We start from the raw sequence: 57,671 nt of genomic DNA, 5'->3' as shown, positions 1-57,671 counted from the left end.
GTTCGTCCTCAGCGGACGTCGCGAGGAGCACGTCGGGCGGCAGAAAATGCCCGTCGTCCGCACTGCGTAGACGAAGGGCTTCCTTGGGTGCTCGCGCGCCTGCACCTGCCGCCAGCGCTCGTCGTCCATGTCCATGCCGCCTGACGGTAGGCACGCCCCTCGCACCGCACACTCCGCCCCCGGCCAGCGATGTCGACCACCCGGCTCGTCGCGGCTACCGCTGCCCTTCGTCCGCCGCCTTCCGCAGCGAGCCGGCGAGGCGGCCGAGGACGTCGACGAGGTCGTCCTGCTCGTCCGCGCCGAGACCAGTGGCCGCGGTGACGTCGCGCTGGACGTCGCCCAGCTCGTCGGCGAGCAGGCGGCCCTCGGGCGCGAGGTCGACGAGCACCGTCCGCTCGTCCTGCGCCGACCGGCGGCGGGTGACGCGGCCCTGCTGCTCCATCCGCTTGAGCAGCGGCGAGAGCGTGTTGGACGACAACGACAGGCGCCGCGCGAGCGAGGTCACCGACGCCGGCCCGTCCTGCGCGAGCAGCGAGAGCACCGTGTACTGGGTGTAGGTGAGCCCGTGCCCGTCGAGCAGGACGCGGTAGAGGGAGTCCATCGCGTGCGAGGCCTGGTAGAGCGCGAGGCAGAGCCGGTGGTCGACCGGCACGTCCGGCTCCTCGCGGCCCATCCGAGGATCGTAGGCACCGACTGCTCGGCGCGCCCGATCATGTCGCGCGCGATACGGTCGGCGACGAGCCGACGGAGACGTCGGGGACACCGCAGGAGAGGACTCACGCCATGACCGAGGTCGTCGCCCACCACGGGATCTTCAAGGACACCCACCTGCACGTCGACGACACCGGCGGCCCCGGCCGCCCCGTCGTGCTCATCCACGGCTGGCCCCTGTCGGGCGAGGCGTGGTCGGCGCAGGTGCCGGCCCTGGCCGACGCCGGCTACCGCGTCGTGACCTACGACCGCCGCGGGTTCGGCCGCAGCGACACGCCGCGCAGCGGGTACGACTACGACACCTTCTCCGACGACCTGGCGGCGCTGCTCACCGAGCTGGAGCTCACCGACGTGACGCTCGTGGGCTTCTCCATGGGCGGCGGCGAGGTGGCCCGCTACGCCTCCCGCCACGGGGTCGAGCGCCTGCGCAGCGTCGTCCTCGCCGGCGCCGTGACGCCGTACATGGCCCAGACGGAGGACAACCCTGACGGCCCGCTGGACGACGAGACCGCCCAGACGTTCGAGAAGGGCGTCAAGGATGACCCGCACGCCTTCTACGACCAGTTCACGACCATGTTCTTCTCCGTCGGGGAGGAGCTGAAGGTCAGCGAGGAGCAGCGGCAGCAGGCCCTCGCGCTGTGCGACCAGTCCGACCAGAAGGCCTCGCTCGGCGCCATGGAGGCCTTCGGCACGACCGACTTCCGCGAAGACCTCTCGGCCGTCACCGTCCCGACCCTCGTGATGCACGGCGCGGGCGACGGCGTCGTGCCCTTCGACGGCTCGGGCAAGCGCACGCACGAGGCGATCGCGGGCAGCGAGCTCGTCGTCGTCGACGACGCCCCGCACGGCTTCAACGTGAGCCACGCCGAGGAGTTCAACCGCGCGCTGCTGGAGTTCCTGGCGAGGTAGGCCGCGGCGGCGTCCGCGGCGGGGCCTCGTAGCCCGCTCCGCGGCTCGTGGGCAGGGCCTCGTCGCTGGATGGCGACAGGGTCGGCCTGGTGGAGTGGCGCGGTCCGCCTCCTGGTCCTGCGCGGCAGCCGTGGGGACGGCCCCGGCCGCCGGTCGGGTGCCGGGGCCGTCCACCGTCGCGTCTCACGGGCAGTCGAGGCTGGCTGCCTGGCGGGGTGAGAACCCGAGGTCACGTCGAGCCTGCAGTGTGGCGTCGCCGGGGTCGGTGGCGACGAGCAGCAGATGGCTGGGGGTGGCGTCGTCGTAGAAGACGGTGGGGACGAGGTCGGTGTCCTTCGCCGCGACGGGCTCGAAGGTGGGGAAGCGGACCACCTGCGTGCTGTAGCCCTGCTCGGTGAGCATCGTCGTCGCCGCAGCGACGGTGGCGCCACGAGCGGTCGAGCACTCGAGCGGGCCACCTGGCGCGAAGGCGTTGCGCATGCCGATGATCTGGGCCGCCTGCCCGGGCTCGGTGGGGACGCCGACCGTGAGGGTGAGCCCACTCGCGCCTCGGGGGACGGCGATGTCGTCGGCGTAACCGAGAGCCTGCGCAGTGACGGCGTCGAAGACCACCTCGTCAGTGCTGCCGTCGCTGCCCACCCCGACCCAGGTACCGACCAGCTGAGGCGTCACCGGGGCCGTCTGGACCCTGACGTCGAGCCCTTCGGCCGCGAGCTGCGCGGTCATCTCCTCTGCGGCCGCAGTGGTGTCGATGATGCTGATGCTCACCTCGCCCTCCTCGGCGGTGACGGCGAAAGCCGGGGTCCCCAGGCTCGGCGACGAGGCCGAGACCACCGTGGCCGCAGCGGTGCCGACCAGGACGGCGGCGGCCACACCCGCCAGGACCACTGCCCGGCGACGTCGGGACGGCATCGCGGTCGATGCCGAGGCCCCGCCTGGCGGCCGGTCGGAGACCGTCGTGTCGTCACGGTCGAGTGGGTGGCGGGTGATCTCGGTCATCAGGTGCTCCAGTCGCAGCAGGACACGCTCAGGCGGTAGCTGGCGGACCTCCTTCATGGGTGGACCTCCACCAGCGGCGCGCCGGCGCCGTGGGGGCGCCTGATGGGTAGATGGCCAGCAACGGCGCGGGTGTCCGCGTCGTCACCGCTTCGGCGTACCGCGGAAGCGATCCGGGCACGGGCCTTGCCCAGGTGCCCACGCACGGTGCTGGGGCTGCATCCCAGCTCGTCAGCCACCTGCACCGAGGTCGCGTGCTCGAGCAGGCACCGGCGGGCGATGGTCTGCTGCGGCTCGGGCAGGCGGGCGACTTCAGAGACGACCAGAGCAGCCCCGGACTGCGCGTCAAGGTCAGCCGCGACCGCCTCGGCGTGATCCGGTGCGGCACCCGCGACGTCCCCGGATGCCCGGTAACGCGCCAGGCGGGCCTCGTGCCGCCGCCGGCTTCGCGAGTAGTCCGCCAGGCAGTGGTCGGTCACGGCCAAGACCCACGGCAGTGCAGATCCCTCGACCGCGACGGCCTTCTCCCGCAGCCGCCAGACCTCCAGGAACACCACGGACACGGCGTCCTCGGCGTCGTGGCCCCCGACCCGGCCACGGCATCTGCTGTAGACCGCTTGGACGGTCGACACGTACACGTCAGCGAACGCGGCGTGCACGCCGGCGACGAGCTCGTCCGCCACCCACGGTCCCCCGCCCCTCACGTCGACCACCTCGGCACGCGACCAGCGAGTCTTGATCGCTGCGTGGCGACTCCGAGGCCGGATGAGGCTCCCGGCGGCCATGACGAGGACCGGTCGAGCCGCAGCCGGGCCCCGGCCGGAGCGGGGCCTGGGTCTGGTCGGCCTTGACCCGGCCGAGACGGGCCGAGAGGGTCAGGGGTGCCCGCCGACGTCGGCGGCCGACCTGAGGAGCGTGCGTGAGCGAGCCGGACGCCGACGCGCCCGTCACCTCGACCAGGGGAGTCAGCGCGGACCCGGTCTCGGCCGTCCGCGGCCCCGGCACCGAGCAGCTCCTCGCGGACGGGCGGACGCTGCGGTACTACGACGACCACGGCGGGGACGGCGCGGGCCGGCCGTTCCCCGACGAGCGGCCGATGACGGACGCCGACCGCGGCCGGGCCGGGGAGGTGCGCCGCGACCCGCTGACCGGGGACTGGGTCGCCGTCGCCGCGCACCGGATGGGCCGCACCTTCCTGCCGCCCGCGGACCAGTGCCCCCTGTGCCCCACCGGGTCTGCCGGCTCCTCCGGGGCGCCGTCGGAGATCCCCGCCCGGGCCTACGACGTCGCGGTGCTCGACAACCGCTTCCCCTCCTACTCCGCCGGGGCGCTCGGCCCGGCGCCGGGCGCCCTCGTCGACGGGGAACCCTTGTGGCCCACCGGTCCCGCGGCGGGACGCACGGAGGTCGTCTGCTTCTCCGACGACCACGACACCTCCTTCGGCGACCTCGGCGTCGAGCGCCTGCGGACGGTCGTGCGGGCGCTCGCACACCGCACCGAGGAGCTGTCGGCGCTGCCCGACGTCGCGCAGGTCTTCTGCTTCGAGAACCGCGGCGAGGAGATCGGCGTCACCTTGCGCCACCCGCACGGGCAGGTCTACGCCTACCCGCAGGTGCCTCCGCGCACCCGCGCGCTGCTGCGGGAGGCCCGCGCGCACCGCGAGCGCACCGACGGCAACCTGCTCGCCGACGTCCTCGCTGCCGAGCGCCGGGCGGGCACGCGCGTCGTCCTCACCGGCGAGCACTGGACGGCGTACGTGCCCGCCGCCGCGCGCTGGCCCGTCGAGGTGCACCTGGCCCCGCACCGCGACGTCCCCGACCTCTCCGCGCTGGAGGACGACGAGCGCGAGGAGCTGGCACACGTCCAGCTCGACCTGGTCCGGCGGCTCGACGGCTTCTTCGACGAGGTCGAGCACCTGCCGTACATCTCGGGGTGGCACCAGGCCCCTACCGGCGCCGGGCGCGACCTCGGGCGCCTGCACCTGCAGGCCTTCACGCTGCTGCGCTCGCCCGGCCGGCTCAAGTACCTCGCCGGCTCGGAGTCGGGCATGGCGGCGTGGGTCAACGACCGGTCACCCGAGGCCATCGCCGAGCGTCTGCGGCAGGTCGGCGCAGGATCCTCGCCGGCGGCGGGTCGGTGACGGGCGACGTCGCCGTCGACCGGGTCGCCGCACCGGACGTCGAGCGCACCGCCGCGACGGCGCGGGAGATCTTCCAGCGTTCGCTCGGCGGCGAGCCAGCGGGCCTGTGGGCGGCGCCGGGACGGGTCAACCTCATCGGGGAGCACGTCGACTACGCCGGCGGCACGTCCCTGCCGCTGGCGCTGCCGCACCGCACCGTCGTCGCGGCGCGGCCACGCGAGGACGGGCGCGTACGGGTCATCTCGGCGTGGGCGCCCGAGGAGCCCTGGGAGGGCGCGCTCGCTGACGTCCGCCCCGCGGGGCAGGACGGCGCCGTCGCCGGCTGGCCCGCCTACCCGGTGGGGGTGCTGTGGGCGCTGGCGCAGCGGGAGGGTCGGCTGGGCGAGGTCACCGGGCTCGACCTCGCCGTCGCGTCCGACGTCCCGGTCGGCGCGGGCCTGTCCAGCTCCGCGGCGCTCACCTGCTCCACGGCGCTGGCGGTCGCCGAGCTGGCCGGGGTCCCGTCCTCCGCACCAGGGGCCGGCGCGGACGAGGACGCCCTGCGGGTCGAGCTCGTCGCCGCCTGCGTGCGGGCGGAGAACGAGGGAGCCGGGTCGCCGACGGGCGGGATGGACCAGCAGGCGTCGCTGCGCGCACGCGCCGGGCACCTGCTGCTGCTCGACGCGGCCGACGGCACGGTGGAGCACGTGCCGCTGGCCCTGGAGGAGCACGGCCTGGTGCTGCTCGTCGTCGACACCCGCGCCAACCACGCCCTCGTCGACGGCCAGTACGCGGCGCGCCGGGCCGCCTGCGACCGGGCCGCCGCGCTGCTCGGCACCCCGCACCTGGCTCGGGCGGCGCGCGGCAGCTCGGTGCTCGACGTCCTCGACCGGCTGCGGGCTGCCGGGGCCGAGGCGGAGGTGCTGCGGCGCGCCCGGCACGTCCTCACCGAGGAGGAGCGCACCCGTGCGCTCGTCGCGCTGCTGCGCGCCGGCCGCCCGGGCGACGTCGGCCCGCTGCTCGACGCCTCGCACGCCTCGCTGCGGGAGGACCACGAGGTCTCCTCCCCCGAGCTCGACGTCGTCACCGACGCCGCGCGCGCGGCCGGAGCCCTCGGCGCCCGCATGACGGGCGGCGGCTTCGGCGGCTCGGCCCTCGCCCTCGTGCGCGAGGGCGACGTCGACGCGGTCGCCGAGGCCGTGACCCGCGCGGCCGTGCACGCGGGCCACCCCCGGCCCCAGCTCGTCGCCGTCGTCGCTGCCGCAGGCGCCTCCCGCGTGGGCTGAGATGGTCGAGGACGACCGCGTGCAGGGCGCCGTCGCCGTGCGCCGTAACTTCGACGAAACCCTTGCTGACGCCCGCGGACACACCGGAACATCGCGCGCTCCTGCGAACGCCGACGCAGCCTGGGCACGTGGGCCCTCCGCCAGGTGCTGCACTGCGCAGCTGGCCTAGGACTGGACCGCGTGGTCGTCTCGTGGGCAGTCGACAACACCGCCTCGGCCCGCACGATCGAGCACCGCGGCGGGTCCAGCACGACGTCCTAGGCACCGGTCGCGGCGGCTTGCGGTGCAGCTGGACCGACCTCACCGACGTCCACACCTGACGACCCCCGTCGCAGCAGCGCTCAAGCCAACACCCTTGCTGGCCTGCTGTCTCGGGCTAACGTGCCCGACGGGGCACGACAACAAACGGGGGACGTACGACGCATGAGCCAGGAGCACTGGAGCGAGGCACGACTCATCCCGACCTCAGGCATCAACGGCGCCGAGGAGCAAGAGCGCCGGGCGACGTCAGCCCTGCTGGCCGTGATGACCTCGGTGCGAGAGTTCGGACGAGCACTGACCCAGCCCCTCGGGGCCCCCGCCGGTCGGGTGGAGACGTATATCGAGGTCCCGTTCCAGCTCGGCGACCGACGCGTCTACCCCGACGGGCTGATCCGGGTGCAGCGTGGACAGCGTTCGTGGACCGCCCTCGTCGAGGTGAAGACCGGCACCAACGACCTCGACGCCCGCCAGCTCGAGGACTACCTCGACGTCGCCCGAGAGCACAAGCACGACGCCCTGCTGACCATCTCCAACGAGATCTCCGCCGTCCCCGGCCAGCACCCGACCGCCGTAGACCGCAAGAAGCTGAAGAAGGTAGCGCTGCACCACCTGTCGTGGACCCAGGTCCTCAGCAGCGCCGTGCTTCAGAAGGAGCACCGCGGCGTCGCCGACCCCGACCAGGCGTGGATCCTCGGCGAGCTGATCCGCTACCTCGAGCACCCACGGTCCGGAGCCCTCGAGCTCGACGACATGGGAGCCGGCTGGGTCCCGGTGCGCACCGCGATCTCCTCCGGCACCCTACGCGCTTCCGACAAAGGACTCAGCGAGGTCGTTGCTCGTTTCGACGCGCTGCTGCGCTTCAGCTCCCTACAGCTGGGCCGCCGCCTCGGCACCGAGGTGGTGCCCGTGCTCAGCCGTCGAGAGCTCGCCGAGCCCGCCCTGCGCGCCCAGTCGCTCGTGGACTCCCTGGTCAAGGACGGCGTCCTCCACGGCGCCATCCGCATCCCCGGCGCAGTCGGTCCGCTCGTCTTCAAGGCCGACCTGCGCGCCCAGCGCATCACCTGCCACGTCGACATCGACGCACCACGAGAGGGCCGGTCCACGACAAGGGTGAAATGGCTGGTGCGCCAGCTCAAGGCCGCACCGGAGTCCCTCCGCGTCGAGTCCTTCGTCCTCCACGCCCGCGGCCCCGGCCAGAGTGAGCTTCTCGCCGCCGTCCGGGAGGACCCCGCCGTGCTCGTCGTCGATCCCACCCGCGACCTCAAGAGCTTCCGCGTCGAGATGAGTGCGCCCACCGGGACTAAGCGCGGACGGGGACGCGGAGCCTTCATCGACTCCGTCCTCGCCGCGATCGACACCTTCTACAGCGAGGTGCTGCAGAACCTCAAGGCGTGGTCAGCGGCACCCCCACGGCTACGAGAGCCCGACAAGAGCGCCATCGACCCCCTCGACAGCAACGCACTCTCCTCACAGGACGGACCAGAAGCCACCGGTACATCGCAACCGCCGGACGTGGCGACCGCCGCCAGCCAGTCCCCGGAGGACGTATCGGATGAACGGTAGAGATGCTACGTCGCGGACAAGGCCTCTCCCTGGCTTTCGAAAGGAGCGCGCGTCGACTGTGCCGAGGGCTCACGGTCAGAAGCTTCTCCGGTGAGCAGGAAAGACCTCGCACCGAGATAGGTCCGTGGGCTTGCACGACGTCACGGAACGACCAGAAACCACGACGAGGTGAGTCGTCGTGGCTCTCCTAGAGGCTCAAGTGGACGCCTGCGATCAAGCAGATGCAGGCCGCGCTGGCCCAGGTCGGCGCGTACGCCGGGTCGGTGGGTCAGAGAGATCTCCACCAGGAACAGGGCGACTCACTTCTCCTCACCCGGCAGGATGAAGGGCAGGGCGAGCCCGTCGAGGACGCCCGCGCACGCGCAACCGGTGCGCTCGCGAGGCAGCGCCTGCAGGGCGGCCAGGACGATCGCCCGGACCCGCTCGAGCGCCGCGGCGAAGACCTCGAGCACCTCGGCGTGGGTAACGCCGTCGCCCGCCTCGACCCCGGCGTCGTGGTCGGTCACGACGCTCAGCGCGGTGCAGCACAACGCCAGCTCGCGGGCGAGCGCGGCCTCGGGCATGCCCGTCATGCCGACCACCGACCAGCCGGCGTCGGCGTGGACGCGCGACTCGGCGCGGCTGGAGAAGCGCGGGCCCTGGACCGTCAGGAGCGTCCCGCCCTCGACCACCTCCTGCCCGCGGGCCCGGGCCGCGGCGACGACGACGACGCGGCCGACCGGGCAGTAGGGGTCGGCGAAGGGCACGTGCACCACCGCGCCTCTGCCCACGGAGCCGTCGTAGAAAGTGTGCTCCCGGCCCCAGGTGCGGTCGACGACCTGGTCGGGCAGGACGAGCGTCCCCGGCACCAGCTCGGGGCGCAGCGAGCCGACGGCCGAGACCGTGACCAGCTGGCGGACCCCGAGGCTGCGCAGCGCCCAGAGGTTGGCGCGGTAGCCGATGCGGTGCGGGGCGAGCGTGTGCCGGCGCCCGTGGCGGGGCAGGAAGGCGACGCGGCGGCCGCCGACGGTCCCGGTGGTCAGGCCGTCGCTGTGCTCCCCCCACGGCGTCGCGACGGTGACGGGCTCGGCGTCCTCGAGGAGGGCGTACAGGCCTGATCCGCCGACGACGCCGACGTCGGGGCCCGGGTCGTTGCGGTCGGCCGTGGGTGCGCTCACCCGCCCATCCTCGGCCGCCCGGGTGGTCGGCGGGCGCTCCCGGGCGGTCCTCGACCTCGCCGTTCAAGGTCCGGCGGCGACGTGCCGATGCACGCCGCGTGAGCCCTTCGCACCCGTCCGGCCCGACGAGCCGGCCGCAGCACGTGCCCGTGCACCTGCTCGCCGGCGCCGTCGTCGTCGTGCTCGTCCTCGCGACGAGCCGCCTGACGGTCCTGGAGGCACCGCCGGCCGCGGCGACCTGCACGGCGGCGGCCGTAGGTGCGCTGTGGTGCCGGTGGGCGGGGCGCACCGGCGCCCGGGCCGCCCTCGGCGCCGCGGGCGCCACGACGGGCGCGGTGGCCGTCGCGTGCGCCGCGCTCGGCGCGCCCGCCCTGCCCGCCCTCCTGGCGGGCGTCGCGGCGGGCGTCCACGGGTGGGTCGCCGCCCGCGCGCACGCCGGTCTGGTGCGACGCCGCGGCGGCCTGCGGCCGGCGTCCCACCGGAGCCCGGTGGAGCCTCCCGGCCCCCGGCGGGAGTCTCCGGCCGACCCCTTCGGCACCCCCGCCGACCTCGCGGCCGTGCTCGTGGCCTCCCTCACCGGCGCCGTCGCCGCCTACCCCGTGTGGTGGCTGGCGCTGGCCGCCACGTCCGCCGACGACGCCCCCGCCGTCGCCGCCGCCGTCGGGCTCAGCGCCGCCTGCGCCACCCTCCTCGCCCTGAGCGCCGCGCTGTCCCTCGTCGGCCTCGGGCGCGGCGGCCGGACGACGCGCCGCCATGGGACGCGTCCGGCCAGCCCGCAGGAGGCGCTCGTCCTGCTGCTCGCGGCCACCGGGGTGCACCTGCTGCTGTGGTGCGTGCTGGTCGACGTCCCGGTCTCCTTCCTGGCGCTCCCGCTGTCGCTGTGGCTCGCGCTGCGTGCCCCGCTGCCCGTCGTCAGCGCGCACGTCGTCGCCGCGAGCCTCCTGGTCGCCCTCGGCACGGCCGCCGGCCGCGGCCCGCTCGCGGGGCTGGAGCCCGTCGCGGCGGCGACGACCGCGCACGCCTTCGTGGCCGTCCTCGCCGTCGCCTGCTTCGCCCTGTCGCTGTCCCGGCGCCACCGCGACGTGCTCGTCCAGCGCGCGGACCGGTCCGACGCGGCGGCCCGGGAGCGTGCGTCGCTGCTGCGGCGGGCCTTCGCGACGGCGCCCGTCGGCGTCGCCGTCGTCGAGGTGGACCGGGGTGCGCCGACGGTCGTGCGGGAGGTCAACGCCGAGCTCGCCGAGCTGCTCGGGCGGCCCTGCTGGGCCCTTGCCGGGCAGGGCGTCGAGGTGCTCGGGCGGGTGCACGCCGAGCCCGGGCCCTGCGCTCTGGACGTCGCCGCCCGCTCCGGCGGACGGCCGCGGTGCGAGCACGTGCTGGCTGGGCGTCCCGGACGCCCGGAGACGGAGAGCCGGGTGGTGGTGAGCGCCTCCCGCGTCAGGAGCGCCGGTGGTGCACCGCACCTGGTCGTCGTCGTGCAGGACGTGAGCGCCGAGCGGCAGATCGAGCAGGTGCTGCGCCACCGCGCCCAGCACGACCCGCTGACGGGCCTGGCGGGGCGCGAGCTGCTCACCGTGCGCCTTCAGGCCGCCGTCGGCGCCGAGGGGGCCGGCGCCAGCGTCCTCGTGCTGGACCTCGACGGCTTCAAGGCGGTCAACGACAGCGCCGGCCACGCCGTCGGGGACGAGCTGCTCGACCACGTCGGCGCCCGCCTCACCACCGCCGCCGCGGGGGCACCCGAGGCGCTGGTGGCCCGGATGGGCGGCGACGAGTTCGCCGTCCTGGTGCCGCGCGCCCTGCCCGCCGACGCCCTGCGCGCCCTCGGTGAGCAGCTCGTCGCGGCGCTGGAGGTCCCCGTGCTCCTCACCCCCGGGGTCTTCACCGTGGGCGCGAGCGTGGGGGCGCAGGTCGGCTACCCCGGTGCCGACGCCCGGCGGCTGCTGCACGAGGCCGACCTCGCCATGTACGCCGCCAAGCGCGCCGGGGGCGGGGGCGTCGTCCTGCACGACGAGCCGGGGCGGTGGGTTCCCCCGCAGCCCTCGCGCGGCCCACGAGGGACCGCCGAGCCGTCCTGAGCCGGCTCGGGGAGGGTGGTCGAGCCGCCGTCAGCCCCCGAGCAGCCCGGCGAGCTCCTCCGGCGGGTCGACCGGGTCGGCCAGGTAGAGCTGCCCGCCCGCGAGCACGGCGTCCTCCACCGGCACGCCCTCCAGCGCGCGCACCTCGACCTCGACGGGCTCGGTGCCCGCGCCCGTCCCGTCGCCGATGCCGTCGGCGCAGCCCGGGACGACGCCCGCCAGCACCGGGCCCGTCGGTGGGGGGAGGGCGGCGTCGGGCGGCAGGCCGGCACCGACGTACCGCCGGCCGTCCACGTCGACCGCCGCGAGGCAGGCCCCGGCGGCCGGACCGCCGCCGCCCGGGTCCGCCGGCGGCGCCTCGGACGAGGTCGTCGGCGGCGCCGCAGGAGCCGGGCCTGCCGGGCTCTCGCCGTCCTGGCCGGCGGCGCAGCCGGTCACGAGGAGCGCGACGAGGGCGGCCGCAGGCGCGGCGGCGGTCGGTCGGACGCCGCGCAGGAACTGCAAGCCGGGTCGCGGCAGGGACGGCGGGTGCGGCAAGGACGGGGACGGCAGGGGCGCTCCGGTCATGCCCCTGCGACGCAGCGGGGCCCTCGGCGGTTCCCCCGACCTTCCGCCCCACCCGGACGCCGGACCCGCCCGGCCCGGTCTCTCCGTCGGGGCGGCTCCTCAGCGCGCGACGGCCGAGCCCGAGCGGGCCGACGCGGCTCCGGGGCCGGCGTCGGTCACGGCGAGGACGACGGCGGAGTAGGAGGTGCCCCTGCGGAGCCCGCCGACGGCGACGGACTGCGAGGAGCCCCGACCAGAGCTCACGGTGGGGCGCACGGTGACGACGACGTCGCGCGACGTGCCCTGCGCGCGCAGCAGCACCCGGTAGGACGTGACGGCCGAGCCGCCGTCGCTGGCCGGGGCGGACCAGGCGACGACGACGCCGGTCGCGCGGTCCCTCGTCGACCCGCTGCTCACCGTCACCCGCTGCGGCGCCGACGCCGTCGTCCGCGGCCGCACCGAGGTGGTGGCCCAGGGACCCGCACCGCTGGCCGTGAGGACCCGCACCGCGACGGCGTGGTCGACCCCGTCGGCGAGCCCAGCCACGGTGGTGGCCCGGGCCGCGGCGGAGGTGCGCACCACGACGTCCTCCCGCCCGCGGGCCGAGACCCGCACCTCGTAGCCGGTGGCGCCCGTGCCGACGCTCGCCGGGGCCTGCCAGCTGACGGCGGCCCGCCCGGGCCCGGGCACCGCCCGCAGCGAGCGCGGCGACGTCGCCGGGGCGACGGGGCGGACCTGCGTCGTCGCGGCCTCACCGACGCCGGCGGCGCTGAGGGCACGCACCTCGACCCGGTACGTCGTCCCCGCGAGCAGCCCGCGGAGCGTCGTCGAGCGCGCCGCGGCGTCGGTGGCGACCACCGTCTCCGCACGGCCCGGCGCCACGAGCCGGACCTCGTACCCGGTGACCTCGGCGGCCGTCTCGGCCGGTGCCGGCGGCTGCCACCGGACCTCGGCGCTCTGCTCGCCGGCCACGGCCGAGAGCGAGGTGGGAGTGCCCGGCGCCAGGAGCACGGGCTGCTCGGGCGCGGGGTCCTCAGGGGCGGGGTCCTCAGGGGCGGGGTCCTCAGGGGCGGGGTCCTCGGGCTCGGGGTCCTCGGGGGCGGGCCCCGTCGGCGGCGCCGTGAGCTGGCGCGCCCGCTCCACCGCGGCGACGGGCACGAGCCGGCCCCAGCCGTAGAGGTCGTCGTGACCGGGCGCGCCCAGGTCGAGGGCGGTCTGCTCGAGCACCTCCTCGACCTGGGTCGGGGTGAGGCCCGGGGCGGCTCCGCGGACGGCCGCGGCCGCCGCCGCCGCGTACGGCGAGGCCATCGAGGTCCCCGAGGCGTACCGGTAGCCGGCGCCCGTCCAGGTCGAGGCGACCTCCGCGCCCGGTGCGGCGAGGTCGGCGTGCGGGCCGGAGGAGGAGAAGGAGGCCCGAGCGTCCGCGCGGTCCGTCGCCGCCACGGCGACGACGCCGTCGTAGGCCGCGGGGTAGGAGGTCGGCGAGCCCTTCGCGCCGTCGTTGCCCATGGCCGCGACGACGACGACGCCCCGCTCCCCGGCGTACGCGACGGCGCGGCGGAGCACCTCGTCGCTGCGGGACGCGCCGAGGGAGAGGTTGAGGACCGAGGCCCCGGCGTCCACGGCGGCGACGACGCCCTGGGCGACCTGGGCGGTCGAGCCGGACCCGTCGGCACCGAGGACCCGCACGGGCATGACCCGGGCGCCGGCGAGGAGGCCCTCCACGCCGGTCCCGTTGCCGACCTCGGCGGCGACGATGCCGGCGACGTGCGTGCCGTGCCCCTGCGGGTCGACCCAGCCCGCGCGCGGGCCCGTGGTGCCGTCGACGACGTCGACGCCCGGGACGAGGACGTCGTCCAGGTCCGGGTGGTCGCCGTCCACGCCGGTGTCCAGGACGGCGACGACGGGCGTCGACGTCACGAGGGGACGCAGCTCCTCGGCGTGCAGGGTGTCGAGCGGCCACTGCAGGGACCGGTAGGGGTCCGCTGCCGCGCCCGCCGTGCCCACGGCCCGCACCACCTCGGCGACGTCGGCGACCTCCACGGCGTCGACCCCGTCGAGGAGACGGGCGACACCCGCCGCGCGGTCGGTGCGCACGTCGAGCGCGTCGACGACGAGCCGGCCGCCTGGCGCCTCGACCGCGACCGAGACGACGGCGCCGGCGCCGGGGGCGACGAGCGCGGCCTCGACCTGGCGCGCCTGGCCGGCCGAGAGGTCCTCGACGACCTCCGCGGGCAGCACGTCGGCGACGTCGGGGACGGCGCCGGCCGAGGCGGGCAGGGCCGAGGCGGGCAGGGCCGAGGTGGGCAGGGCGGCGAGCGGCAGGGCGAGGACGGCGACGGCCGCCGTCAGGGGCAGGGCGCGTGGGCTCCGGGTCACGGGCCTGCTGTCGGCAGCCCCGGCGCAGCGGACGACGGGCGAGGCCAGCCACCACCCGCTCGTCCCAGGGGCTCACCCGCCTGGCGCGGCGGACGGGTGGCGGGGCCCGGCCGTGGGCCGAGGGCCCCGGCGGCACGGGACGGCCCGCCTCTCACAGGCGCGACCCAGTCGGCGCACGCCACCGCCACGGGGTGCGGTGGTGCCGTCTCTGCCGAGGCCGCCGCCACGGCGGCCCGAGCATGAAGGAGGCGCCATGTCGGCCCTGGCCGCGACCCGACCGTCGACACTCCCTGCCCGCCCGAGCACCGCGCCCACCGGGCCTCCCGGTCCCCGCGCCCACCATGACCTCGCCTCCCAGCCCGGCCCCACGAGGAGCGGGCGCCCGCGCGTCCACGTCCGGGTGAGCGAGGACCTCGACCTGTCCACCGCGCCGCGCCTGGCCGCCCGGGTGCTGGACCTGGCGCGGTGCGGCGCCGACGTCGTCGTCGACACCTCGGCGGTCGGCTTCGTCGACTGCGCCGGCCTGGCGGCGCTGGAGCGGTGCACGAGCGAGGGACGCGGCGCGGTCAGGGTCGAGCCGAGCGGCGCGGCGGTCGAGCGGCTGCGGGCGCTCGTGCGCAGCACCCGGTCGGCGGCGTGAGCCTCGTGCGGGCGCGCACTCCGCCCGCTCAGCTGCGGCCGAGCTCGGCCTCGGCGGCGCCGGCGGGCAGCACGAGCAGCTTGCCGGTCGTGCGCCGGGCCTCGAGGTCCTCATGGGCACGGGCGACGTCGTCGAGCCCGTACCGGCCGCCGACGCGGACGTCGAGCTGCCCGCCTTCCGCCCAGGTCAGGACGTCGCCGGCCCGCCGCAGCAGCTCCTCGCGCGTGCGCGAGTAGGCGTACAGCGACGGCCGCGTGAGGAACAGGGAGCCCTTGGCGTTGAGCACCTGCGGGTCCAGCGGCTCGACCTGCCCGCTCGCGCCGCCGAACAGCGCCATGACCCCGCGCGGGCGCAGCGCGTCGAGGCCCTCGGTGAAGGTGGCGCGCCCGACGCCGTCGAAGACGGCCGCGACGCCCTCGCCCGCCGTCAGCTCCCGCGCCCGCGCGGCGAAGCCCTCGTAGCCGAGCACCTCCTCGGCGCCGGCCGCGCGGGCGAGCTCGGCCTTCTCGGGCGTCGACGTCGTCGCGAGCACCCGCCCGCCGCGCAGCCGCACCATCTGCGTGAGCAGCAGGCCCACCCCGCCGGCGCCGGCGTGCACGAGGACGACGTCGCCCTCCTGCACCGGGTAGGTGGAGGTGCACAGGTAGTGCGCCGTCAGGCCCTGCAGCATGAGCGCCGCCGCGGTCTGCGCGTCCACGCCCCCGGGCACCGGCACCGCCTCCGCGGCGTCCACGAGCACCCGCTCGGCGCAGCTGCCCAGCGCCTGCTTCCACGCGACGAGGCTGCCCGTCGGCACGTCCTGGACCCCCTCGCCGACGCCGACGACCCGGCCGGCGCCTTCCAGCCCGATGCCGAAGGGCGTGGGGACGGGGTAGACGCCGCTGCGCTGGTAGGTGTCGATGAAGTTGACCCCGGCGGCGTCGACCTCGACGAGCAGCTGGCCCGGCCCCGGCTCGAGGTCGGCCACCTCTCGCACCTCGAGGACCTCGGGACCACCGTTGCGCGGCACGACTGCGGCTCTCATGCGGCGAGCCTCGCGCAGGCACGTCCGAGGCGCCCGACGAGGTGCGCGTGCCGGCCCGGCGGCCCGCTCAGCCGGTCGAGCGGGTCAGCACGACGAACTCCAGGTCGGGCCGGCGCGGGCGCCCGAACCGCTCGTCACCGTAGGGGAAGGGCCGGGTCTGCCCTGTGCGGGCCCAGCCGCGGCGCTCGTACCAGGCGACGAGCTCGGCGCGCTGGGCGACGACCGTCATCTCCAGGTCGGTGGCGCCCAGGACGTCGCGGGCGTGGGCCACGCCGGCGGCCAGGACGGCGCGGCCGGCGCCGGCGCCCTGCCGGGTCGGGTCGACCGCGAGCATGCCGAGGTAGGCCAGGCGGCGGCTCGCCCCGGGCAGGTCGCGGTCGTCGGCGGCCGGCGCGCGCTCCTCCTCGGCGCGACCGGCGGCGGGGCGAGCCTCGACGTGGCAGCAGGCGAGCAGCCGCCCGTCGCGCTCCAGCAGCAGCACGACGGAACCAGGGGCCTCGACGAGCGCCGCGACGGCGACCGCGTCGGTGCGCTGGCCGTCGAGCAGGTCGGCCTCGGTGGTCCACCCCGCCCGGCTGGCCTCGCCGCGGTAGGCGGACTCGACGAGCGCGACGACGGCGTCGACGTCCTCGCGGGTCGCCGCCCGGACGGTCACCGGCTGCTGCACGGCGCGGACGCTACTGGCGCCTGCGCCGTCTCACGCGACGCGACTCGGGCTCCACCCGCGGCGGCGGCGCCCACGGCGAGCGGGGCTGGGCTCTGGGCGGGGACTGGGCTCTGGGTGGGGACTGGGCTCTGGACGGGAGCTGGGCTCTGGACGGGAGCTGGGCTCGCCGCTCGCAGGTGCGGGAGGCGCAGGCCGCGGGCTCGGCGCCACGGGCGCCCGGCGGCGGCGCGGGTCCTCCGGCTGGGGCCAGCCCGCGAGCGCCCCGAGCCGCGCGAGGTCGGCCCACCCCCCGCGCACCTCGAGGCCGTGCTCGCCGTCGGCCACCTGCAGCGTCCACGGCGCGGTCGCGTGCCGCGGGCGCCGGGACCGGCTGCGGCAGCGGGCGGACCGGAGCCGGAGGTCCCGCAGCGGCACGGGCCGGGCCGAGCTCGGCAGACCCGGGGCGATCGTCGCGCCGACGTCGGTGACCGTCACGTCCTGGCGGCCGGCCCACGCCGGGGGCATCCACGGGGCCGTGCCGGCGATGGTCAGCCGAGGCGGTGACTCGACGCGCTCCCCGGCGTCCCTCCAGGCCCGTCGCGGGAAGAAGACCGCGTCCTCCGCCTCGAGCGCCGTGACCAGGACCCGCAGCACCCACCGCGCCAGCCGCAGCTCGGCGGGAGGGCTCTGGACCTCCCACGCAGAGGGCTCGACCGTCACCCGCGCATCATGGCTGCGCGCGGGCGCCGGGTGGGGCGACTCCGACGCGAGCACCCGGGCGGAGCACTGCTTTGGGCGGTCCGCGGATCTCCACGCGTCAGGTCGTCGGGTCGGGCGGGACGGTCGGCGGGACCACCTCGGGGCCGGCCTCGGTGGGGCGCGGGCCGTCCTGCGGGTGCAGGCGGACGCCGAGGAGGGCCACGTCGTCGTGGCCCCGGTCGGGCAGGAGCCGCTCCAGCACCGTGTCGAGCAGGTCCGGCAGCGGGAGGTGCGCGGCGTCGGCGACCACGCGCGTGAGCCGGGTGATGCCCGCCTGGAGGTCCTCCCCCCGGCGCTCGACGAGGCCGTCGGTGTAGAGCAGCAGCGTGGTGCCCCGGTCGACGACGACCTCGCTCTCGGTCCGGACGACGTCCGGCACGATCCCGAGCAGGAGGTCGGTCCGGGCGGCGAGGAGCTGGTGCACCTCGCCGTCCGGGCTCACCACCACCGGGGGCGGGTGGCCGGCGTTCGACCACCGCACGCGGGTGAGCCCCTCGGCCCGCATCGCCGGAGTCTGCTCGACCCGGGCGACCACGGCCGTCGCCGTCGTCGACAGGAGCAGGCCCTCCATCGCCGCGTCGAGCCCGGCGAGCACCTCCGCGGGCCCGGCGCCGCTGTGGAAGGCGATGCCGCGCAGCAGGCCGCGCATCTGCCCCATGGCCGCGGCGGCGGCCGTGTCGTGGCCGACCACGTCGCCGATGACGACGACCGTGTCGCCGCTGGCCTGCAGGAAGGCGTCGTACCAGTCCCCGCCGACGCGGGCGGACTCGGCCGCCGGGACGTACCGCACGACGATCTCGGTGTGGTCAGGAGCAGGTGGCGCCGACAGCAGGCTCCGCTGCAGCTCCTCGGCCAGGCCGACCTGGATGCGGTAGAGGCGGGCGTTGTCCAGGCCTGCCGCGGCGCGCTCGGCGAGCTGGCGCACCGCCGCGAGGTCGTCGGGGCCCGCGGAGCCACGCCCGGCGTCCCGGAACAGGGTGAGCAGCCCGAGCGTGCGCCCCCGGGCGACCAGGGGGAAGACCGCTCCCCACCTGGGCTCCAGGTGGCGGACGACCTCGCGCGCGACCCCTGGGCGCAACCGGCGCGCGGCCGCCTCGTGCGCCGGCTCGGGCAGGAGGACGGGCGCCCCGCCCTCCAGGGCGGAGAAGAGGTACGCGCTGGTCTCGACCTCCTCCAGCCGGTGCTCCGCGTAGCGCGCGACGAGCGGGCGCAGCGACGCGTCCGCGTGCCAGGAGCCGACGTCCTGCAGGGTGCCGTCCTCGCGGACGAGGGTGACGACGCACCAGTCGGCGAGCACGGGGACCACGAGCTGCGCGAGCCGGGCGACGGCCGCCTCGGGGTCTCCTGTCGCGGCGAGCTCGGTGCTCACCCGCGAGAGGACCTCCCGGCGGGCCGCCTCCCGCTCGCGCCGCTCGTCGGCCGCGCGCCGCTCGCTGACGTCGAGGAAGTACACCGACAGCCCGTCCGGGACCGGCCAGACGCGGACCTCGAACCAGCCGTCGAGCGGCGCGGGGTAGTAGGTCTCGAAGGACGTCGGCTGCGCGGCGGCCCCGGCGTCCCGGTACGCGCGCTCGAACGCCGTGCCGACCGTGGCGGGGTAGAGCTCCCACAGCGTGCCGCCGAGGAGCTCCTCGCGGGGGCGCCGGAGCAGGCGCTCGGCCTCCGCGTTGACGTACGTGAAGCGGAAGTCGTGGTCGAGCGCGCAGAACGCCGCCGGCATCGCCTCCAGCACCCGCCGGACACCCGCCTCGGCACCGGCGGTGTCGGTGGTGTCGTAGGCCGCGCCCAGCAGGTGCGCCGAGCCGCCCTCGCGCAGGACCCGGCCCCGGGCCTGGATCCAGCGGACCTCGCCGCCGGGCAGCACGATCCGGTACAGCTCGTCGTACTCCCCGTCCGTGCGCGCCGCCTCGGCCATCGCGGCCTCGACGCGGGCCCTGTCCTCGGGGTGGAGCCGGCTGACGAAGTCCTCCAGCCGGCGCCCGAAGCTCTCGACGTCGTAGCCGAAGATCTTGATGAGGCGGTCGTCCCAGACGAGGTCGCCGGTGGCGAGGTCGAGGTCGAAGCCGCCGACGCCGGCGGCCTCGATGGCGAGGTCGGAGCGCAGGCGGCTGCTCTCCAGCTCGTCGGCGAGGTCGCTGCGCTGGCCCTCGGTGACGAGGGCGGCCGCGACCTCCTCGAGGACCTCGACGTCCACGGTGGTCCAGCGGCGGGGTGCCGCGGTGTGGACGGCCAGGGCGCCCTCCACCCGGCCTGCGGCGAGCAGGGGGACGGCGAGCAGGGCGCGGACGGCGCCGCTCCCGACCTCGGCCGCGTCCGCCGTGCGCGGGTCGGCCGCGGCGTCCTCGACGACGAGCCGGCCGGTGGCGGCCTCGCGGAGCAGCGGGTCCGCGGCGAGCGCCACCGGGCTCTCGACCAGACGGGCGCCGTCGGTAGCCAGCACCCGGTGGGCCAGGGTGGTCAGGCGCTGCCGCGCTGAGGAGCCGGGGGCGGGAGGGTCGTCGTCGCGGGCTGACGCCGGGGAGGTCAGCGCGCCGTCCGTCACCGCGACCCCCTCTGCGCGCCACCGGCACGCACCGGTCCTGCTCCCTGCCGGTCATCCTGCCCCACAGGGCGTGAGCGGGTGCTGCGCCGTGCGCAACCGGGCGACCGCGGCGCCGGGTCGTCACCCGGCTGCGGGTCTCACCCGCCCTGCGCCATGTCGACGAAGCGCGAGTAGTGGCCCTGGAAGGCGACGGTGATCGTGTCGGTCGGCCCGTTGCGGTGCTTGGCCACGATGAGGTCGGCCTCCCCCGCCCGCGGGGACTCACGCTCGTAGGCGTCCTCGCGGTGCAGCAGGATCACCATGTCGGCGTCCTGCTCGATCGAGCCGCTCTCGCGCAGGTCGCTCATGGCCGGTCGCTTGTCCGTGCGCTGCTCGGGCCCGCGGTTGAGCTGGGAGATGGCGATGACCGGGACCTCCAGCTCCTTGGCGAGGAGCTTGAGCGCGCGGGAGAACTCCGAGACCTCCTGCTGGCGGCTCTCGACCCGCTTGCCGGAGCTCATGAGCTGCAGGTAGTCGATGATCACGAGCTTGAGCCCGTGCCGCTGCTTGAGCCGGCGGCACTTGGAGCGGATCTCCATCAGCGACATGTTGGGGCTGTCGTCGATGAACAGCGGCGCCTCGCTGACCCGGCCCATGGTGCGCGCGAGCCGGCTCCAGTCCTCCTCGCGCATCGTCCCCTTGCGCATGTGCTGCAGGGAGACCGACGCCTCCGCCGACAGCAGTCGCATGGTGATCTCGTTGCGGCTCATCTCCAGGGAGAAGACGACCGCCGGCAGGCCGTTCTTGATGGACGCCGACCGGGCGATGTCCAACCCGACCGTGGAGTTGTGCGTCGGCACCATCGACCGGGTGGCCAGGTAGAGGTGCTCGGGGTGGTCGATCTCCACGCACCGGACCGGGACGGGCTCGACCGGGCGGACGTCCGTGACGTACCGCCGGCCGGTCCGCTGATGGGCTCGCCCCAGGTTGCGCTCCTTGTGCTCGAGGCGCTTGCGCTCGAGGCGGAACACGTCGTCGTCCGTGGTGAAGGTGAGCACCCAGCAGGTCGAGGAGGCGGCGGTCCGACCACGGACGGCCCGGGTGGAGGTCCCGCAGCGGTAGCCGAGGCTCAGCACCAGCTCGCGCACGTCGTCGAGGAGAGCGCCGTCGGTCAGGGCGATCTGCACCCCTCCGGTGGGGTTGACCGTGCCGTCTGAGTCGAGGAGCCCGGCCAGCAGCGCCCGTCGCTGCTTCTCCGAGGCGCGGAGGTAGGCCGCCGGGATGCGCTTGGCGCCGAGCACGCCGAGGCCGCGGAGGAGTGCCGTGACGGTGCCGTGGTCGGCGCGGCAGGCCTGGCAGCGGACGAACCCAGACGCCGGGCGGCCGCAGTCGGGGCACACCGGCGCCGGCACGGGCGCCGAGACGGTCTTCGCCCGCCCGCCGCACGACCGTCCGCAGCTGCGCACCTGAGACGTCCGTGGCACGAAGGACATCCCGCAGACGACGCACGGGCGCACGTCCGGCTCCACGGCCGGCAGCCGCAGCGCCCACGTCAGCCCGCTCTGCCGCTCGACCTCGAGCCCCTCCGCCTCGAGGTGCATGGCGATCTCCGGGTCCGCGGAGGTGTAGCGCGGACCGGCGGAGTGGCCGTCGCCCAGCCAGACGCCCAAGGCGTAGGGCGGCAGCCGCAGCTCCGCGTCCGGCAGAGCGAGCGGTGAGGTGACGGCGACGGAGTGGTTGACGCGTCGGTCCGACGAGCGGCACCGGACCGTCGCGGCGATCTCCTCGGTCGTGCGCACGGCGGCGGCCCCACCCGAGCGACGGGAGGACCTGGTCTCGGTGAGCCACTGGTGCTGAGCGTCCGCGACGACGGTCGTGCCGTCGTCGAAGCGCACCTCGTAACAAGCACGGTCGTCCATCACCTCGGTCGCGGCGACGACCCGGGTCGGCGTGCCGTCGGCGGCGAGGAGCTGGTCACCGACGGCGACCTCCCCCATCGTCGTCCAACCAGTCGGCGTCGGCAGAGGCGTCCCGAGTGCGAGCGCCTTCCCGATCGCTGGGCGCGCGGCGATGACGACCATCTGCCCGGCGTGCAGGCCGTTGGTGAGCTGGTCGAGGTCGGCGAAGCCCGTGGGGACGCCGACCATGCCCTCGCCGCGGTGGCTGGAGGCCTCGATCTCGTCGATCGTGCCCTCGATGATGTCGGCGACGGGCAGGTAGTCCTCGCTGCTGCGTCGCTCGGTGACCTTGTACACCTCCGCCTGCGCCGAGTCGACGATGGCGTCGACGTCGCCCCCGCCAGAGGCGTACCCGAGCTGGACGATGCGCGTGCCCGCCTCGACCAGGCGCCGCAGCACCGCCCGCTCACGGACGATCTCGGCGTAGTAGCCCGCGTTGGCCGCCGTCGGCACCGAGGCGATGAGCGTGTGCAGGTAGGCCGCGCCGCCGACCCGGGCGAGGTCCCCGCGCCGCTGCAGCTCGGCGGCGACGGTGACGGCGTCGGCCGGCTCGCCGCGGCCGTAGAGGTCGGTGACGGCGTCGTAGACGCTCTCGTGGTTGGGCCGGTAGAAGTCGGTGCCGCGCAGCACCTCGACGACGTCGGCGATGGCGTCCTTGCTGAGCATCATGCCGCCGAGCACGCTCTGCTCGGCCGCGACGTCCTGCGGCGGGGTGCGCCCCAGGTCCTCCGACGGGGGACCCGACGGCTCGAACCGCTCGACCTCCACGAGGCTCACGCGCCCACCGACCTCTCTGCTCGACCCGACGTGACCCACCGGCCCGACGCCCCGGGAGGCCTCGCCGGCGGGTGAGCCACCCGCGCCCGAGGACGTTAGGGGCGAGCACCGACACCGGTCGAACCGCGCACGCACACCCCCTGTGCACAGCGTTGTGCACGGGTGTGGACAACCTCGGCGCGCCGTCCACACCCGGTGGACAGGCCTGGGGACGACGCGAGGGCGGCGTCCGCGGTGCGGGCCGTTGACCAGCCGCGACGCCGTGCACCGGGTGTGGACGGACATCCGACGGGCAGGTGTCCGCGGGTCGGACAGCAGGTGTCAGCGCGTCACGGCAAGCGGGTCGGTACCGCGCCACCCAGGTGCCGGACGACCGGGTCACGACGCGGTCACGGTCCGGTCGTGACCGGGTGACGACCCGCTTGGGACCCGCGGACGACGGGGCGCGGCACGCCCGTCGCGCGGACCCCGCCGGCGGGCCGTCGCCCCACCTGCACCGCGGGCGGTCCCCCTGGGCGCGCCCCACCCTCCACCCGCGCCCGGGAGCGCCGGCCCGGGCAGGCCCGCCCCTCCACGGCGTCGTGGGGGCCCTGCCGGGGCTGCCCCGCCCGACGGGAGGCTGTGCGACGCTCCCGGGCGTGCCGCGCCTGCCCCCCGCCCTGCGGCTGCGGCCCCTGGACCGGGAGGTCGCGCGGCTGGCGGTCCCGGCCTTCGCGGCGCTCGTCGCCGAGCCCGTCTTCCTGCTGGTGGACTCCGCCGTCGTCGGCTCCCTCGGCGTCGTCCCGCTCGCCGGCCTGGGGATCGCGGGGACGCTGCTGACGACCGCTGTCGGCGTCTTCGTCTTCCTGGCCTACGCGACGACGGCCGCCGTCGCCCGCCGCCTCGGCGCTGGTGACCTGCCCGCGGCGCTGCGGCAGGGCGTGGACGGCATGTGGCTCGCACTCGGCCTCGGCGTGGTCGTCGCCGCCGCGGCGTGGCCCGCCGCGCGTCCGCTGGCGCTGGGGCTGGGGGCGAGCCCCGAGGTCGCCGACGCCGCGACGTCCTACCTGCGTGCCTCGCTGCCCGGCCTCCCGGCCATGCTCGTCGTCCTGGCCGCCACCGGCGTGCTGCGCGGGCTGCAGGACACCCGGACCCCGCTGGTGGTCGCCGTGACGGGCGCGCTGGCGAACATCCCGCTCACGGTCGTCCTCACGCTCGGGCCCGGGCCGTTCCCGGCGCTGGGCATCACCGGCAGCGGGCTGGCCACGTCGACAGCCCAGCTCGCCATGGCGAGCGCGCTCGCCGTCGTCGTCGCCCGCGGCGCCCGACGGCACGGCGTCGGCCTGCGGCCCGGGGGCGCCGGCGTCCTGCGCTCGGGGCGCGACGGCGTCCCCCTGCTGGTGCGGACGCTGACGCTGCGCGCCGCCATCCTGCTCACCACCGGTGCGGCCGCCCGGTCCGGGGACACGGCGCTCGCGGCCCACCAGGTGGTCGTGACGATCTGGTCGGCGCTGGCGCTGGGGCTCGACGCGCTCGCCATCGCCGGGCAGGCGCTCACGGGCAAGACGCTCGGGGCCGGCGACGTCGCCGGCACCCGCGACGTCCTGCGCCGGCTCGTCGGCTGGGGCGTCGTCCTGGGGCTCCTCAGCGGCGGGCTCGTCCTCGTCGCGCGCACGCACGTGGCGCCGCTCTTCAGCGCGGACGAAGGCGTGCGGACGGCGATCGCCGCGGCGCTCGTGGTCGTCGCGCTGGCGCAGCCGCTCGCCTCGTACGTCTTCGTGCTCGACGGCGTGCTCATCGGCGCGGGCGACGGGCGCTACCTCGCCGCCGCGGGCCTCGCCGGCCTGGCCGTCTACGCACCGCTCGTGGTCGCCGTGGTCGTGTGGGCTCCGACCGGCACGGCCGGTCTCGTGTGGCTGTGGGTGGCCTTCGCCGGCGGTTTCATGGCCGTCCGCGCCCTCACGCTCGGCCTGCGGGCCCGCCGCGACGCATGGGTGGTCGTCGGCGCCGTCCGGTGAGCACCCCACCGCCACCCGGCGCCCCCGGTCCTGGGGTGGGTCGCGACGACGACGGCCCCCTCGCCGGGTGGCGAGGGGGCCGTCGTGCGGTGCGCAGGTGCGGGCGTCAGGCCGAGGGCACGACCTCGACGTCGACGCTGGCCTGGACCTCGGGGTGCAGCCGGACGCTCACGGTGTAGCGGCCGAGGGCCTTGATGGGCTGGCCGATCTCCACCTTGCGGCGGTCGACGTCCTTGCCCGTCGCCGCCTTGACGGCGTCGGCGACGTCCGTGGGGGTGATGGCGCCGAAGAGGCGCCCGCCCTGCCCGGCGTTGGCCGAGAGGGTGACGGGGTTCTCCTGGAGCGTCGCCCGGACCGTCTGCGCCTCCTCGACGGAGGCGATCTCCCGGGACCGGCGGGCCCGGCGGATGTCGTCGACCTGCTTCTGGCCCCCCTTGGTCCAGGGCGTCGCCAGCGAGCGCGGCAGGAGGTAGTTGCGGCCGTAGCCGTCCTTGACCTCCACGACCTCGCCCGGCGCACCGAGCCCGGAGACCTCCTGGGTCAGGATGAGCTTCATCGTCGGTCCTCTCCTCAGCGGGCGGAGCTGCTGTAGGGCAGCAGCGCCATCTCACGGGCGTTCTTGATCGCCTTGGCGACCTGACGCTGCTGCTGGACGGAGACGCCCGTCACCCGACGGGCGCGGATCTTGCCCCGGTCGGAGATGAACTTCCGCAGCAGCGCGGTGTCCTTGTAGTCGACGTAGGAGATCTTCGCCGCCTTGAGCGGGTTCGACTTCTTCTTCGGCTTGCGCAGAGCCGGCTTGGCCATCGTGGAGCTCCTTCGGAGCCCGGGTCCTGCCGTGGGCCCGGGATGGGTGGGGACGTCGCGCCCGGCGGGCGCCCGTCGTGCTGGTCGGTGGTGCTGTCGTGCCGTGGTGCGTGTCGTGCCGTGGTTCGCCTAGAAGGGCGGTTCGTCGCTCTGGCCGCCACCCCAGCCGCCGCCCTGCTGACCGCCCTGCTGGCCGCCGCCCTGCTGGCCGCCCTGGCCACCACCGGTGGCCCACGGGTCGTCCTGGCCGTATCCGCCGGAGGAGCCGCCCCCCTGCTGCTGGCCGCCCCAGCCGCCCTGGCCTCCGCCCTGCTGGCCGCCGCCCTGCTGCTGGCCGCCGCCGAAGCCGCCGCCGCCACCTCGCTGGGTGCGGTTGGCCTTGGCGGTGGCGTACCGCAGCGACGGACCGACCTCGTCGACCTGCAGCTCGTTGACGGTGCGGTTCTCGCCCTCCTTGGTCTGGTAGGACCGGGAGACGAGCCGACCGGTGACGATGACGCGGTTGCCCTTGTGCAAGGACTCGCTGACGTTCTCCGCCGCCTCGCGCCAGATGGAGCACCGCATGAAGAGCGTCTCGCCGTCGCGCCACTCGTTGCTCTGGCGGTCGAACTGCCGGGGCGTCGAGGCCACGGTGAAGTTGGCCACGGCCGCACCCGAGGGGGTGAAGCGCAGCTCGGGGTCGGCGGTGAGGTTGCCGACCAGGGTGATGACGGTCTCGCCCGCCATGGCTCCTCCTCGTGGGGTGGGTGCTGCTCGCGGGGGGAGAACCTAGGGCTGCGGGTCGGCGGCGCGCCGTCGTCCACAGGGGAGGTCTCGTCCGAGCCCCGCGACGTCGCCTGTGCGCGCCGCTCTCCCCAGGCAGATCAGCCGGGGAGGTCGGGTGCGTGCCCCGTCAGCGCAGCTCGGGCCGGACGAGCTTGGTCCGCAGGACCGACTCGTTGAGCGTGAGCTGGCGGTCGAGCTCCTTGGCGACGGCCGGCTCTGCCTTCATGTCGACGACCGCGTAGATGCCCTCAGATTTCTTGTCGATCTCGTACGCGAGCCGGCGCTTGCCCCAGATGTCGACCTTGTCGACGGAGCCGCCGCCGCGGCGGACGACGTCGAGGAACTTGTCGAGCGACGGGGCGACGGTGCGCTCCTCGAGCTCGGCATCGAGGATGATCATCATCTCGTAGTGACGCATGCGAGTACCCACCTCCTCTGGTCTCAGGCGGCCACGGTCTCTCCGTGGCAGGAGGGTGTCAGCGTCACGGCTCCACGCCCACGGGCCGGAGGGCACGCGGTCGAGGAGCCGATCAGCGTCAAGGGTAGTGGACGCGGGGTGGTGGGGCGGCCGCCGGCAGGCGGCCCTCGACCCGTCCGCCGCCCTCGCCCTCGGGCCCGTCGCCGTCCCCCGCGGGGCGGCGGGCGAGCGGCAGCGCCGGGTCGTCCTGCGCGAGCCTGGGCGCCGAGTGCGGCAGGCGCACCGAGTCCTTCGCCGGGTCGAGGGTGACGTCCACGGCCCGGGTGGCGAGGACCACGAGCGCCGTCAGGCGGGCCACCAGCAGCAGGGCGTACGCCCACGGCGGCAGGCCCCGGTCGGTGACCGTGAGGCCGTAGATGTACAGCCAGGTGCCCGTCGCGGCCGCCGCCTCGGCAGCGCCCCAGAGCAGCAGGAGCCGCCACCGCGGCAGCGACAGCACGGCGAGCGGCAGGACGAGCACAGCCACCTGCGGGGGCAGGCCGGGTGCCGTGAGCAGCGCGGAGAGCAGCAGCAGCAGCGCCACCACGGGCACCCGGGGCGGTCGCGGCGCACGCAGCACGAGGGCCGTGACGCCCGCGACGGCGAGCGCCAGCAGCGTGAGCGACGCCGCCGTCGTCGCCCCGGCGCCGAGCGGGACGCCCGTCAGGTCCAGCAGGAGCCACGCCGAGCCGTACCCCGGCCCGGCGAGCAGGCGGGCCGAGACGGCGTCGAGCCACACCGCCGTGCTCTGCAGCAGCACCGGGGCCCCGCCGAGGAACCAGACGACGGCCGCGGCCAGCGCCGTCCGCAGCTCAGGGTCCAGGGAGGGGGCCTCCGGCTCCTGCTCGTCGTCGAGGTCGTCCCCCGGGCCCGCGGCGAGCGAGGGCGCCGGCCGGGCGGCCCGCGCCGCGGCGTCGTCCCGACGTCGTCGCCACCGCACGAGCAGCAGCGCGCCGCCGACGGACAGGCCGGCGAGCGGGGCCAGCAGCGCCGCGAGCCCCAGCAGCAGGCCGGCGGTGATGGGGCGGGCGCGCGCCGAGGCCCAGAGCCCGGAGAGCGCGAGCGCCGCCGGCACGAGGGGGACGCCGACGAGCGCGCAGACCAGCACGACCGGCGAGGCGCCCACGAGGACGGCGTCGAAGGGGCGGCGGCCGGCGAGCACCGCGACCGCGGCGACGAGCACGACGAGGGCTGCCGCCCCGAGCACGACCGTGGCGTCGAAGACGGCACGCCCGCCGTCCGCCCCGCCCGGGACGCCGAGGACCCGGCCGAGCCCCCACAGGAGCCAGCCGAGCCCGAAGGGGCTGTCGAGGAAGTCGGTGCCGCTGGCCCGTTGCAGGTACGGCAGGACGCCGGCCAGCTCGCGCCCGACGAAGAGGGCCGGCACGTCGCTGTAGCAGGCGTGGACGTACTGGCCGGGGGTGGCCCACAGCGTCTCGCGGCAGTGCTGGCGCAGGAGCACGGCACCCGCGAGCACGAGCAGCCCGAGCGCCGACCCGACGGCCAGCGCGGTGCGGGCGGGCCTGCGGTGGGTCCAGACCCGGCGGCCCGCCGGGCCGCCGACGACGGGGGAGGCCGCGCGGGCCAGGCGGTCCTCCCGGGTGGGCAGCACGACCGCGGCGTCGGTGGGGGCGTCCTCCTCGCGCAGGACCGCGTCGACCTCGTCGGCGCGGCGCCCCGCAGGCCCGGCAGAGGTGCTCACGTCCCGAGTCTGCCAGCCGGCAGGTCCGCAGGAGGGGCCATCAGCGCCCGGACCGGCCCGGGCCTGGGACCGGGTCGGCCCGCACCCGGTGCGGACGCGGAAGCCGGCCGGGCAGGTCTCAGCCGTCCTGCCCGGTGCCCGGCTCGACGGGCGGCTCGGGCTCGCGCGGGGCCGGGTCGAGCGTCCCGACCTCGCCGCCGGGGTCGTCCTCGGTCGGCTCGGGCTCGGGGTCCGGCACGGGCTGGGTCTCCGGCGCCGGGGCGGTCGGCTCCGGCTCGCTCGTGGCCGGCGGCTCGCTCGGCTCCGGGTCCGGGTCCGGCTCCGCGGTCGGCTGGGGCTGCGGGGCGGCGGGCGCCGGCTCGGAGCGGCGCTCGGTCCGAGACTCGGTCCGAGGTTCGGCGGAGCTGCTCGACGCACGCCGGGCCGAGCCGACGTCGGCCCGCTCGGGGAAGTCCACGACGGGCATGCCGGCCGTCGCGACCGACATGTACTGCTGCCAGATCCGTGCCGGGTAGGTGCTGCCGGTGACGGTGGAGACGTCGCTGCTCCACGGGTCCATGCCGGCGTCCTCGCCGCCCTCGGTGGTGAAGACGGAGACCACCGTGGCCAGCTGCGGGGTGTACCCGGCGAACCAGGCCGACCGGGACCCGTCGGTCGTGCCGGTCTTGCCGGCGGTCGGGCGGTCCAGGTCCACGGTCCGCCGGACGCTGCCGACGTCGACCACCTGCTCCAGGGCGTAGGTGGCGTCGGCCATGACGTCCTCGTCGAAGACCCGCTCGGCCTGGGTCTGGCCGCGGTAGGCCAGCTCCCCCTCGTGGGTGACCTCGGTGACGACGTGCGGCGTCGTCCGCATCCCCTGCGCGGCGAAGGTCGAGTACGCCCGCGCCATGTCGACGACCTTGGGCGAGGCGACGCCGAGCACGTTGCTGGGCTGGTCGCTCAGACCCGCGGTGTCCGCCGGCAGCCCGGCCCGGACGGCGACCTCCTCGGTCGCCTCGGGACCGACGTCGATGTTGAGGGGGACGAAGACGGTGTTCGTCGACGTCGTCAGCGCCTGCACGAGGGTCTGGCGGCCCTCGCTGCGGTTGCCGAAGTTCGGCACCGCCACGGGGGTCACGCCGTCGCTCGTGTACTCCGGGAAGTACCGGGGGCTGTTGCCGTTGTATGTCGTCCGCAGCGAGACGCCGTCCTCGAGCGCGGCGACGAGGGCGAAGGGCTTGAAGGTCGAGCCGGCCTGGACGTTCTCCTGGGTGGCCATGTTGAGCTGGCGCTCGAGGTAGTCCTCGCCGCCGTACATGGCCCGCACGGCGCCGTCGGCCGGGTCGATCGAGACGAGGGCCGCCTCGACGTCCTCGGGCCGGCCCTCGGAAGGGTAGGCCGCCGGGTCGGACATGGCGTCGACGGCCGCCTGCTGCATCGCCGCGTCGAAGGTCGTCGTGATGGCGAGGCCGCCGCCGTCGAGCTCGGCCTCGGTGAACCCCCCGCGGCTCGTGAGCTCGTCGCGGACGGCCTGCAGCAGGTACCCGTCGGGTCCGGCGAAGGTCTCCTCCACGGCAGGCGGCACCGTCTCGGGGAAGACGAGGGCGTCGGCGTCGGCCTGGGTCAGCGCACCCGTCTCGACCATGCCGTCGACGACGTAGTCCCACCGGCCCTCCGCCGCGGCCGGGTCGACGGCGGGGTCGTAGGCCGACGGCGCCGGGACGATGCCGGCGAGCAGCGCCGCCTGCGCCGGGTCGAGGTCGGCGGCGTCGCGGTCGAAGTAGGCCTCCGCCGCCTCCTGGATGCCGTAGGCACCGCGGCCGAAGTAGATGGTGTTGAGGTAGTCGGTGAGGATCTGCTCCTTGTCGAGCTCCTGGTCGACCTTCAGCGCGATGAAGGCCTCGCGGACCTTGCGCTGGAGCGACTGGCTGTCGTCACCGGTGTAGTAGTTCTTCACGTACTGCTGGGTGATCGTCGAGCCACCCTGGGTCGCGTTGCCCTGCACGTTGCTGACGAAGGCGCGGGCGATGCCCGTCGGTGAGACGCCCCGGTTCTCGTAGAAGCTCCGGTCCTCGGCCGCGACGATCGCCTCGCGCACCACCGGGGAGATCTCGGCCGTGTCGACCGGGGTGCGGTTGACCTCGGCGAAGGTGCCCAGCGGCGTCGTGCCGTCGGAGTAGTAGACGGTCGTCGTCGCCATCTGGCCGAGCTCGGTGGGCTCGGGGACGTCGGTGGTGGCGTAGCCGACCGCGAAGGCGGCTCCCCCGGCGACCACGCCGCCGACCAGCAGGACGCCGGTCGTCACCAGGACGGCACGACCCCGGCTGCGGCGGCGCTGCGGGCGGCGTCGGGTGCCGCCCGGGTGGGCGTCGCCGGGGCGGTTCGGTCGCGATGGTGCTGCCACTGCCTGCGTCCTCGTCCTTCTCCGCCCCGCGGGGGCGGCGTCCTCGTCGGTGGTGCGGCGCGGGCCGGCGTCCGGTGCGCGAGCCGTCACCCGTCCGGTCCATCGGCACGACCTCGGCCCGCCTGGAGACGGCTCCAGCACCTCGCGCCTGGGGCGTAGGACGCCGGCTCCCGTGCGTCCGGCAACGGCCGGCGACGCTCCCGAGCATCCCCGTCGTCCCTGGGTCTGACCTGGGACCTCCTGCCGGCGGGTCCAACGGTCGAGGCCGGTGCGGTGTTCCGGGACGCTGCTCCGTGCTGTCCTCCCAGGCTCTCCTTCCGGGCCGGGCGAGCAGGATGACGGCGTGAGCCATGACCCGAGGACGGCGGGCGCCGCCCCGACGTCGACCGGGCTGCGGGGGCTGCCCCGGCTGCTGGCGCGCGCCGACCTGCGGCGTCTGCTCGTGGTCCGCCTCCTCTCCCAGGCTGGTGACGGCGCCTTCCAGCTCGGGCTCGCCGGCCTGCTCCTCTTCTCCCCGGAGCGCGCGCCGACGCCGCTGGCCGTCGTCGGGCTGCTGGCCCTCGTCCTGCTGCCGTACACGCTCGTCGGCCCGCTGGTGGGGACGCTGCTGGACCGGTGGCGACGCCGGTCGGTGCTCGTGGGAGCGGGGCTGGCGCGCGCGGGAGCGGTGCTGGGGACGGCAGCGCTCGTGGCGAGCGGGGCGGCGTCGCCCGGCGCGCCCGGCGAGGCGCTGCTCGTCCCGCTGGTGCTGCTGGTGCTGTCGCTCAACCGGCTCGTGCTCGCGGCGCTCGGGGCGGGGCTGCCGGCGGTGGTGACGGGGCGCGAGCTGGTGCTGGCCTCCACGGTCGTCCCGACGGTCGGGACGCTCGCGCTGGCCCTGGGCGCGGGGGTGGGGACGCTCCTGCGGCTCGGGGTGGGCGCGGGCGCGACCGCCGACGCGGTCGTCCTCGCCCTGGCGGGGACCTTCGTCGCGGGCTCCGCCCTGTCGGCGCTGCGGCTGGCGCCGGACGTGCTGGGCGGTGGCGCCGCGGGCGGCGGCCGGTCGTCGCCGGCGGGGGGCGTGCGGGCGCTGGGCCGGGCCGGTGACGCCGTCCGCGAGCTGCGCGACGGGCTGCGTCACCTCGCCGACCGGCCCGCCGCCGCGCGGGCGGTGGCGGCGCTGGGCGCCTCGCGCGTCGCCTACGGCGTCCTGCTCGTGCTCGTCGTCGTCCTGACCCGGACCCGCCTCGTCCCCCTGGAGGACCCCGACGGCGCGCTGGCCCTGACCGGCGTCGTGCTCGTGGGGGTGACGGTCGGCATCGCCCTCGCCGTCGTGACGACGCCGTCCGGCGCCGCCCGCCTCGGGGCCCGGCGGTGGGGCGCCGGCTGCCTGGGACTGGGCGCGGTGGCCGTGACGTCGCTGGCCGCGGTGCTGCCGGTGGACGCCGTCGCCGTCGCTGCCCTCATCCTCGGGGGCGCGCTGCTCGGGACGGGAGGCCAGGGCCTGAAGATCTGCGTCGACGCCGTCGTGCTGCGCTCGGTCGCCGACACCCACCGCGGGCGGGTCGTCGCCGTCCACGACGCCGTCTTCAACGGCTCCTTCGTCCTCGGGGCGCTCGTGGCGGCGTCCGTGCTGCCCGCCGGGCCGTCGGACGCCGCCGTCGCCGCGCTGCTGCTGCCGCTGGCCCTCGTGCTGCTCGGAGCCGCGGCGCTGATGGCCCGGGCGCCCGACGTCGCGTGAGAACGGGCGCGGCCCCGCCCGGTCAGAGGGTGAGGAGGACACGCTCGGTGGTGCCGTCGGCGTAGGTGACCTGGACCGGCACCCCGCCTCGGGACGGCCAGCCCTCCATCTCCTCCCCGGGCACCCACAGCGCGAAGTAGCCGCCCGAGACGGTGGCCTCGACCGTGCCGTGCATGGCGCTGTCGTAGGTGAGGCCGACGACCTCGCCGCCGGCGGACCCCACGGCCATCGAGAAGGCCCCGCTCCCCGTCATGCCCATCCCGAGGCCGCTCGGCCGGAGCTCGCGCGGAGCCGGCGTCTCGTCCAGGCCGTAGGAACCCACCACCCCCTCGGCGAAGGGGGCGGAGGCGTCCGTCGTGCACACCGCGGAGAAGCCGTCCCGACCGGCGAGGACGACGGTGACCCAGGCCCCCCGCCGCTCGGCGACGGCCGCGACCGCGTCGTCGAGCTGGGGGTACTCCGCCCGTGCGTCGTCGTAGGTGTCGCGGCATTCTTCCCCGGCGTCGCGCCGCTCCTCGGCGCTCAGGCCGTCGGGGGTGGCCGTCCAGCTGGCATAGGCGGCGTCACCCCCACCGAGGAGCGGCGGCAGGACGAGCAGGCCGGCGGTGGTCGCCGCGACGAGGCCACCCGTGGCGAGCAGCGCCCGCGTCGTGCGGCGCCGGCCCGCCGGTCGCGGCGACGGGGCCACCGGCGCCGCGGGCCGGCCGACGGCGTCGCCCTCGAGCCGGGACCGCAGGAGGACGCGGGCCAGCTCGGCGTCGGCGCGGGCCGTGGCCGTCGACGGCGACCGGTCGGGCGTCGGCGGGCCGGCGTCGAGGCTGCGGAGGACGTCGTCGTCGGACGTGCTGCGGGAGGAGGCAGAGATCATGTCGGGCTCCGGTCCGGGTGGCCGGCGCGCACGGGGCGCGGCTGCGGCGGGTGGTCGAGGTGCAGGCGCAGGGCGCGCCGGGCGCGGCTGAGCCGCAGCCGGTAGGCCACGGGCGAGACGCCGAGGACGGCGGCGGCCCGCGGCGCGTCGAGACCCTCGAAGACGCTGAGGGACAGCGCCTCCTGGTGGACGTCGGACAGCAGATGCCAGGCGCGGCCGACGTCGACGCGGCGCGCGGCGGCGTCCGCCTCGGCGTCGGAGGTCTCGCCGGGCGCCGGCACGCCCGTGGCGGCGAGCCGCACGCCGAGCGCCTCGCGGCGCCCGTCCGCCCGCTGCCGCGTGAGCAGCACGTGCCGGGCGACGCCGAAGGTCCACGCCCGCGCGTCATCCGGCGCCCGCGGCACCTCCTCCAGGCGCCGCCACACGACGAGGTAGGTGTCGGCGACGACGTCGTCCACGGCGTCGGGCCCGGCCCGTCGCCGCACGAAACGCTCGAGGTCGGCGGACGTCGCGGCGTGCACCGCGCGGAACGCCTGCTCGCGCTCCGGCGTGCTGCGGGGCGTGCTCATGCCCCTACCTCGCCGGGCACGAGCCGAGTGTGTCGCGGCGGAGGAGGCCCGGTCGGTGGAGAGGCCCGGTCGGTGGAGAGGCCCGGTCGGCAGGTCGCGGCCGTCGTCGGTGGTCGGTGCCAGGGTCGCGGGCATGACGACAGGGCGACAGGTAGCGGCTCGGCCCATCGGTGGCAGCGCAAAGGAGGACGAGCCGCACCGCGTCGTCGTCGTCAGCGGTCCCGGCCTCCTGGGCAGGAGGTGACGCGGCATGAGCGGCGGTGAGGCAGACCTCCACCACGCCCGGACCGTGGCCGGGTACGACGCCGTCGCCGCGGACTACGCGCGCCTGGTGCCGGACCTGGCCGGTGAGCAGGCGCTCGACCTGGCGATGCTCTCGACCTTCGTCGAGCTGCTCCGCCGCGAGGACGCCCCGGCCGGGCAGGTCGTGGACGTCGGCTGCGGCACGGGCCGGGTCACGGCCCACCTGGCCGAGCAGGGGCTCGACGTGCTCGGCCTCGACCCGTCCCCGGGGATGCTGACGCAGGCCCGCGCCGCGTCCCCGCACCTCCGGTTCGCCGAGGGCGACGTCCGCCGCCTCGACCTGCCTGACGCCTCCTGCGCGGGGACCCTGTCCTGGTACGCGCTGCTGCACCTACCGCCGGAGAGCCTCCCGCGCGCGGTCGCCGAGCTGGCCAGGGTGCTGCGGCCCGGCGGCCTGCTGCTGCTCGGCTTCCACGTCGGGGAAGGTCACCGGACCATCACCGGCGCCTACGGCCGGCCGGTGCACCTCGACGCCTGGGACCTCACGCCCGAGCGGGCGCTCGACCTGACCTCCGCGGCCGGTCTGGACGTCGTCGCCCGCCTCGTCCGGGCACCGGCCGGCCGGGAGAGGCGTGAGCAGGCAAGCCTGCTGCACCGGAAGCCGTGGTGAGCAGCCGCGGGTGCTGCGGCGCTCCTGGGCGCCACGGCGCCCATCACGAGCTCGGTGAGCGGTCCCTGACCGCCACCAGGACGACCGGTCACGCGACGGTGTCGACGACGTCCCTGACGTGACGGTGGCGTGACGGAAGGCCACGTGAGGGCTGCGAGGGCGGGGCCGACCGCCCGCCGGCCGCACGGTGAGGACAGCCGCGAGGAGCTCGACCCTCACCAGCGGATGCCGGCGGCGCAGAGCTGCCGCCTCGACGACACAGGAGATCGACATGACCACCAGGACCCGCACCCGAGCCCTGCGACCCGCAGCCCGCGCCCTCGTCGCCGCCGGCGGCGCCCTCACCCTCGGCCTCGGCCTCGGCGCCTGCAGCACCTCCGGCAGCGAGGAGGGCGCCAGCGTCGAGGACGTGCAGGAGGACAGCGCTGACGTCGACGAGCCCGCGACGGACTACGCCTACGACGGCGTCTACGACTCGGCCTTCTCCGACGACCAGGACTCCTACGTCGGCGAGGAGGTCACCCTGTCGGCGGACGTCAACGAGGTCCTCTCCGACTCGGCGTTCACCATCGCCGGCACGGGCGACACGACGGTCGGGGAGTTCCTCGTCGTCGACAGCGCCTCCACGAGCGGGCTGGAGCCCGAGCTGACGGTGCAGGCCACCGGCACGGTGATGGAGGCCTTCGACGTCGTCACGGTGGAGGAGGACCTGGGCGTCGACCTCGACGACGACCTGTACTCCGACTGGGAGGGCCAGAACTACCTCATGGCCACCTCGGTCGACACCTCGGTGGCCGGGGACTCCTGAGCCTCCCGGCCCGCCGCGGGCACCCGGCGGGTACCGCCCACGCCTCGACCGCGTGGCGGGGGCGGGGCACCTCGACCAGCATGGCCGGGTGCCCCGCTCCGCCGTCGTCGTCGAGGACGACGACGCGTTGCGGCGGGTCATCTCCCTGGTCCTGCGCGGGGACGGCTTCGAGGTGGCGGAGGCGGCCACCGGCGCCCAGGGCCTCGCCCTCGCCACCGACGGCCCCGTCGACGTCGTGCTGCTGGACCTGATGCTGCCCGACGTGCCCGGGGTCGACGTCTGCCGAGAGCTGCGACGGCGCAGCACCGTCCCGGTCGTCGTGGTCACCGCCCGGGCCGGCAGCCGCGACGTCGTCGAGGCCTTGGAGGCGGGCGCGGACGACTACGTGACGAAACCCTTCGTCGCCAAGGTGCTCACCGCCCGCGTGCAGGCCGTCCTGCGGCGGTCGACGCCGCAGACCGAGCCGCTGCACGACGTCGAGCTCGGTGACCTCGTGCTGCGGCGGGGCCAGGGCGACGTCGTCGTCCGCGGCGAGCCGGTGCCCCTCACCCGCACCGAGCAGGCGCTCCTGGAGGAGCTGGCCGGGCGGCCCGGGCAGGCGGTCGGCCGCACGGAGCTGCTGCGGCGCGTGTGGGGACGGGAGTGGTTCGGCGACGACCGCGTCGTCGACGTCCACGTGCACCGCCTGCGCAGGAAGCTCGAGCAGGACCCGGCCAGGCCGGTGCACCTGCTCACCGTCCGGGGACGGGGCTACCGCCTCGCCGGGGACGTCTAGGCCGGCTCCCCGCCCCCCGGGGGTGAGCCCTCTCACCGCCCGAGCCCCGCTCAGGCCTGCGGCGGCTCCGCGGCCTCCGGCTGCTGCTCCCACCAGGTGAGCAGCTCGGTGCGGGCGGCGTCCTCGCCGAGGGGGCCCCGGTCCATCCGCAGCTCCAGCAGGTGCCGGTAGGCGCGACCGACGACCGGCCCGGGGCGGGTGCCGAGCACGGCCATGATCTGCCCGCCGTCGAGGTCGGGGCGGACGGCGGCGAGCTCCTCGGCCTCCTGCAGCTCGACGATCCGCTGCTCCAGGGAGTCGTAGGCCGCGGCCAGGCGCGCGGCCTTGCGCCGGTTGCGGGTGGTGGAGTCCGAGCGCGTGAGCCGGTGCAGGCGCGAGAGCAGCGGCCCGGCGTCGGTCACGTAGCGGCGCACGGCCGAGTCGGTCCACTCCCCGCCGGCGTAGCCGTGGAAGCGCAGGTGCAGCTCGACGAGCCGCGCGACCTGCTTCGTCGTCGCGGTGTCGAAGCGCAGCGCCTTCATCCGCCGCGCCGTCATCTTGGCGCCGACGACCTCGTGGTGGTGGAAGCTCACGCCGCCGCCCGGCTCGAAGCGGCGCGTCGGCGGCTTGCCGACGTCGTGCATCAGCGCCGCCAGGCGCAGCACGAGGTCGGGGCCCGGGACGTCGCCGCCCGGCCCGTCCTCCAGCGCGATCGCCTGCTCCAGCACCGTGAGGGTGTGCTCGTAGACGTCCTTGTGGCGGTGGTGCTCGTCGACCTCCAGCTGCAGCGCCGGCAGCTCGGGCAGCACGTGCTCGGCCAGGCCCGTGCCGACGAGCAGCTCCAGGCCCTGCCGGGGGTGCGCGCCCAGCAGGAGCTTCTCCAGCTCGACCCGGACCCGCTCGGCGGAGACCTTCTCGATGCGCCCGGCCATCGCCGTCATCGCCTCGACGGTCGCCGGGGCCACGCCCAGCCCGAGCGTGGCGGCGAACCGGGCGGCGCGCATCATCCGCAGCGGGTCGTCGGCGAAGGAGTCCTCGGGCGCCCGCGGCGTGTGCAGCGCCCGGTGGGCGAGGTCGCGCAGGCCGCCGCACGGGTCGACGAACTCCCCGTCCGGCAGCCGCACGGCCATGGCGTTGACGGTGAAGTCCCGCCGCACGAGGTCCTCGGCCAGGGAGTCCCCGAACTGGACGACGGGCTTGCGGGACTCACGGTCGTAGAGGTCGCTGCGGTACGTCGTCACCTCGACGACGACGTCGCCCCGGCGCGCGCCGATGGTCCCGAAGGCGGCGCCGACGTCCCAGGTCGCGTCGCCCCAGGCCCCGAGCAGGGCCTGCGTCTGCTCAGGGCGCGCGCTCGTCGCGAGGTCCAGGTCGACGTCGGCCGGCCCGGTCAGCCGCCCCAGCACGGCGTCGCGCACCGGGCCGCCGACGAGCGACAGCTCGTGCCCGGCCGCTGCGAAGGCGCGGCCCAGGTCCACCGCGGCGGGGGCGAAGGCCAGCAGCGCGGCCACGGCCTCGTCGCGCACCGCCGCGACCGCCGCCGCGACGCCCGACCCGTCGACAGGAGCCGGCGACGGAGGGGCCTGCGACGGAGGGGCCTGCGTCGCGGGCACGGGAGCGGGTACCGGAGCCACCGCACGAGGGTGCCAGAGGACGACGCCCCGGGACCCGACCGCCCGCCGTCCTCGCCGTGGCCGTCCGCCGGACCTGGGCGGCAGGTCCCAGGTGGATCACGACTCCTGCCGGCTCCTCTCAGCAGGGGGGAGGCCCGGGGGGCCGTCGTTACAGTGCTGAGCATGTCCGCGTCCACCGGTCGACCTCCCTCGCTGCCGCGGGCGCGCGCGCCGCGGTCGGAGGAGGCCGGCGCCGGCCGGCAGGACGCCGCCGAGGACCAGGTGCAGCCCGAGGTCGCGGCCACCGCACGCAGCAGCGCCGAGGAGCAGGCCCGGCGGGACACGACGGGCGTCCCCCCCGGCGGCGGCGAGCACGACGGGCGCCCCCGACCGCGGGGCCGCGGCTCCCGCACCCCCCGCCGCGGGACGGTGGAGGAGACCTCCGCCGGCGGGCTCGTGGTCCGGGACTCCGGCGGCGTGCCCGAGGTGGCCCTCATCGCACGGGTCAACCGCGCCGGACGCCTGGAGTGGTGCCTGCCCAAGGGCCACCTGGAGGGCGAGGAGACCCCGGTCGAGGCGGCGGTGCGCGAGATCGCCGAGGAGACCGGCATCACCGGGGAGCCCGTGCGCCCGCTCGGCACCATCGACTATTGGTTCACCGCCGACGGCCGGCGCATCCACAAGACCGTGCACCACTTCCTCCTGCGGGCGACCGGAGGGTGCCTCGGCGTCGAGGGCGACCCGGACGCCGAGGCCGTCGAGGCCGCCTGGGTGCCCGCCCCCGAGCTGCAGGGACGTCTCGCCTTCCCCAACGAGCGCCGCATCGTCCGCGCCGCCGGGGACCTCCTCGACGACGGTGGCTGAGCGGGCCCGCCGCGGCGCGCTCACCGCTGCCCTCGTCGGCGTGCCGCTGCTGCTCGCCGCCCTCGCGCCGACGCCGGCCGCGGCGCTGCCGACCGGGCCGGGTGCGCCCGCGGCCCCGGTGCTGGAGCCGGCGAGCACGAGCGCGGCGCGTGCAGCGGCTCCCGACGACGCCCCCGGCGGCGTGCGGGTGCGCGTCGTCGACCTGCCCGCCGAGGCCCTCGCCGCCGACGACGACCTGACCGTCGAGGTGCTGCTCGTCAACGGCACCGAGCAGGAGGTCCGCGACCTCACCGTCGAGCTGCGCGTGCAGCGCGCGCGGCTCGACCGCGACGGCGTCGCCGCCTGGGCAGGGGCGCCCGTCGACGCGGCCGCGGGAGCCGTGGTGCTCGGCCGGCCGCTGCTGGAGCCGCTGCCGCCGCGCACTCAGGAGCGCCTGCGCCTGTCCGTGCCCGCCGCCGACCTCGGCCTGCCGCGAGACCCCTCGACCTGGGGCCCGCGGGGGGTCGCCGTCGACGTCGTCGACGCGGGCGGCACGAGGCTGGACGCCGACCGGGGCCATGCCGTCTGGTACCCCGGCGACCCGGAGCCGGACCCGCTGCGCCTCGGGGTCGTGGTGCCCCTCACCGGTGCGGCCCCTGACGTGGGCACCGCGCTCGTGCCCGACGCGGAGCTCTCCCGGCTGGTCGACGACCCGGCCGGGGACCAGACCAGCCCGGACGGCGGCGACGGGACGGGCGACGACGAGGCGGGCGACGACGGCCGGCTCGGCCGCCTGCTGACGCTGGCCGAGCACCCCGGCACGACGTGGGTGCTCGACCCCCTGCTGCTGGACTCCTCCGAGCCCGGCGACAGCACCGACGCCGCACCGGTCGAGGCACCGGGGTCTGGGGTGGGCGAGCCACCGGTCGCGGGGGCGACCCCGCCGCTGGCGCCAGGCGAGGTCCCGGCCGGCGACGTCCCGTCGGCGACCGCGACCACCCCGGCCGGGCCCGAGCCGACCGGCGCCGTCCTCGCCTGGCGCGAGCGGCTGCTGGCCGCGGCCCCCGACCACGAGGTGCTGGCCCTGCCCCGCGCCGACACCGACCTGCTCTCGGTCACGGGCGCCGGGACGCCCGAGCTGTGGCGCCTCGGGCTCGCCCAGGCCGGACGCTCGCTCGAGCGGGCGGGCGTGAGCGGGCGCACCGACGTCGTCTGGCCGGCCGGAGGAGCACTCGGCACGGGTGCCGCCGAGCTCGCCGCCGGGTCGGGCGCAGTGGGCGCCCTCCTCGACGGCGCCCTCCTCGACGACCCACCGGCCGGCCCCGCCGCCCCGGTCGCGGGCAGCGACCTGACCGCGCTCCTGCCCGACCCGACCCTCACCGACCTGCTGACGACGGCCGACGACCCCGACGCGGGTGCCCTGCTGCCGGCCCGGCTGCTCGCCGAGACGGCGGCGCTCACCCGCGAGGAGGGCGAGCGCGCCCTCGTGCTCCCGCCGCGCACCTGGGACGCCGACGTCGAGGTGGCCGGCGCGGCGCTGGACGCGCTCACGGGCGCCCCCTGGGTCGAGACCACCGACGTCTCGGACCTGCTGGCCGACCCCGACCCCGACGCCGACCCGGACGAGGCGGCGGGCGGGGCGGGCACCGCCGACGTGGTCGTGCTCCCGGACGAGGCGACGGGGACGCCGTCGCCCCCCCTGGACGCCGGTGTGCTGACCTCGGTGGTCGAGGCGGTCCGCGCGGCGGGCGCGCTGGAGGCCGTCCTCCGCGACCGGGCCCCCCTGTCCGCCTCCGAGCGCAGCGCCGTCGCCGCCGCCGCGCTGGCCGCCCGCACGAGGCAGGGGTGGGCGGCCGAGGTCGAGGCGACCGTCGCGGACCTGGGGGTGCTCGCCGGCGCGGTCTCGCTCGTGCAGGGCGGCACGGTGACGGTCGTGGGTGCGGAGACGTCGGTGCCCGTGACGGTCGCCAACCGCCTCGACCAGGCCGTGGACGTCGTCGTCACGGCGACGTCGGACTCTCCCCGCCTGCGCGTGCGCGGCGAGGCGGCGACGACCGTCGGGCCCGGCTCACGGGCGCAGGTCCTGGTGCCCGTCGAGGCGGTCGCCGGCGGCGACGCCGTGCTGCGCCTGGAGCTGCGCTCCCCCGGCGGCGTGCTGGTCGGCGCCGCCACCGAGGTGCCCGTGCAGGTCCGGCTCGACGTCGCCGCCTGGGGGACCGCGGGGATCGCCGGTCTCGGGGCCCTCGTGCTCCTGCTGGGGCTCGTGCGTACCGTCCGGCGGGTGCGCGCACGCCCGCCGGGCGTGCGACCCCGGAGCCCCGACCAGCCGTCCGCAGCGGCCGCCGGGCCGGAGCCACCGGCCAGCCCCGCCCGCCCGGGCGAACCCGAGCACCCCCCGCAGCCGGCGGACACCGCCACGGCCGAGGAGAGACGATGAGCACGCCGAGGACCTCCCCCGGGGGAGCGGTCGAACCGGGTGGTACCGCCCGCGCCCCGGGACCGCCGGGCCCGACCGACCCCAGGCAGGCGGACGGCGCCGCGGACCCAGGTGGTGCCACCGCCGGGCCGGTCGACGCCGGCGTCGGCGCGTCCCCGGGCACAGGTGCAGGTGCAGGTGCAGGCACGGGGACAGGCACAGGCGCCGCGGCCGAGGTCGGCGGCGTGCGCTCGCTGGTCCGCTCCAGCACCGTCATGGCCGCCGGCACCGCCGCGAGCCGGGTGCTCGGCCTCGTGCGCTCGGTGGTGCTCGTCACCGCCATCGGCGCCGTCGGCGTCACGGCCGACACCTTCGACGTCGCCAACAACATCCCCAACATCGTGTACCTGCTCATCGCGGGCGGGGTGCTCAACGCCGTGCTCGTGCCGCAGATCGTCCGCGCCTCGCGCGACCCCGACGGCGGCAAGGCCTTCGTCGACCGGCTCGTGACGCTCGTCGTCCTCGGCCTCGTCGTCATCACGGCGATCTGCCTGCTCGCGGCGCCGCTCCTGGTGCGCGCCTACGGCCTCGCGTGGGGTGGCCCCGAGGTGCGCCTGGCGACGGCGATGGCGCTGTGGGTGCTGCCGCAGATCTTCTTCTACGGCCTGTACACGGTCCTGGGCCAGGTGCTCAACGCCCGCGGCAGCTTCGGGCCGTACATGTGGGCGCCCGTGGTCAACAACGTCGTGGCGATCGCGGGGCTGCTCGTCTTCATCGTCGTCTTCGGCCGCGCCGACCCGCTGCTCGGGCGCGACGGCCTGTCCCAGGGCCAGGTGGCCCTGCTGGCCGGCACGGCCACGCTCGGCGTCGCCGCCCAGGCTCTCGTGCTCCTCGTGCCGCTGCGCCGGCTCGGTTTCACGTGGACCCCGCGGTTCGGCGTCCGCGGCGTGGGCCTGCGCAGCGCCGGCACGGTCGCGCTGTGGACCTTCGGCGGGATCATCGTCTCCCAGGCCGGCTTCTTCCTCACGAAGAACATCGCCGTCTACGCGACCCAGGCGGCCGACCTGCCCGACGGCGTCGCCCCGCCCGGCCCGGCCGTCCTGTCCTACGCCTACCTGCTCTACGTGCTGCCGCACTCCCTCGTCGCCGTCTCGGTCGTCACCGCCCTCTTCACCCGTCTGTCCAACCGGATCACCGCCGGCGACGAGCGGGGGGCGCGCTCGGACCTCTCCCTGGGCCTGCGCCTGCTGGGCGTCGTCTCCGTCCTCTCGGCCACGGGGCTGGTCGTGCTCGGCGGCCCGATCGGGGTCCTGCTCTTCGGCCCCGGCGGTGGCGCCTCCATCGGCCTGACGACCGCGGCGATGGCGCTCGGGCTGCCCTTCTACAGCGCCCTGTACCTCGTGCAGCGCTCCTTCTTCGCCCGCGAGGACGGCCGGCGGCCGTTCGTCGGCGTCGTCGTGGCGGCGGTGGCCTCGGCGGTCGTCGCCGCGGCCGTCGCCCTCCTCGTCGCGCCCGCGTTCGTCGTCGTCGGGCTCGGCGCCGCCCAGAGCGTCGGCAGCGCGGCGGGCCTCGCCGTGGCGCTGGTGCTGCTGCGCCGGCGCACGGGCTCCTTCGACGGCTCCCGCGTGCTGCGCCTGCACGTGCGGGTGCTGCTGGCAGCCGTCGTCGCCGGCCTGTGCGGCTGGGCGGCGCGCGCCGGCGTCCAGTCCCTGCTCGAGCAGTCCCTCACCGAGGGCCTCACCGGGCGGCCGACGGCGCTCGCCGTGGTGCTCGTGGGCGGCGCCGTCGTCGTCGGCGTGTACGTGCTCATGCTGCGTGCCACCCGGGTGCGGGAGCTCGACGACGTCCTCGCGCAGGTGCGCCGCAGCCGGTGAGCCGGCGCCCGCGACGACGGTGGCGCCCGCCGCCGGAGGTCTCGACGTCGGCGGGCGCGGGTGCCCGGCGGTGTCGCCGCCCGCCCCTACGCTGACCAGCGCTCGCGGGCGCGCACGAGGCGTCGGCGCGACGACGCCCGCGGGGGGCCGCGGAGAAGAGGACGGAGGGCTCGGGCGTGGACGCTGCACCACCCCTGCACGAGGGCACGGAGCTGTCGGGGCGGTACCGGCTGGTGCGACGCACCGGGGGGAGCGCCCCCGCGGGCGGGCCTGCCCCGGTCGGCGCCACGAGCACCTGGCACGGCCGCGACCTGCTCCTGCGCCGTCCCGTGGAGCTGCTCGCCGTCGCCGGGGGGGCCGAGGACGTCGTGGACGCCGCGCGCCGCGCCGCCCTCGTGGAGGACCCCCGGGTGCTGCGCGTGCTGGACGTGGGCAGCACCGGCACCGGTGGGCACGGCGGCTCGACGAGGGCCCCGGGCTCGTCGCGGGAGGGCGCCTCCGAGGAGCCGGAGGCGGGGTGGTCCTTCGTCGTCACCGAGTCGGTGCCCGGTGAGTCCCTCGCCGCGCTCGTGCGCCGGCGCGGGCCGCTCCCGGCGCCCCTGGTGCGCACGCTCGTCGGCGAGGCCGCGCAGGCGCTCGAGCGGGCGCGGGCCCTGGGCCTGCACCACCGGCGCCTGTCGCCCGCCCACCTGCTGCGGGCCTCCGACGGCGGCGTCGTCGTGACCGGCGTGGAGATCCGCGCGGCGGTCGCGGACGGCGACCCCGCCGAGGCCGTCGCCGGTGACGTCGACCCCGCCGTCGCCGCCCGCGCCGACGTCGTCGGGCTCGTCGCCCTGGTCCACGCCGGGCTCACCGGGTGCTGGCCCGGGCCGCTGCGCGGTGACGCCGCGGGGGCAGGGCGTCCGGTGGACGGGAGCGGTGACGCCGAGGGGGCGGGTCTCCCCTCGGCACCGCGGGGTGACGGCGGCCCGGTCGCGCCGGCCGACCTCGTCGACGACGTGCCGGCCGACCTGGACCTCCTGTGCTCGGCCGTGCTCGGCCCGCACGAGGACGGGCCGCGCACGCCCGGGGAGCTGGCCGAGCAGCTCGCGCCGTGGGACTCCCCCTACCTCGACGGCCGCCCCGGCGGTGGCGGCGGCACGGCCGCCTCGCCCCACCTGCGCACTCACGACGGCGAGCCAGACGAGGCGGTGGCCGCGCCCGCCTCGCTCGTGCCGGCCGCCCGGCGACCGCGGTCCAGCCCGTCGGGGGCCACGGGCTCGCTGCCACCGGTGGACGGGGGCGAGGGCGAGCGCCTCGACGACGTCACGGGCCCGGAGACGGGCACGGCGGCGGCCAAGGTCCCTGCGGTCGTGGGCACCACCTCGGCAGCCACGACCGCCTCCGTGGCAGGCGCTGCGGTGCCCGGGGCCGGCGGTCGACGCGCGGCCGCGGGCGTCGGCCTGGGTGGGCGGACAGGCTCGGCACGGCTGTCCGGCGGCGCGGCCGGTGACGGCGGCGCGCCGGCGAGGGCAGGCGGCGGCAGCGGACCGGCGGTCACGGGAGGCTCGGGCGGACTCGGGGACGAGGGCTCGGCCGGGGCGGGCGAGGGCGCCATGGCCGCCGAGGTGGCCCGGCGGCCGAGCCGGACGCAGAGCGCCGTGGTCATCGGCGTCGCGCTGGCGGCCGTCGTGCTCGCCCTGCTCCTGGCGCTGCAGGTGCTCCGCGGCATCGGCCCGGGCGGCGACGACGACGTCGCGGGCCCCGCGCCGACCGAGACCGGGCAGGCGCAGACGACGGACGAGCCCGCGCCGGAGCCAGAGCCAGAGCCGGAGCCGCCGCCCGCACCGGTCGTGACGAACGGCGTCGTCGCCGACCCCCTGGGCGACGGGGTCGAGAACGACGAGCTGGTGCCGCTGGCCCTGGACGGCGACCCCGGCACCGCCTGGCGCTCCTCGACCTACACGACGGCCGACTTCGGCAACCTCAAGGAGGGCGTCGGCTACGGGCTGCAGCTGGAGGCACCGGTGCTCGTCAGCGGCGTGACCCTGACCACGCCGACGGCGGGCGGGACGGTGGAGCTGCGGACGGCGCCCGGCTTCAGGCTCGAGGGCTCGCAGGTCGTCGCGACCGCCGAGCTCGGCGGCGGACCGGTCGACCTTGTCCCGCCGGAGCCCGTCGAGGCGCAGGAGCTCCTCCTGTGGTTCACGAGCCTGCCGCCCTACGGCGGCGGCTACGCCGTCGAGGTCTCGCAGGTGCAGGTGCGCTGAGGTGGCGGCCCGCGGACGGCCCGACCAGCGGGACGGCGCCCACCGGCTCGACGCCGCGGGCGCCGACGCGCGAGAGGTCGACGCCGCGCTGCTGCGGGCCCACCTCGCCGGGGACGAGCGTGCCTTCGAGGAGCTGGTCCGACGCCACGGCGCCCGGCTGTGGCGGCTCGCGGCCGGGGTGCTGCGGGACGAGCAGGAGGCCGCGGACGCCGTGCAGGACGCCTTCGTCTCCGCGCTGCGGGCCGCGCCGTCCTTCCGCGGTGACGCCGCCGTCAGCACCTGGCTGCACCGGATCACCCTCAACGCCTGCCTCGACCGGCTCCGGCGGCGCACGGCCCGTCCGACGGTGTCGCTGGACGCCCCCAGGTCCCCGGACGACGACGGTGGTGCCGCCGAGAGGCTGCCGGCCGCCGGGGACGCCCTGGCCGACGTCGAGCTGCAGGTCGACGTCGGCGTGGCGCTCGCCGGGCTGCCCGAGCACCAGCGGGCCGCGCTCGTCCTCGTCGACCTCCACGACATGTCCGTCGCGGACGCAGCAGAGGTCCTGGGGGTCGCCGTCGGCACGGTGAAGTCCCGCTGCGCGCGGGGCCGTGCCGCCCTGGCCGAGCTGCTGCGGGCCCGCGGCGTGGCGCCCCGGCGCGCCGGGGGGCCAGCGGCCGGGAACCGCACCCGCTCCCGCGGCGTCCGAGAGGAGGGGTGCCTGCGCGGCGGGGGTGCCGCAGGTGCCGGCGGCAGCGGGACCACGGGCAGCCCGACGACCGACTCCGAGGAGGTGCCGTGAGCCAGCCCCCTGCGCCCCACGGGCCCGACGACGTCGACCCGCCGCCGGGCCCGAAGATGCACCCAGACGCGGCCGAGGTGGACGCGCTGCTGGACGCCGACCTCCACGAGGTCCGCGACCGGGGCGGCGAGGACGGTCCACCGCCCGAGGCCCTCGTGGCCGCCCACGTGCTGGGGTGCGAGCGCTGCCGGGGCGTCCTGGAGGACATGCGCGCGGTCCGCCGGCTGCTGCGGGCTCGGGCCGTCGCCGCACCGCCGCCACCGCCGGAGCTGCAGGCACGGATCGCCGCGGCGGTGGCGCAGGAGGCCGGGCGCACGCGGCAGGCGGCGCGCCGGCACCGACGGCGCGGCGCCGTCGCGCTGGCCGCCTCCGTGGTCCTCCTCGCCGGGCTCGGGACGGCCGTCGCCGTCTCGGTCAGCCCGCTGGGCGGTGACGGCGGCGCGGACTCCGTGGCGGGAGCCGGGACGGCCGACCCCGGGACGGCGCAGCTCGACGGCGGCGGACCCCCCGCCACCACGGCGACCCTGGTGCTGTCCTCAGGCACCGACTACGAGCCGGGGCGCGTCGCCGACCAGCTCGCCGCGGTCCTCCAGGCCGAGGACGCCGACGGTCTGCGCGACGCGCTGCCCGGGCCGTCCGGCGTCGACCTCGGCCGCGGGAGCGCGGACGAGAGCGGGTCGGCGGAACCGGCGGGTCTGGGTGATCCCGCTCGGCTGGCGGAGTGCCTCGCCTCGCTCGGCCGGGCGGACGCCGAGGCGCTGCTCGTCGACTCGGCCCGGTGGGAGGGGACGCCCGCCGACCTCGTCGTCGTGCCCGTCCCCGCGCAGACGACGGACGGGACGGGCGACGGCCCGGGGGGGGCCGTGCAGGTCTGGTTCGTCGCCCCGGGGTGCGTCGGCGGCCAGGGCGGCCTGCGGCACTTCGAGGTCCTCGACGGCTGAGGCCAGGCCGACGCCGCGCGGGGCCACGCGGAACAGCCGCCCGCGGTAGCCGGTTGACGCACCGTGGCTGGAGGACGGCCGAGACGCCGTGGCGTGCGAGAAGGTGACGCCCGGCAGGACGCCCTCGCACTGCCCGCAACTCCTGACGTGACCACCCGCGACCGACCGACCGAGGAGCAGCCAGCGTGAGCGACGACGTCCGCAACGTGATCATCGTGGGGAGCGGCCCTGCGGGTTACACCGCCGCCGTCTACGCCGCACGGGCGAACCTCGAGCCGCTCGTGGTCGCCGGCTCGGTGACAGCCGGGGGTGCGCTCATGAACACGACCGAGGTCGAGAACTTCCCTGGCTTCCCCGAGGGGCTCATGGGCCCCGACCTCATGGAGCGCATGCAGCAGCAGGCCGAGCGCTTCGGTGCCGAGGTGCTCTTCGACGACGCCGTGGAGCTACGCCTGCAGGGCGACGTCAAGGAGGTCGTGCTCGGCGGCGGGCGGACCTACCGCGCCCGCACGGTGGTGCTCGCGCTGGGCTCGGCCTACCGGGAGATCGGCCTGGCGAACGAGAAGCGCCTCTCGGGCCGGGGCGTCAGCTGGTGCGCGACCTGCGACGGCTTCTTCTTCCGCGACCAGGACATCGCCGTCGTCGGCGGCGGGGACTCCGCGGTCGAGGAGGCGACGTTCCTCACCCGCTTCGCGCGCTCGGTGACCCTCGTTCACCGCCGTGACGAGCTCCGCGCCTCGAAGGTCATGCAGGAGCGGGCCTTCGGCAACGAGAAGATGCGCTTCGCCTGGGACACCGAGGTGGTCGACGTCCTCGGGGCCGACAAGGTGAGCGGCCTGAAGGTCCGGAGCACGACCGACGGCAGCGAGCGCGAGCTCGACGTCACCGGCATGTTCGTCGCCATCGGGCACGACCCGCGGGTCGAGCTGGTCAAGGGACAGGTCGACATCAACGACCACGGCTTCATCGCCGTCGACGGGCGCTCCTCCCGCACGAACCTGCCGGGCGTCTTCGCCTGCGGCGACGTCATCGACCACGAGTACATGCAGGCCATCACCGCGGCCGGCACCGGCTGCGTGGCCGCCCTCGACGCAGAGCGGTATCTCGCCGAGCTCGGCGACGCCGGCGGCCCTGCCCCCGACGTCGCCCTGGTCGAGGGCAAGCCGGAGATGGCCGGCGCCGCTGGCCACCCCTGAGCGGCCCGGCACCGCCCGGGCGCACCAAGCACCGACCCCACCCAGCACCAGCCCCACCCAGCACCGACCCTACCCAGCACCGGCACCTCTGCCGTCGGGCAGACCGCCGCACCGAGGAGACCCATGAGCACTAGGACCGTCACCGACGACACCTTCGACACCGAGGTCCTGCAGGCCTCCAAGCCCGTGCTCGTGGACTTCTGGGCCCCGTGGTGCGGCCCCTGCCGTCAGGTCGCGCCGGTCCTGGAAGAGCTGTCGGACCAGTACGCCGGCTCCATCGAGGTGGTCAAGGTCAACACCGACGAGAACCCCAAGGTCGCGGCGACGTACGGCATCACCTCGATCCCCACGCTCAACGTGTACTCCGGCGGTGAGCTCGTGAAGTCCATCATCGGGGCGAAGCCCAAGCCGGCCCTCGTCCGCGAGCTGGGCGAGTACCTGGCCTGAGGTGTCCCGGGCCGCGCGGTCGACGCTCGTCGGCGTCGGCGTCGACAGCACCACGGTGGAGGAGGAAGGCGCACACGTGAGCACGGCTGACCTGGCCCTGCGGCTCGGCGACCGCGGACCACGCGTCGCCGGGCTGCGAGAGCTCCTCTCCCGCAGCAGGGACGACGTCCCCACCGGCTCCGCAGCACCGGACGACGACGTCTTCGACGAGGCGCTGGCGAGATCGGTGCGGGCCTTCCAGCAGTCGCGGCAGCTACGTGCCGACGGCGTCGTCGGGGCGCAGACCTCCCGGGCCCTGCACGCCGCGTGCTGGCGTCTCGGCGACCGCGTGCTGCGCTTCGTCCCGGGGCACCTCATGCACGGGGACGACGTCGCGGTGCTGCAGTCCCGGCTGCTGGCCCTCGGGCTGCTCGACGACCGCCGGGACGGCCGGTACGGGCCGCGGACCGAGGCCGGTGTCCGAGAGCTGCAGCGCAGCAGCGGGACGCCGGCCGACGGCGTCGTCGGCCCCGAGACGCTGGAGGCGTTGCGACGTCTGGACCGGTCGGTCGGGGGTGGCGACGCCTTCGCGCTGCGAGACGCCGAGAGGACGGCGCAGGCGCGACGGCGGCCGAGCCGCCGCGTCGTCCTCGTCCATCCCGCGCACGGCGGCGAGGATCCCGGGGCCATCGGTCACGGTCTGCGGGAGGCCGACGTCGTCCTCGACCTGGCCCAGCGCCTCGAGGGTCGGCTCGCCGCAGCCGGGACGACGGTCGTCCTCAGCCGGGGCGCCGCGCAGGAGCCGACGGCCGAGCAGTGCGCCGACCTCGCCGAGGCGGTCGCCGCCGACGTCGTCCTCGCCCTGCACTGCGACGCGGTGACACCGGCACGGGGTGACGCCGACCCGGCGAACCTGCCGCCCTCGCCCGCACGCGGTGTCGCGACCTTCTCGTGGGCCTCGGCGACGTCGTCGTCCTTCTCCGTCGAGGGAGCGCGTCTGGCCGGGCTGGTGCAGCGTGAGGTCCTGGCCCGGACCGGCCTGGCCGACCTCCGCACCCACACCTGGGACACCGACGTGCTCCGGATGACGAGCATGCCCGCGGTCAGGGTGGAGCTCGGGTACCTCACCTCACCCGAGGACGCGGCCGAGCTCGCCGATCCCGCCTTCCGCGACAGGTGCGCCGAGGCGCTGGCCGCGGCCGTGCACCGCTTCTTCCTCCAGGCCGACGACGACGTCGCGACCGGGCTCATGGCCGTGGTGCCCGCGCCGGGGTGACCGGCACGACACCTCGGCCCGTGCCCAGCCCCTCACGGTGCGGGCGCACCCTCCGGGGGCCGTGATCCAGGCCACCGCAGCCGTCAGCGCAGCGCCGGCACGCGCACGTCGGCCAGGATGCGGTCGAGCGCACGCTCGACGTCCTCGCGCCAGGACAGCGCGGTCCGCAGCTCCAGGCGCAGCCGCGGCCACCGGTGGTGCGCCGCGACGACCTCGAAGCCCACCTGCAGGAGGAAGGCGGCGGGCAGGTGGCACCCCCCGCCGAGGCGGGCCGACCGGACGGTGGTGGGGTCCCGGAGTCCTGGCCGACCACCGGCGGGGCCCTCGGGCGCCGTCACGTCGGCGTCCACCTCGGAGCCCGCGGACCCGAAGGCCTCGATGGCACGCACCCCGCGCCGGGTCAGGTCCTTCGCCGCGGACTGGACGAGCACCCGGCCGAGTCCGCCGCCCCGGTGGCCCGCGAGCACGCCGGCCGTCATCAGCAGCACGGCGTCGGCGCTGACGGGGGAGGTGGGGTAGACCAGCGAGCGCGGCACGAGGGAGGGCGGGGCGTAGGTCACGAAGGCCGCGAGCTCGCCGCCCTCGTGCGCCACCCGGCCGCACGAGCCCCACTCCAGGAGCGTGCGCGAGAGCCATGCCTCCTTCTCGAAGGCCGGGTCCCCGCCCTGGCGGACCGACGTCGCGGCGGCCTCGTCGAGCTCCCACCGCACGCAGGTCCGGCACGGCTGCGGCAGCTGCGCCACGTGCTCCAGCGTCAGGGGGCCGACGCTCCGGCTCACCACACCCTCCTCCGTCGTGCCCCCGGGCGACGGGGCGTGCAGGCGCCCACCACCTCGTACCCCGACCCGGACGCGCAGGTCCGCGGCGTCAGGCCCGCCGCCGGGGGTCGTACCCCTCGGCGGGCCGGGGCCGCACCATGGCGCCGACGAAGGCTGCTGCGGCGCCGAGCGACAGGCCCAGCCCGACTGCCGCGAGGGTGCGCCGACGATCCGCCCGACCGTCGTGCGGCGCGGGCTGGCCGTGACGACGGGACGGCCGCCAGGACGTCTGACGGGAGGGCGGCCAGGGCAGCGAGCGGGTGGGGCGCCGCAGCCGGCCACGCATCAGACGGCGTCCGTGGGCGACGGGTCCGCAGCAGTCCCCCCGGCGTCACCGACGCCTGCCCCACCACCGCGGACGGGCTGCCCGTCGAGCATCTCCGGGGCGAGCACCGCGAGAATGCGCTCGAGGTCCTCCGCCCCGGCGAACTCGACGGACAACCGCCCCTTCCGACGCCCCATCGCCACGGTGACGCGCGTCTCCAGCCGCTCGGACAACGCTGACGCCACGGCCTCGGCCCGCTCGTCCCGGGCTCTCGGGGCCGCCGCACGACGCGGTGCCGGCGCCTCCTCACCGAGGGCCACCGCCTCCTCCGTCGAGCGGACCGACAGCCCCTCGGCGACGACCCGTTGCGCCAGCCGCTCCATCGCCGCCGCGTCGGGCAGTCCGAGCAGGGCGCGGGCGTGCCCGGCGGACAGGACACCGGCCGCGACCCGCCGCTGGACGAGCGGGGGCAGCTTGAGCAGGCGCATGGTGTTGGTGATCTGCGGCCTGGAGCGCCCGATGCGGCGAGCCAGCTCCTCGTGCGTGCAGCCGAAGTCCTCGAGCAGCTGGCTGTAGGCCGCGCCCTCCTCGAGCGGGTTGAGCTGGCTGCGGTGGAGGTTCTCCAGCAGCGCGTCCCGCAGCAGGGCGTCGTCCTCCGTGCCCCGCACCACCGCCGGCACGGTCGCGAGCCCCGCCTCCCGGCAGGCCCGCCACCGTCGCTCGCCCATGACGAGCTCGAAGCGCACCGTTGGCGCCGTCTCGCCGCGCTCCCGCGGTGCCTCCTGATCGTCACCCGAGAGGTCGCCCGCGCCGTCGGCCGGCACGTCGACGGGGACCGGCCGCACGACGACCGGCTGCAGCACCCCGACCTCGCGAATGGACTGCTGGAGCTCGGCGAGGTCGTCCTCGTCGAACTCCGTCCGAGGCTGGCGCGGGTTGGGCCGGATCGCGTCGACCGGGACCTCGACGAGGCGTACTCCCGGGACGTCCAGGAGGCCGTCGGCGTGCGCGTGCCGGCCGTCCTCCCCCTCGCCGTGCGCCCTCTGGCCGTCCCCTCCGTCGTCGGAGGAGCCCGGCCGGTCGGCCGCGCCAGGCGCTAGCCCGTCCGTCTCGTTCCACGTGGAACGGGGCCGCTCGGCCACGGCGGTCGCGCCCGAGCTGCCCTGCCAGAAGACGTCGCGGGGCCTTTCACCGTCTGGCCCCGCGGGGATCAGGGCTCCGAGCCCTCGGCCGAGACCCCGTCGTCGGTCCGTCATGGTCAGCGCCTCGATCCGCTCGTCGTGAGGTCCTGCTCCGCCGGCCGCACCGGTCGCTCGGCGAGCTCCTGGGCAGCGGCGAGGTAGGACAGGGCCCCGCTGGACCCCGGGTCGTAGGTCATCACGGTCTGGCCGTACGACGGTGCCTCCGACACGCGGACCGAGCGGGGCACCGTCGTCGTGAGCACCTCTCGCGGGAAGTGCGTGCGGACCTCGTCGGCGACCTGGGCCGCCAGCCGGGTCCGGCCGTCGAACATCGTCAGCAGGATGCTCGAGACATGCAGGACCGGGTTCAGGTGCTGGGTGATCATGCTGATGTTCTTCAGCAGCTGGCTCACGCCCTCCAGCGCGTAGTACTCGCACTGGATGGGGATGAGCACCTCCTCCGCGCAGACGAACGCGTTGAGCGTCAGCAGCCCCAGGCTCGGGGGGCAGTCGACGAAGACGTAGTCCGGCGGCGCCTCGCCGGCACTCGCGCGACGTGCCAGGTACCCGGCCACGGCGCTCCGGAGCCGGGTCTCGCGCGCCACCATCGAGACGAGCTCGATCTCGGCGCCTGCCAGGTCGATGGTCGCGGGGACGCAGGCCAGCCCTGGCACGTCCGGGCACTCCTGCAGCACGTCCTCCAGCGGCACGCCGTCGACGAGGACGTCGTACAGCCCGGCGACCTCGGCGTGGTGCTCGACGCCGAGCGCCGTGGAGGCGTTGCCCTGCGGGTCGGCGTCGAGGACCAGGACCCGGGCGCCCGCCTGGGCCAGCGCGGCGGCGAGGTTGACGGTCGTCGTCGTCTTGCCGACGCCGCCCTTCTGGTTCGCCACGGTGAGCACGCGGGTCCGCGCCGGCCGAGGCAGCGGGCGTCCCTGGAGGGAGAGGCGGCGACGGGCGTCCGCGGCCACCTCGCGGGCGAGCGGCGTCGTCTCGTCGACCTGGGGGAGAGAGCTCACGAGCCGGGCCACCTCCGCGTCGGCCGTGCCGCCCCGGTGCTCGTCCTCAGGCCCTTTGCCCTCGGGACCCTCGGCCGCAGCGATCTCTGCGGCGGTCAGCACGAGCGGGTCGTCGCCGTCCAGGCCGCCCGATCGCGCACCGGTCTGCTCCGGCGGGTCGGCGAGGGCGACCTCGTCCTCATCCGGGAGGTCGACCTCGTCCACGGGCAGCCGCGGCACCTCCCCGTCCGTCGCCCCGACGAGCCTCGCCGAGGAGATGCCCCCTACCGCCGCGACCTGTGTTCCACGTGGAACGGCGGGCCATCCCAGCGGGGAGGTAGGCCCCCCTCGCACGCTGGGCCATCCTGGCGCCGTCGTCGCCTGCACGCTTCTCCTCCTGCTCCCGGGGGCTGGCGCCTGGTCTACCGCCGACGACCACCCGGGCGACGCCCGACCCTAGCTCGCACGACGGTGGTCACCTCCTCCACGACGCCGTCGCCGCACGTCACCACCTCGACGTCGAGGAGACCGGCGCGCGCCATGCCGACGGCGTGCTCGGCGACCTCCTCCGCCGCACCCGCTCCCTTGATGGCCAGCAGCTGGCCACCCGCGGACGCCAGAGGTGCGCACCAGCGCGCGAGACGGTCGAGCGGTGCTACCGCCCGCGAGGTGACGACGTCGCCCTGCACCTGCCCGACCAGGTCCTCGGCGCGACCACGCACCACCTCGACCCGTAGCGGTGGCGCGACGTCCAGGTCGTCGAGCAGCCCGACGACGTGCTCCAGCCACCGGACCCGGCGCAGGAGGGAGTCGACGAGCACCACGTCGAGGTCCGGCCTGGACATCGCCAGGACGAGCCCGGGCAGGCCGGCGCCACTGCCGACGTCGACGACCCGCGACCCGGATGGCACCAGGTCCGCCACGGCGGCGCAGTTGAGCACGTGCCGGCTCCACAGGCGCGGCACCTCGCGCGGTCCGACGACGCCGCGAGCCGCCCCTTCACCGGCGAGCTCGGCGACGAAGGCACGGGCCAGCGGCAGCCCGTCACCCAGCAACGCGGCAGCCGCCGCCGGCTCCCGTGGCGGCTCGACCACGGCGGCTCCCGTGCTCAGGGTGCGGCCGTGACGACGACGTGCCGGTCGCCCGCCGCTCCCTCGGACTCCGAGGTGAGGCCGGTGCCGGCGACGACGTCGTGGACGATCTTCCGCTCGTAGGGGTTCATCGCCTCGAGGTGCACCGACTGCGCACCCGAGCGGACCTCCTCGACGGCCTCGCGGGCGAGCCGCTCCAGCACGCCGCGGCGTTCCTGCCGGTAGCCCCCGACGTCGAGGACGAGTCGGCTGCGCTCCCCGGTCCGTGCCTGCACGGCGAGCCGGGTGAGCTCCTGCAAGGCCTCGAGCACCTCGCCGTCACGACCGACGAGCCTGCTCAGGGAGGCGGGGGCGGCGTCGTCGGCGACCACGCTGACCGACGCCCGGCCGTCCTCGACGTCGATGTCGAGGTCACCGTCGAGGTCGGCGATGTCCAGCAGCTCCTCGAGGAAGTCCGCGGCGACGTCGCCCTCCTCCTCCAGCCGTCGTCGCCGGCCCTGGCCGCCTTCGTCCTGGCCNNCCCTCGTCCTGGCGGCCCTCGTCCTGGCGGCCCTCGTCCTGACCTTCGTGAGCCTGGTCCGGGGTCTCGGCACCCGGCTCGGACGGCCGGCGGTCGACCGGTACCTCGCCCGCCCCTCGCCCCTCGTCCACGGCCTGGTCCTGCTGCTCGCTCATCGGCCCGAGGGCCCCTCTCTGCTCAGCGCCGGAGCTCGTCCTCCGGCACGACGTGCGTTGACGGCTCCGGTGCTGATGACGCAGCGGGGAGCCGGGCGGTGCTCAGCTCTTGCGCGAGGAGCCGCCTCCTGGCGTGGTGCCCTGCTTGCCCCGCCTGCCCGCCGTCCGGCCGGACGTCGACCCCTTCGTCCCCGGTCCGACCGGCTTGCCGCCTGGCGCGCCGTCGCGGGAGCTCGACGACGCCGGGGTCCGCTTGACCGGCGCCCCAGCCGCCCGCCTCGCCTTCTTGCCGCCGTCCCCCGCGCCGCCGCCAGCGACCTTCGCGTCGGCGACCGTGCCGTTGCCGGGTGCGGCGTCAGACCGCGCCCTGGTCGCCGCGTCCCCCGCGCCCTCAGCCGGGGCCGGCGGCTCGCCCCGCTCGCGCGGACCCTGCTCCGGGGTGCTCTGCTGGCCCGGCTGCTGGCCGGGCTTGCGCTGGCGGTCCTTGCGTCGCGGCTGGGCCCGCTGGCCGCGCGGCTGCTCGGCGGCCGCGGCCGGGCCCGTCGGCGTGGAGCCGGTGAGCTCCTCGACGGTGACGCCCTTGCGGCGGGCCTTGCGCTCCAGCAGCCTCGCCTCGGCCTCGGAGCCGGGGGCCGGCATGTTGCGGATCACGTAGAACTGCTGACCCATCGACCAGACGTTGGTCGTCAGCCAGTAGAGCAGCACGCCGATGGGGAAGTTGACGCCCGTGACCGCGAAGACGAGCGGCAGGACGTACATGATGATCTTCTGCTGCTGCGCCATCGGGTTGTCGGCCATGGAGGCCGGCATGTTCTTCATCATCAGCTGCCGCTGCGTGGTGAAGGTCGTCACCGACATCAGCACGATCAGCAGCACCGTGACGGCCTTGGTGACGAGGTCGTCGCTGCCGAGGAAGGTGGCCGACAGCGGCGCCCCCAGCAACGTCGAGGCCTCCGCCTGGGTGGCCGTCTCGACCGTCATGAGCCCGACCGGGTCGCGCGTGCCCGAGGCGATCGCCGAGAGGCCGTTGAGCAGCTGGAACAGCGCGATGAAGATCGGCATCTGCAGCAGGATGGGCAGGCAGGACGCCAGGGGGTTGGTGCCCGCCTTGCGGTAGGCGGCCATCGTCTCCTCCTGCATCCGCTGGCGGGAGGCAGGGTCCTTCTTGCCCTTGTACTTCTGCTGGATCTTGCGCACCTCGGGCGCGACGATCTGCATCCCCCGGGACGCCTTGATCTGCTTGACGAACAGCGGGATGAGCAGGATCCGGATGACGACGACGAGCGCCACGATCGACAGCGCCCACGAGAGCCCGGACGTGGGCTCGAGCCCCGCGGACGTCAGCAGGTCGTGCGCCGTCACCATGATCCAGGCGACGACCCACTCGAGGGGGCGGAGAAACTCGAACATGGGCTCCTGCCGTTCGGCTCGGGCGGTGCTCGCGGACCCCGCCGTGACCACCCGTGCCGGGCTCGGTGCGGGGGCGGGGCTGCGGGGGACTGACCTTGGGGGGCTCGCTGCGGGGGCTCGGTGCGGGGGCGGGGGCCGAGTCGGACGGGCCCGGCGCCGCTCCAGGGTCCCACCACCGGACGGGCGCCGGTGCCCGGACCCGCGGCCGGCGTCTCAGCCGGGGTCGCCGTCCTGCTCCCCACCGGCGCGACCCGACGAGCGTGGGCGGCGACGGGGCGGCACGTGGTCGACGCCGCCGAGGTTCCACGGGTGGCAGCGCAGGAGCCGGCGGACGGCGAGCCAGCTGCCCCGCAGGGCCCCGTGCCTCTCGAGGGCCTGGACGGCGTAGGAGGAGCACGAGGGGTAGAAGCGGCACACCGGCGGGTACCACGGCGACACCACGAGCTGGTAGCCGCGCACGAGCAGCACCAGGGCCCGCCGGGCCGTACCCGCCGTCAGGGCGCCGACCGCCCCCCGTCCACCGGCCGCCCGGCCGGTAGTGGCTGCCGATGCAGCCCGCAGGGCGGCGCGGGAGGTCCTCCCCGCCGACGACGGGTCCGCGGGGCGCGATGCGCTGCTCACCGGCCCAGCCGCGCCCCGGCCTCGGTCCCGGCAGCACCCGCTGGGCCGGTACCTGCCGTGCCGGCCGGGGCCAGAGCGGCCCGCCGCGCACGTCGGGCGGCCGAGGCCCGGGCCGACGCGAGCGCCACGTCGAGGTCGTGCGCCAGCGTCGCCGAGGGCGCCGACGCGGCGGGCGGCATCGCCCGGACGACGAGCTCGGCGCCGTCGGGGAGCGCCGTGAGCCGCTCGGCCACGAGGTGCTGCAGCCGACGGCGCACACGGTTGCGCACCACCGCGCCGCCGACCGCCCTGGACACGACGAACCCCGCGGCCGCGGGGTGCGGCAGCGGGGTCATCGCGACGTGGACGACGAGCGTCCGCCGGCCCGACCGGGCGCCCGAGCGCACCGCGCGCCGGAAGGCGTCAGCGGTGCGGACGCGTCGGGCGACCGGCAGCACGGCCGGTCAGGCGGAGATCTCGGCGCGACCCTTGCGGCGCCGGTTGGCGAGGATGGCGCGGCCGGCGCGCGTGCGCATCCGCAGGCGGAAGCCGTGGACCTTGGCCCGGCGGCGGGTGTTCGGCTGGAAGGTGCGCTTGCTCACGGGGGCTCCTGAGGTTCTGGCGCGCTGCGGCCAGCGCACGGAGGTCAGCGGTTCGGCCGTGTCGCTGCGCCGTCGACGACGGGCGCGCCCTGGCTCGGACCGCATCACGGTACGGGCGGGCCCCTGCCCGGTCAAACGGCAGGTCGGGCCGGCGGCCCGGTCCAAGACCCTGGGCGAGGAGCATGTCCGGCGAACCTCCGATGGTGCGCCGAGGTGGGGGTAGTGTCCGCGGACCGACACGCCGGACCCCGGTCGTCGGGGCGCCGGGCCGGTGGCCGCCGCAGGCCTCCCGGGGGACGGTGGCCGAAGGGAGAGCGCAGGCGCTCCCCGGTGCCTGGTCTCCCTGTGC

The 57,671-nt window shown here is 76.4% G+C and carries 49 protein-coding genes (1 of these 49 running past the window's edge); 20 read left to right on the top strand and 29 right to left on the bottom strand.

Features of this window, described 5'->3' with window-relative positions; genetic code table 11:
- Both WDV86_RS09490 and WDV86_RS09485 read right to left on the bottom strand, forming a co-directional pair.
- On the bottom strand, nucleotides 1–135 hold the start of the coding sequence (locus WDV86_RS09490; RefSeq protein ID WP_339567377.1) for a methylated-DNA--[protein]-cysteine S-methyltransferase. The gene continues 924 nt to the left of window position 1, outside the view; only the first 135 of its 1,059 coding nucleotides appear in the window; the start codon lies at nucleotides 133–135; its stop codon lies beyond the left edge, outside the window.
- Between the two features lie 79 nt (nucleotides 136–214).
- The gene (locus WDV86_RS09485) at nucleotides 215–673 is read right to left on the bottom strand and encodes a MarR family winged helix-turn-helix transcriptional regulator (RefSeq protein WP_339567376.1); all 459 of its coding nucleotides are present in this window, start codon (nucleotides 671–673) and stop codon (nucleotides 215–217) included.
- A 110-nt stretch (nucleotides 674–783) separates the two neighbouring features.
- On the opposite strand from WDV86_RS09485, the gene WDV86_RS09480 reads away from it, so the two are divergent.
- Nucleotides 784–1,620, top strand: coding sequence for an alpha/beta fold hydrolase (locus WDV86_RS09480; protein ID WP_339567375.1), 837 nt, complete (start codon nucleotides 784–786; stop codon nucleotides 1,618–1,620).
- A 183-nt stretch (nucleotides 1,621–1,803) separates the two neighbouring features.
- On the opposite strand, the gene WDV86_RS09475 is transcribed toward WDV86_RS09480, so the two are convergent.
- Nucleotides 1,804–2,388, bottom strand: coding sequence for a hypothetical protein (locus WDV86_RS09475; RefSeq protein WP_339567374.1), 585 nt, complete (start codon nucleotides 2,386–2,388; stop codon nucleotides 1,804–1,806).
- A 284-nt stretch (nucleotides 2,389–2,672) separates the two neighbouring features.
- Entirely contained in the window at nucleotides 2,673–3,299 is a 627-nt protein-coding gene (locus tag WDV86_RS09470; protein ID WP_339567373.1) for an RNA polymerase sigma factor, read from the bottom strand.
- 350 nt (nucleotides 3,300–3,649) lie between these two features.
- Here WDV86_RS09470 and galT point away from each other — a divergent pair, with 350 nt between their 5' ends.
- The 3 genes from galT (at nucleotide 3,650) to WDV86_RS09455 (ending at nucleotide 7,845) form a co-directional block, all read left to right on the top strand.
- Nucleotides 3,650–4,756, top strand: coding sequence for a galactose-1-phosphate uridylyltransferase (gene galT, locus WDV86_RS09465; protein ID WP_445263013.1), 1,107 nt, complete (start codon nucleotides 3,650–3,652; stop codon nucleotides 4,754–4,756).
- A complete protein-coding gene (locus WDV86_RS09460; RefSeq protein ID WP_339567371.1) occupies nucleotides 4,753–6,021 on the top strand; it encodes a galactokinase in 1,269 nt (422 codons plus the stop codon). Before galT ends, WDV86_RS09460 begins: the two co-directional genes overlap by 4 nt.
- Before the next feature lie 423 nt (nucleotides 6,022–6,444).
- Nucleotides 6,445–7,845 (top strand): hypothetical protein, encoded by a 1,401-nt coding sequence (locus WDV86_RS09455; protein ID WP_339567370.1) that lies wholly within the window; start codon nucleotides 6,445–6,447, stop codon nucleotides 7,843–7,845.
- 299 nt (nucleotides 7,846–8,144) lie between these two features.
- On the opposite strand, the gene WDV86_RS09450 is transcribed toward WDV86_RS09455, so the two are convergent.
- The gene (locus WDV86_RS09450) at nucleotides 8,145–9,002 is read right to left on the bottom strand and encodes an S-methyl-5'-thioadenosine phosphorylase (RefSeq protein ID WP_339567369.1); all 858 of its coding nucleotides are present in this window, start codon (nucleotides 9,000–9,002) and stop codon (nucleotides 8,145–8,147) included.
- 98 nt (nucleotides 9,003–9,100) lie between these two features.
- Between WDV86_RS09450 and WDV86_RS09445 the strand changes: the two genes are divergently transcribed.
- A complete protein-coding gene (locus WDV86_RS09445; RefSeq protein WP_339567368.1) occupies nucleotides 9,101–11,074 on the top strand; it encodes a sensor domain-containing diguanylate cyclase in 1,974 nt (657 codons plus the stop codon).
- Between the two features lie 30 nt (nucleotides 11,075–11,104).
- On the opposite strand, the gene WDV86_RS09440 is transcribed toward WDV86_RS09445, so the two are convergent.
- The gene (locus WDV86_RS09440; protein ID WP_339567367.1) at nucleotides 11,105–11,641 is read right to left on the bottom strand and encodes a hypothetical protein; all 537 of its coding nucleotides are present in this window, start codon (nucleotides 11,639–11,641) and stop codon (nucleotides 11,105–11,107) included.
- A gap of 99 nt (nucleotides 11,642–11,740) precedes the next feature.
- Nucleotides 11,741–13,999 (bottom strand): S8 family serine peptidase, encoded by a 2,259-nt coding sequence (locus WDV86_RS09435; RefSeq protein WP_339567366.1) that lies wholly within the window; start codon nucleotides 13,997–13,999, stop codon nucleotides 11,741–11,743.
- A 400-nt stretch (nucleotides 14,000–14,399) separates the two neighbouring features.
- Between WDV86_RS09435 and WDV86_RS09430 the strand changes: the two genes are divergently transcribed.
- Nucleotides 14,400–14,639 carry an STAS domain-containing protein gene (locus WDV86_RS09430; protein ID WP_339567365.1) on the top strand — a complete coding sequence of 80 codons (240 nt, stop codon included), beginning with the start codon at nucleotides 14,400–14,402 and terminating at the stop codon, nucleotides 14,637–14,639.
- Nucleotides 14,640–14,667: 28 nt separating this feature from the next.
- Here the strand turns inward: WDV86_RS09430 and WDV86_RS09425 are convergent, their stop codons facing one another.
- The 4 genes from WDV86_RS09425 to dnaB all read right to left on the bottom strand — a co-directional run bounded on the left by WDV86_RS09425 (nucleotide 14,668) and on the right by dnaB (nucleotide 22,324).
- Nucleotides 14,668–15,663: a quinone oxidoreductase family protein gene (locus WDV86_RS09425; RefSeq protein ID WP_339567364.1), complete on the bottom strand. Its 996-nt coding sequence runs from the start codon at nucleotides 15,661–15,663 to the stop codon at nucleotides 14,668–14,670.
- 67 nt (nucleotides 15,664–15,730) lie between these two features.
- Complete coding sequence (locus WDV86_RS09420) at nucleotides 15,731–16,330, bottom strand: GNAT family N-acetyltransferase (protein WP_339567363.1); 600 nt, start codon at nucleotides 16,328–16,330, stop codon at nucleotides 15,731–15,733.
- 796 nt (nucleotides 16,331–17,126) lie between these two features.
- Nucleotides 17,127–19,610, bottom strand: a complete 2,484-nt coding sequence (locus tag WDV86_RS09415) for a SpoIIE family protein phosphatase (RefSeq protein ID WP_339567362.1) — start codon at nucleotides 19,608–19,610, stop codon at nucleotides 17,127–17,129.
- A 137-nt stretch (nucleotides 19,611–19,747) separates the two neighbouring features.
- Entirely contained in the window at nucleotides 19,748–22,324 is a 2,577-nt protein-coding gene (gene dnaB / locus WDV86_RS09410; RefSeq protein ID WP_445262989.1) for a replicative DNA helicase, read from the bottom strand.
- Nucleotides 22,325–22,962: 638 nt separating this feature from the next.
- Between dnaB and WDV86_RS09405 the strand changes: the two genes are divergently transcribed.
- Nucleotides 22,963–24,321, top strand: a complete 1,359-nt coding sequence (locus tag WDV86_RS09405) for an MATE family efflux transporter (protein WP_339567360.1) — start codon at nucleotides 22,963–22,965, stop codon at nucleotides 24,319–24,321.
- Nucleotides 24,322–24,427: 106 nt separating this feature from the next.
- On the opposite strand, the gene rplI is transcribed toward WDV86_RS09405, so the two are convergent.
- The 6 genes from rplI to WDV86_RS09375 all read right to left on the bottom strand — a co-directional run bounded on the left by rplI (nucleotide 24,428) and on the right by WDV86_RS09375 (nucleotide 30,435).
- Nucleotides 24,428–24,877 (bottom strand): 50S ribosomal protein L9, encoded by a 450-nt coding sequence (gene rplI / locus WDV86_RS09400; protein ID WP_339567359.1) that lies wholly within the window; start codon nucleotides 24,875–24,877, stop codon nucleotides 24,428–24,430.
- Nucleotides 24,878–24,891: 14 nt separating this feature from the next.
- A complete protein-coding gene (rpsR, locus tag WDV86_RS09395; RefSeq protein WP_171203113.1) occupies nucleotides 24,892–25,128 on the bottom strand; it encodes a 30S ribosomal protein S18 in 237 nt (78 codons plus the stop codon).
- A 129-nt stretch (nucleotides 25,129–25,257) separates the two neighbouring features.
- Nucleotides 25,258–25,854 carry a single-stranded DNA-binding protein gene (locus WDV86_RS09390; protein ID WP_339567358.1) on the bottom strand — a complete coding sequence of 199 codons (597 nt, stop codon included), beginning with the start codon at nucleotides 25,852–25,854 and terminating at the stop codon, nucleotides 25,258–25,260.
- 166 nt (nucleotides 25,855–26,020) lie between these two features.
- A complete protein-coding gene (gene rpsF, locus WDV86_RS09385) occupies nucleotides 26,021–26,311 on the bottom strand; it encodes a 30S ribosomal protein S6 (protein WP_339567357.1) in 291 nt (96 codons plus the stop codon).
- A 118-nt stretch (nucleotides 26,312–26,429) separates the two neighbouring features.
- Nucleotides 26,430–28,052 (bottom strand): hypothetical protein, encoded by a 1,623-nt coding sequence (locus WDV86_RS09380; protein WP_339567356.1) that lies wholly within the window; start codon nucleotides 28,050–28,052, stop codon nucleotides 26,430–26,432.
- 118 nt (nucleotides 28,053–28,170) lie between these two features.
- Nucleotides 28,171–30,435, bottom strand: coding sequence for a transglycosylase domain-containing protein (locus tag WDV86_RS09375; RefSeq protein WP_339567355.1), 2,265 nt, complete (start codon nucleotides 30,433–30,435; stop codon nucleotides 28,171–28,173).
- Between the two features lie 343 nt (nucleotides 30,436–30,778).
- Here WDV86_RS09375 and WDV86_RS09370 point away from each other — a divergent pair, with 343 nt between their 5' ends.
- Nucleotides 30,779–32,155, top strand: a complete 1,377-nt coding sequence (locus WDV86_RS09370; RefSeq protein WP_339567354.1) for a hypothetical protein — start codon at nucleotides 30,779–30,781, stop codon at nucleotides 32,153–32,155.
- Between the two features lie 22 nt (nucleotides 32,156–32,177).
- Here WDV86_RS09370 and WDV86_RS09365 read toward each other — a convergent pair whose 3' ends face one another.
- The gene (locus WDV86_RS09365) at nucleotides 32,178–33,023 is read right to left on the bottom strand and encodes a hypothetical protein (RefSeq protein ID WP_339567353.1); all 846 of its coding nucleotides are present in this window, start codon (nucleotides 33,021–33,023) and stop codon (nucleotides 32,178–32,180) included.
- Nucleotides 33,020–33,592 carry an RNA polymerase sigma factor gene (locus WDV86_RS09360; RefSeq protein ID WP_339567352.1) on the bottom strand — a complete coding sequence of 191 codons (573 nt, stop codon included), beginning with the start codon at nucleotides 33,590–33,592 and terminating at the stop codon, nucleotides 33,020–33,022. The genes WDV86_RS09365 and WDV86_RS09360 overlap by 4 nt, the downstream gene beginning before the upstream one ends.
- Nucleotides 33,593–33,842: 250 nt before the next feature.
- Between WDV86_RS09360 and WDV86_RS09355 the strand changes: the two genes are divergently transcribed.
- The 3 genes from WDV86_RS09355 (at nucleotide 33,843) to WDV86_RS09345 (ending at nucleotide 36,088) form a co-directional block, all read left to right on the top strand.
- Nucleotides 33,843–34,505 (top strand): class I SAM-dependent methyltransferase, encoded by a 663-nt coding sequence (locus tag WDV86_RS09355; RefSeq protein WP_339567351.1) that lies wholly within the window; start codon nucleotides 33,843–33,845, stop codon nucleotides 34,503–34,505.
- Nucleotides 34,506–34,776: 271 nt separating this feature from the next.
- Nucleotides 34,777–35,313: a hypothetical protein gene (locus WDV86_RS09350; RefSeq protein ID WP_339567350.1), complete on the top strand. Its 537-nt coding sequence runs from the start codon at nucleotides 34,777–34,779 to the stop codon at nucleotides 35,311–35,313.
- Nucleotides 35,314–35,401: 88 nt separating this feature from the next.
- The gene (locus tag WDV86_RS09345; protein ID WP_339567349.1) at nucleotides 35,402–36,088 is read left to right on the top strand and encodes a response regulator transcription factor; all 687 of its coding nucleotides are present in this window, start codon (nucleotides 35,402–35,404) and stop codon (nucleotides 36,086–36,088) included.
- A gap of 50 nt (nucleotides 36,089–36,138) precedes the next feature.
- Here the strand turns inward: WDV86_RS09345 and WDV86_RS09340 are convergent, their stop codons facing one another.
- Nucleotides 36,139–37,701 (bottom strand): CCA tRNA nucleotidyltransferase, encoded by a 1,563-nt coding sequence (locus WDV86_RS09340; RefSeq protein ID WP_339567348.1) that lies wholly within the window; start codon nucleotides 37,699–37,701, stop codon nucleotides 36,139–36,141.
- 162 nt (nucleotides 37,702–37,863) lie between these two features.
- Between WDV86_RS09340 and WDV86_RS09335 the strand changes: the two genes are divergently transcribed.
- The 9 genes from WDV86_RS09335 to WDV86_RS09295 all read left to right on the top strand — a co-directional run bounded on the left by WDV86_RS09335 (nucleotide 37,864) and on the right by WDV86_RS09295 (nucleotide 49,682).
- A complete protein-coding gene (locus WDV86_RS09335; protein WP_339567347.1) occupies nucleotides 37,864–38,544 on the top strand; it encodes an NUDIX hydrolase in 681 nt (226 codons plus the stop codon).
- Nucleotides 38,537–40,960 carry a DUF6049 family protein gene (locus WDV86_RS09330; protein WP_339567346.1) on the top strand — a complete coding sequence of 808 codons (2,424 nt, stop codon included), beginning with the start codon at nucleotides 38,537–38,539 and terminating at the stop codon, nucleotides 40,958–40,960. The genes WDV86_RS09335 and WDV86_RS09330 overlap by 8 nt, the downstream gene beginning before the upstream one ends.
- Nucleotides 40,957–42,813 (top strand): murein biosynthesis integral membrane protein MurJ, encoded by a 1,857-nt coding sequence (murJ, locus tag WDV86_RS09325; RefSeq protein ID WP_339567345.1) that lies wholly within the window; start codon nucleotides 40,957–40,959, stop codon nucleotides 42,811–42,813. The genes WDV86_RS09330 and murJ overlap by 4 nt, the downstream gene beginning before the upstream one ends.
- A 176-nt stretch (nucleotides 42,814–42,989) precedes the next feature.
- A complete protein-coding gene (locus tag WDV86_RS09320; RefSeq protein WP_339567344.1) occupies nucleotides 42,990–45,062 on the top strand; it encodes a hypothetical protein in 2,073 nt (690 codons plus the stop codon).
- 1 nt (nucleotide 45,063) lies between these two features.
- Complete coding sequence (sigM, locus tag WDV86_RS09315; RefSeq protein WP_339567343.1) at nucleotides 45,064–45,843, top strand: RNA polymerase sigma factor SigM; 780 nt, start codon at nucleotides 45,064–45,066, stop codon at nucleotides 45,841–45,843.
- Entirely contained in the window at nucleotides 45,840–46,784 is a 945-nt protein-coding gene (locus WDV86_RS09310) for a hypothetical protein (protein ID WP_339567342.1), read from the top strand. Before sigM ends, WDV86_RS09310 begins: the two co-directional genes overlap by 4 nt.
- A 185-nt stretch (nucleotides 46,785–46,969) precedes the next feature.
- The gene (gene trxB / locus WDV86_RS09305; protein ID WP_339567341.1) at nucleotides 46,970–47,980 is read left to right on the top strand and encodes a thioredoxin-disulfide reductase; all 1,011 of its coding nucleotides are present in this window, start codon (nucleotides 46,970–46,972) and stop codon (nucleotides 47,978–47,980) included.
- A gap of 123 nt (nucleotides 47,981–48,103) precedes the next feature.
- The gene (gene trxA / locus WDV86_RS09300) at nucleotides 48,104–48,427 is read left to right on the top strand and encodes a thioredoxin (RefSeq protein ID WP_339567340.1); all 324 of its coding nucleotides are present in this window, start codon (nucleotides 48,104–48,106) and stop codon (nucleotides 48,425–48,427) included.
- Nucleotides 48,428–48,503: 76 nt separating this feature from the next.
- Complete coding sequence (locus tag WDV86_RS09295; protein ID WP_339567339.1) at nucleotides 48,504–49,682, top strand: N-acetylmuramoyl-L-alanine amidase; 1,179 nt, start codon at nucleotides 48,504–48,506, stop codon at nucleotides 49,680–49,682.
- Between the two features lie 83 nt (nucleotides 49,683–49,765).
- Here WDV86_RS09295 and WDV86_RS09290 read toward each other — a convergent pair whose 3' ends face one another.
- The 9 genes from WDV86_RS09290 to rpmH all read right to left on the bottom strand — a co-directional run bounded on the left by WDV86_RS09290 (nucleotide 49,766) and on the right by rpmH (nucleotide 57,322).
- Nucleotides 49,766–50,461, bottom strand: coding sequence for a GNAT family N-acetyltransferase (locus WDV86_RS09290; protein ID WP_339567338.1), 696 nt, complete (start codon nucleotides 50,459–50,461; stop codon nucleotides 49,766–49,768).
- Between the two features lie 324 nt (nucleotides 50,462–50,785).
- Nucleotides 50,786–52,021, bottom strand: coding sequence for a ParB/RepB/Spo0J family partition protein (locus WDV86_RS09285; protein WP_339567337.1), 1,236 nt, complete (start codon nucleotides 52,019–52,021; stop codon nucleotides 50,786–50,788).
- Between the two features lie 2 nt (nucleotides 52,022–52,023).
- Nucleotides 52,024–52,977 carry a ParA family protein gene (locus tag WDV86_RS09280; RefSeq protein WP_445263012.1) on the bottom strand — a complete coding sequence of 318 codons (954 nt, stop codon included), beginning with the start codon at nucleotides 52,975–52,977 and terminating at the stop codon, nucleotides 52,024–52,026.
- A 389-nt stretch (nucleotides 52,978–53,366) separates the two neighbouring features.
- Nucleotides 53,367–54,038: a 16S rRNA (guanine(527)-N(7))-methyltransferase RsmG gene (rsmG, locus tag WDV86_RS09275; RefSeq protein WP_339567335.1), complete on the bottom strand. Its 672-nt coding sequence runs from the start codon at nucleotides 54,036–54,038 to the stop codon at nucleotides 53,367–53,369.
- 14 nt (nucleotides 54,039–54,052) lie between these two features.
- Complete coding sequence (locus WDV86_RS09270) at nucleotides 54,053–54,517, bottom strand: Jag family protein (RefSeq protein WP_445263011.1); 465 nt, start codon at nucleotides 54,515–54,517, stop codon at nucleotides 54,053–54,055.
- Nucleotides 54,518–54,812: 295 nt separating this feature from the next.
- Nucleotides 54,813–56,120, bottom strand: a complete 1,308-nt coding sequence (gene yidC, locus WDV86_RS09265; RefSeq protein WP_339567333.1) for a membrane protein insertase YidC — start codon at nucleotides 56,118–56,120, stop codon at nucleotides 54,813–54,815.
- A 213-nt stretch (nucleotides 56,121–56,333) separates the two neighbouring features.
- Entirely contained in the window at nucleotides 56,334–56,618 is a 285-nt protein-coding gene (gene yidD, locus WDV86_RS09260) for a membrane protein insertion efficiency factor YidD (protein WP_339567482.1), read from the bottom strand.
- Between the two features lie 119 nt (nucleotides 56,619–56,737).
- Entirely contained in the window at nucleotides 56,738–57,178 is a 441-nt protein-coding gene (gene rnpA, locus WDV86_RS09255; RefSeq protein WP_339567332.1) for a ribonuclease P protein component, read from the bottom strand.
- A gap of 6 nt (nucleotides 57,179–57,184) precedes the next feature.
- Nucleotides 57,185–57,322 (bottom strand): 50S ribosomal protein L34, encoded by a 138-nt coding sequence (rpmH, locus tag WDV86_RS09250; protein WP_339567331.1) that lies wholly within the window; start codon nucleotides 57,320–57,322, stop codon nucleotides 57,185–57,187.
- Between the last annotated feature and the right edge of the window lie 349 nt (nucleotides 57,323–57,671).

Source organism: Pseudokineococcus sp. 1T1Z-3 (assembly GCF_037482365.1).
GTDB lineage: Bacteria > Actinomycetota > Actinomycetes > Actinomycetales > Quadrisphaeraceae > Pseudokineococcus.
The sequence above is the reverse complement of the archived record's forward strand: the minus strand, read 5'-3'. Positions and strand labels throughout refer to the sequence as shown.

Bases quoted from the DNA above. Each gene is read 5' to 3' on its own strand.
- WDV86_RS09485 (WP_339567376.1), bottom strand. From the start codon at position 673: ATGGGCCGCGAGGAGCCGGACGTGCCGGTCGACCACCGGCTCTGCCTC.
- WDV86_RS09480 (WP_339567375.1), top strand. From the start codon at position 784: ATGACCGAGGTCGTCGCCCACCACGGGATCTTCAAGGACACCCACCTG.
- WDV86_RS09455 (WP_339567370.1), top strand. From the start codon at position 6,445: ATGAGCCAGGAGCACTGGAGCGAGGCACGACTCATCCCGACCTCAGGC.
- WDV86_RS09440 (WP_339567367.1), bottom strand. From the start codon at position 11,641: ATGACCGGAGCGCCCCTGCCGTCCCCGTCCTTGCCGCACCCGCCGTCC.
- WDV86_RS09425 (WP_339567364.1), bottom strand. From the start codon at position 15,663: ATGAGAGCCGCAGTCGTGCCGCGCAACGGTGGTCCCGAGGTCCTCGAG.
- rplI (WP_339567359.1), bottom strand. From the start codon at position 24,877: ATGAAGCTCATCCTGACCCAGGAGGTCTCCGGGCTCGGTGCGCCGGGC.
- rpsR (WP_171203113.1), bottom strand. From the start codon at position 25,128: ATGGCCAAGCCGGCTCTGCGCAAGCCGAAGAAGAAGTCGAACCCGCTC.
- WDV86_RS09390 (WP_339567358.1), bottom strand. From the start codon at position 25,854: ATGGCGGGCGAGACCGTCATCACCCTGGTCGGCAACCTCACCGCCGAC.
- rpsF (WP_339567357.1), bottom strand. From the start codon at position 26,311: ATGCGTCACTACGAGATGATGATCATCCTCGATGCCGAGCTCGAGGAG.
- WDV86_RS09365 (WP_339567353.1), bottom strand. From the start codon at position 33,023: ATGATCTCTGCCTCCTCCCGCAGCACGTCCGACGACGACGTCCTCCGC.
- WDV86_RS09360 (WP_339567352.1), bottom strand. From the start codon at position 33,592: ATGAGCACGCCCCGCAGCACGCCGGAGCGCGAGCAGGCGTTCCGCGCG.
- WDV86_RS09355 (WP_339567351.1), top strand. From the start codon at position 33,843: ATGAGCGGCGGTGAGGCAGACCTCCACCACGCCCGGACCGTGGCCGGG.
- WDV86_RS09350 (WP_339567350.1), top strand. From the start codon at position 34,777: ATGACCACCAGGACCCGCACCCGAGCCCTGCGACCCGCAGCCCGCGCC.
- WDV86_RS09335 (WP_339567347.1), top strand. From the start codon at position 37,864: ATGTCCGCGTCCACCGGTCGACCTCCCTCGCTGCCGCGGGCGCGCGCG.
- murJ (WP_339567345.1), top strand. From the start codon at position 40,957: ATGAGCACGCCGAGGACCTCCCCCGGGGGAGCGGTCGAACCGGGTGGT.
- trxA (WP_339567340.1), top strand. From the start codon at position 48,104: ATGAGCACTAGGACCGTCACCGACGACACCTTCGACACCGAGGTCCTG.
- WDV86_RS09285 (WP_339567337.1), bottom strand. From the start codon at position 52,021: ATGACGGACCGACGACGGGGTCTCGGCCGAGGGCTCGGAGCCCTGATC.
- yidC (WP_339567333.1), bottom strand. From the start codon at position 56,120: ATGTTCGAGTTTCTCCGCCCCCTCGAGTGGGTCGTCGCCTGGATCATG.